Origin of the sequence: Reyranella sp. CPCC 100927 (genome assembly GCF_007859315.1) — a bacterium.
GTDB lineage: Bacteria > Pseudomonadota > Alphaproteobacteria > Reyranellales > Reyranellaceae > Vineibacter.
Map to the genome: position 1 here is coordinate 288,358 of NZ_VOHA01000003.1, position 54,713 is coordinate 343,070.

At 65.9% G+C, this 54,713-nt stretch carries 60 protein-coding genes and 1 pseudogene (2 of these 61 only partly in view); 42 read left to right on the forward strand and 19 right to left on the reverse strand.

Annotated features, from left to right (window positions below; genetic code table 11):
• From FQU96_RS10795 to FQU96_RS10835, 9 genes are all read left to right on the forward strand, one after another.
• Positions 1-706, forward strand: the 3' portion of a protein-coding gene (locus tag FQU96_RS10795; RefSeq protein ID WP_146541002.1) for an aspartate aminotransferase family protein. It extends 602 nt beyond the left edge of the window; 706 of the gene's 1,308 nt are visible here — the last part of the coding sequence; the start codon falls outside the window, past its left edge; it ends in the stop codon at positions 704-706.
• On the forward strand, positions 706-1,671 hold the full coding sequence (locus tag FQU96_RS10800) for an ABC transporter ATP-binding protein (RefSeq protein ID WP_146541004.1): 966 nt from the start codon (positions 706-708) through the stop codon (positions 1,669-1,671). The genes FQU96_RS10795 and FQU96_RS10800 overlap by 1 nt, the downstream gene beginning before the upstream one ends.
• A 25-nt stretch (positions 1,672-1,696) precedes the next feature.
• Complete coding sequence (locus FQU96_RS10805; RefSeq protein WP_178130446.1) at positions 1,697-2,716, forward strand: extracellular solute-binding protein; 1,020 nt, start codon at positions 1,697-1,699, stop codon at positions 2,714-2,716.
• A gap of 27 nt (positions 2,717-2,743) precedes the next feature.
• Positions 2,744-3,565 (forward strand): ABC transporter permease, encoded by an 822-nt coding sequence (locus FQU96_RS10810; RefSeq protein ID WP_146541008.1) that lies wholly within the window; start codon positions 2,744-2,746, stop codon positions 3,563-3,565.
• A complete protein-coding gene (locus FQU96_RS10815; protein WP_146541010.1) occupies positions 3,562-4,368 on the forward strand; it encodes an ABC transporter permease in 807 nt (268 codons plus the stop codon). The genes FQU96_RS10810 and FQU96_RS10815 overlap by 4 nt, the downstream gene beginning before the upstream one ends.
• A 104-nt stretch (positions 4,369-4,472) precedes the next feature.
• Positions 4,473-4,667, forward strand: coding sequence for a hypothetical protein (locus FQU96_RS10820; RefSeq protein ID WP_146541012.1), 195 nt, complete (start codon positions 4,473-4,475; stop codon positions 4,665-4,667).
• A gap of 101 nt (positions 4,668-4,768) precedes the next feature.
• Positions 4,769-5,470, forward strand: coding sequence for an SDR family NAD(P)-dependent oxidoreductase (locus FQU96_RS10825; RefSeq protein WP_146541014.1), 702 nt, complete (start codon positions 4,769-4,771; stop codon positions 5,468-5,470).
• Between the two features lie 46 nt (positions 5,471-5,516).
• A complete protein-coding gene (locus FQU96_RS10830; protein WP_255467954.1) occupies positions 5,517-6,392 on the forward strand; it encodes a TauD/TfdA family dioxygenase in 876 nt (291 codons plus the stop codon).
• Positions 6,393-6,553: 161 nt separating this feature from the next.
• Entirely contained in the window at positions 6,554-6,925 is a 372-nt protein-coding gene (locus tag FQU96_RS10835; protein WP_146541016.1) for a DUF3060 domain-containing protein, read from the forward strand.
• A 4-nt stretch (positions 6,926-6,929) separates the two neighbouring features.
• Here the strand turns inward: FQU96_RS10835 and FQU96_RS10840 are convergent, their stop codons facing one another.
• A complete protein-coding gene (locus tag FQU96_RS10840) occupies positions 6,930-9,089 on the reverse strand; it encodes a mechanosensitive ion channel family protein (protein WP_255467955.1) in 2,160 nt (719 codons plus the stop codon).
• Positions 9,090-9,216: 127 nt separating this feature from the next.
• Here FQU96_RS10840 and FQU96_RS10845 point away from each other — a divergent pair, with 127 nt between their 5' ends.
• Positions 9,217-10,065 (forward strand): hypothetical protein, encoded by an 849-nt coding sequence (locus FQU96_RS10845; protein ID WP_146541018.1) that lies wholly within the window; start codon positions 9,217-9,219, stop codon positions 10,063-10,065.
• Between the two features lie 6 nt (positions 10,066-10,071).
• On the opposite strand, the gene FQU96_RS10850 is transcribed toward FQU96_RS10845, so the two are convergent.
• A complete protein-coding gene (locus tag FQU96_RS10850; RefSeq protein ID WP_178130447.1) occupies positions 10,072-11,739 on the reverse strand; it encodes a thiamine pyrophosphate-dependent enzyme in 1,668 nt (555 codons plus the stop codon).
• Between the two features lie 164 nt (positions 11,740-11,903).
• Here FQU96_RS10850 and pdeM point away from each other — a divergent pair, with 164 nt between their 5' ends.
• Positions 11,904-12,623, forward strand: coding sequence for a ligase-associated DNA damage response endonuclease PdeM (gene pdeM / locus FQU96_RS10855; protein ID WP_146541020.1), 720 nt, complete (start codon positions 11,904-11,906; stop codon positions 12,621-12,623).
• Between the two features lie 10 nt (positions 12,624-12,633).
• A complete protein-coding gene (locus tag FQU96_RS10860; RefSeq protein WP_146541022.1) occupies positions 12,634-13,083 on the forward strand; it encodes a hypothetical protein in 450 nt (149 codons plus the stop codon).
• Positions 13,084-13,287: 204 nt separating this feature from the next.
• Here the strand turns inward: FQU96_RS10860 and FQU96_RS10865 are convergent, their stop codons facing one another.
• Positions 13,288-14,085: a 2-keto-4-pentenoate hydratase gene (locus FQU96_RS10865; RefSeq protein ID WP_146541024.1), complete on the reverse strand. Its 798-nt coding sequence runs from the start codon at positions 14,083-14,085 to the stop codon at positions 13,288-13,290.
• Between the two features lie 131 nt (positions 14,086-14,216).
• Here FQU96_RS10865 and mobA point away from each other — a divergent pair, with 131 nt between their 5' ends.
• The 5 genes from mobA to FQU96_RS10890 all read left to right on the forward strand — a co-directional run bounded on the left by mobA (position 14,217) and on the right by FQU96_RS10890 (position 17,651).
• On the forward strand, positions 14,217-14,888 hold the full coding sequence (gene mobA, locus FQU96_RS10870) for a molybdenum cofactor guanylyltransferase (RefSeq protein ID WP_146541026.1): 672 nt from the start codon (positions 14,217-14,219) through the stop codon (positions 14,886-14,888).
• Positions 14,889-15,107: 219 nt separating this feature from the next.
• A complete protein-coding gene (locus FQU96_RS10875) occupies positions 15,108-15,425 on the forward strand; it encodes a hypothetical protein (RefSeq protein WP_146541028.1) in 318 nt (105 codons plus the stop codon).
• A gap of 99 nt (positions 15,426-15,524) precedes the next feature.
• Positions 15,525-16,340, forward strand: a complete 816-nt coding sequence (locus FQU96_RS10880; RefSeq protein WP_146541030.1) for an acyl-CoA thioesterase II — start codon at positions 15,525-15,527, stop codon at positions 16,338-16,340.
• A 321-nt stretch (positions 16,341-16,661) separates the two neighbouring features.
• Complete coding sequence (dksA, locus tag FQU96_RS10885) at positions 16,662-17,072, forward strand: RNA polymerase-binding protein DksA (RefSeq protein WP_146541032.1); 411 nt, start codon at positions 16,662-16,664, stop codon at positions 17,070-17,072.
• 114 nt (positions 17,073-17,186) lie between these two features.
• On the forward strand, positions 17,187-17,651 hold the full coding sequence (locus FQU96_RS10890; protein ID WP_146541034.1) for a hypothetical protein: 465 nt from the start codon (positions 17,187-17,189) through the stop codon (positions 17,649-17,651).
• A 109-nt stretch (positions 17,652-17,760) separates the two neighbouring features.
• On the opposite strand, the gene FQU96_RS10895 is transcribed toward FQU96_RS10890, so the two are convergent.
• From FQU96_RS10895 to tcuA, 5 genes are all read right to left on the reverse strand, one after another.
• Positions 17,761-18,762 (reverse strand): tripartite tricarboxylate transporter substrate binding protein, encoded by a 1,002-nt coding sequence (locus FQU96_RS10895; protein ID WP_146541036.1) that lies wholly within the window; start codon positions 18,760-18,762, stop codon positions 17,761-17,763.
• A gap of 139 nt (positions 18,763-18,901) precedes the next feature.
• On the reverse strand, positions 18,902-19,423 hold the full coding sequence (locus tag FQU96_RS10900; RefSeq protein ID WP_146541038.1) for a hypothetical protein: 522 nt from the start codon (positions 19,421-19,423) through the stop codon (positions 18,902-18,904).
• 133 nt (positions 19,424-19,556) lie between these two features.
• A complete protein-coding gene (locus FQU96_RS10905; RefSeq protein ID WP_255467959.1) occupies positions 19,557-20,150 on the reverse strand; it encodes a TetR/AcrR family transcriptional regulator in 594 nt (197 codons plus the stop codon).
• Between the two features lie 10 nt (positions 20,151-20,160).
• Positions 20,161-20,490, reverse strand: a complete 330-nt coding sequence (locus FQU96_RS10910; protein ID WP_146541042.1) for a cupin domain-containing protein — start codon at positions 20,488-20,490, stop codon at positions 20,161-20,163.
• Positions 20,491-20,637: 147 nt separating this feature from the next.
• Positions 20,638-22,125, reverse strand: coding sequence for an FAD-dependent tricarballylate dehydrogenase TcuA (tcuA, locus tag FQU96_RS10915; RefSeq protein WP_146541044.1), 1,488 nt, complete (start codon positions 22,123-22,125; stop codon positions 20,638-20,640).
• Between the two features lie 115 nt (positions 22,126-22,240).
• On the opposite strand from tcuA, the gene FQU96_RS10920 reads away from it, so the two are divergent.
• The 3 genes from FQU96_RS10920 (at position 22,241) to eutC (ending at position 25,323) form a co-directional block, all read left to right on the forward strand.
• On the forward strand, positions 22,241-22,897 hold the full coding sequence (locus FQU96_RS10920; RefSeq protein WP_146541046.1) for a GntR family transcriptional regulator: 657 nt from the start codon (positions 22,241-22,243) through the stop codon (positions 22,895-22,897).
• A 261-nt stretch (positions 22,898-23,158) separates the two neighbouring features.
• Positions 23,159-24,547, forward strand: a complete 1,389-nt coding sequence (locus FQU96_RS10925; RefSeq protein ID WP_146541048.1) for an ethanolamine ammonia-lyase subunit EutB — start codon at positions 23,159-23,161, stop codon at positions 24,545-24,547.
• Positions 24,544-25,323: an ethanolamine ammonia-lyase subunit EutC gene (gene eutC, locus FQU96_RS10930; RefSeq protein WP_146541050.1), complete on the forward strand. Its 780-nt coding sequence runs from the start codon at positions 24,544-24,546 to the stop codon at positions 25,321-25,323. The genes FQU96_RS10925 and eutC overlap by 4 nt, the downstream gene beginning before the upstream one ends.
• A gap of 332 nt (positions 25,324-25,655) precedes the next feature.
• Here eutC and argC read toward each other — a convergent pair whose 3' ends face one another.
• On the reverse strand, positions 25,656-26,633 hold the full coding sequence (gene argC, locus FQU96_RS10935; RefSeq protein ID WP_146541053.1) for an N-acetyl-gamma-glutamyl-phosphate reductase: 978 nt from the start codon (positions 26,631-26,633) through the stop codon (positions 25,656-25,658).
• 388 nt (positions 26,634-27,021) lie between these two features.
• A complete protein-coding gene (locus tag FQU96_RS10940) occupies positions 27,022-27,330 on the reverse strand; it encodes an I78 family peptidase inhibitor (protein WP_255467960.1) in 309 nt (102 codons plus the stop codon).
• A 259-nt stretch (positions 27,331-27,589) separates the two neighbouring features.
• On the opposite strand from FQU96_RS10940, the gene FQU96_RS42165 reads away from it, so the two are divergent.
• The 4 genes and pseudogenes from FQU96_RS42165 to FQU96_RS10960 all read left to right on the forward strand — a co-directional run bounded on the left by FQU96_RS42165 (position 27,590) and on the right by FQU96_RS10960 (position 30,542).
• Positions 27,590-28,276 carry a hypothetical protein gene (locus tag FQU96_RS42165; RefSeq protein WP_178130448.1) on the forward strand — a complete coding sequence of 229 codons (687 nt, stop codon included), beginning with the start codon at positions 27,590-27,592 and terminating at the stop codon, positions 28,274-28,276.
• Positions 28,277-28,325: 49 nt separating this feature from the next.
• Positions 28,326-28,551, forward strand: a pseudogene (locus FQU96_RS43125) (DUF433 domain-containing protein).
• 80 nt (positions 28,552-28,631) lie between these two features.
• Positions 28,632-29,090, forward strand: coding sequence for a hypothetical protein (locus tag FQU96_RS10955; protein WP_146541055.1), 459 nt, complete (start codon positions 28,632-28,634; stop codon positions 29,088-29,090).
• A 270-nt stretch (positions 29,091-29,360) separates the two neighbouring features.
• A complete protein-coding gene (locus tag FQU96_RS10960) occupies positions 29,361-30,542 on the forward strand; it encodes an FAD-dependent oxidoreductase (protein WP_218574678.1) in 1,182 nt (393 codons plus the stop codon).
• Between the two features lie 75 nt (positions 30,543-30,617).
• Here FQU96_RS10960 and FQU96_RS10965 read toward each other — a convergent pair whose 3' ends face one another.
• Positions 30,618-30,908, reverse strand: a complete 291-nt coding sequence (locus FQU96_RS10965; protein WP_146541059.1) for a hypothetical protein — start codon at positions 30,906-30,908, stop codon at positions 30,618-30,620.
• A gap of 233 nt (positions 30,909-31,141) precedes the next feature.
• On the opposite strand from FQU96_RS10965, the gene FQU96_RS10970 reads away from it, so the two are divergent.
• The 4 genes from FQU96_RS10970 (at position 31,142) to FQU96_RS10985 (ending at position 33,710) form a co-directional block, all read left to right on the forward strand.
• A complete protein-coding gene (locus FQU96_RS10970; RefSeq protein WP_146541061.1) occupies positions 31,142-31,462 on the forward strand; it encodes a hypothetical protein in 321 nt (106 codons plus the stop codon).
• Positions 31,463-31,790: 328 nt separating this feature from the next.
• Positions 31,791-32,987 carry a CaiB/BaiF CoA-transferase family protein gene (locus FQU96_RS10975; RefSeq protein ID WP_146541063.1) on the forward strand — a complete coding sequence of 399 codons (1,197 nt, stop codon included), beginning with the start codon at positions 31,791-31,793 and terminating at the stop codon, positions 32,985-32,987.
• A gap of 13 nt (positions 32,988-33,000) precedes the next feature.
• On the forward strand, positions 33,001-33,408 hold the full coding sequence (locus FQU96_RS10980; RefSeq protein WP_146541065.1) for a VOC family protein: 408 nt from the start codon (positions 33,001-33,003) through the stop codon (positions 33,406-33,408).
• A gap of 41 nt (positions 33,409-33,449) precedes the next feature.
• Positions 33,450-33,710 (forward strand): hypothetical protein, encoded by a 261-nt coding sequence (locus FQU96_RS10985; RefSeq protein ID WP_146541067.1) that lies wholly within the window; start codon positions 33,450-33,452, stop codon positions 33,708-33,710.
• A gap of 135 nt (positions 33,711-33,845) precedes the next feature.
• Here the strand turns inward: FQU96_RS10985 and FQU96_RS10990 are convergent, their stop codons facing one another.
• The gene (locus tag FQU96_RS10990; RefSeq protein WP_146541069.1) at positions 33,846-35,393 is read right to left on the reverse strand and encodes a sulfatase; all 1,548 of its coding nucleotides are present in this window, start codon (positions 35,391-35,393) and stop codon (positions 33,846-33,848) included.
• 161 nt (positions 35,394-35,554) lie between these two features.
• Between FQU96_RS10990 and FQU96_RS10995 the strand changes: the two genes are divergently transcribed.
• From FQU96_RS10995 to FQU96_RS11015, 5 genes are all read left to right on the forward strand, one after another.
• Positions 35,555-36,865 (forward strand): ABC transporter substrate-binding protein, encoded by a 1,311-nt coding sequence (locus FQU96_RS10995; RefSeq protein ID WP_146541071.1) that lies wholly within the window; start codon positions 35,555-35,557, stop codon positions 36,863-36,865.
• Positions 36,866-36,906: 41 nt separating this feature from the next.
• Positions 36,907-37,659, forward strand: a complete 753-nt coding sequence (locus tag FQU96_RS11000) for an ABC transporter ATP-binding protein (protein ID WP_146541073.1) — start codon at positions 36,907-36,909, stop codon at positions 37,657-37,659.
• Positions 37,660-37,671: 12 nt separating this feature from the next.
• Positions 37,672-38,376, forward strand: coding sequence for an ABC transporter ATP-binding protein (locus FQU96_RS11005; RefSeq protein ID WP_146541075.1), 705 nt, complete (start codon positions 37,672-37,674; stop codon positions 38,374-38,376).
• 178 nt (positions 38,377-38,554) lie between these two features.
• The gene (locus tag FQU96_RS11010) at positions 38,555-39,424 is read left to right on the forward strand and encodes a branched-chain amino acid ABC transporter permease (RefSeq protein ID WP_146541077.1); all 870 of its coding nucleotides are present in this window, start codon (positions 38,555-38,557) and stop codon (positions 39,422-39,424) included.
• Positions 39,421-40,413 (forward strand): branched-chain amino acid ABC transporter permease, encoded by a 993-nt coding sequence (locus FQU96_RS11015; protein ID WP_146541079.1) that lies wholly within the window; start codon positions 39,421-39,423, stop codon positions 40,411-40,413. The genes FQU96_RS11010 and FQU96_RS11015 overlap by 4 nt, the downstream gene beginning before the upstream one ends.
• A 15-nt stretch (positions 40,414-40,428) precedes the next feature.
• On the opposite strand, the gene FQU96_RS11020 is transcribed toward FQU96_RS11015, so the two are convergent.
• Genes FQU96_RS11020 through fabI form a run of 4 tightly spaced genes read right to left on the reverse strand, consistent with a single transcriptional unit; the run spans position 40,429 to position 43,467 of the window.
• Complete coding sequence (locus tag FQU96_RS11020; protein WP_146541081.1) at positions 40,429-41,001, reverse strand: peroxidase-related enzyme; 573 nt, start codon at positions 40,999-41,001, stop codon at positions 40,429-40,431.
• A 9-nt stretch (positions 41,002-41,010) separates the two neighbouring features.
• Positions 41,011-41,535 (reverse strand): hypothetical protein, encoded by a 525-nt coding sequence (locus FQU96_RS11025; protein WP_146541083.1) that lies wholly within the window; start codon positions 41,533-41,535, stop codon positions 41,011-41,013.
• 7 nt (positions 41,536-41,542) lie between these two features.
• A complete protein-coding gene (gene aroC, locus FQU96_RS11030; RefSeq protein ID WP_146541085.1) occupies positions 41,543-42,616 on the reverse strand; it encodes a chorismate synthase in 1,074 nt (357 codons plus the stop codon).
• A 14-nt stretch (positions 42,617-42,630) separates the two neighbouring features.
• Positions 42,631-43,467, reverse strand: a complete 837-nt coding sequence (gene fabI / locus FQU96_RS11035; RefSeq protein WP_255467964.1) for an enoyl-ACP reductase FabI — start codon at positions 43,465-43,467, stop codon at positions 42,631-42,633.
• Between the two features lie 137 nt (positions 43,468-43,604).
• Here fabI and pdxH point away from each other — a divergent pair, with 137 nt between their 5' ends.
• The gene (pdxH, locus tag FQU96_RS11040) at positions 43,605-44,201 is read left to right on the forward strand and encodes a pyridoxamine 5'-phosphate oxidase (protein WP_146541087.1); all 597 of its coding nucleotides are present in this window, start codon (positions 43,605-43,607) and stop codon (positions 44,199-44,201) included.
• Positions 44,202-44,210: 9 nt separating this feature from the next.
• Complete coding sequence (locus tag FQU96_RS11045) at positions 44,211-45,185, forward strand: cation diffusion facilitator family transporter (RefSeq protein WP_146541089.1); 975 nt, start codon at positions 44,211-44,213, stop codon at positions 45,183-45,185.
• Here the strand turns inward: FQU96_RS11045 and FQU96_RS11050 are convergent.
• Entirely contained in the window at positions 45,106-46,044 is a 939-nt protein-coding gene (locus tag FQU96_RS11050; RefSeq protein WP_146541091.1) for a LysR family transcriptional regulator, read from the reverse strand. The genes FQU96_RS11045 and FQU96_RS11050 overlap by 80 nt on opposite strands.
• 106 nt (positions 46,045-46,150) lie before the next feature.
• Here FQU96_RS11050 and FQU96_RS11055 point away from each other — a divergent pair, with 106 nt between their 5' ends.
• Both FQU96_RS11055 and FQU96_RS11060 read left to right on the forward strand, forming a co-directional pair.
• Positions 46,151-46,603, forward strand: a complete 453-nt coding sequence (locus FQU96_RS11055) for a nuclear transport factor 2 family protein (RefSeq protein ID WP_146541093.1) — start codon at positions 46,151-46,153, stop codon at positions 46,601-46,603.
• A 45-nt stretch (positions 46,604-46,648) separates the two neighbouring features.
• On the forward strand, positions 46,649-47,260 hold the full coding sequence (locus tag FQU96_RS11060) for an NAD(P)-dependent oxidoreductase (RefSeq protein ID WP_146541095.1): 612 nt from the start codon (positions 46,649-46,651) through the stop codon (positions 47,258-47,260).
• On the opposite strand, the gene FQU96_RS11065 is transcribed toward FQU96_RS11060, so the two are convergent.
• Positions 47,254-47,721: a DoxX family protein gene (locus FQU96_RS11065; protein WP_255468008.1), complete on the reverse strand. Its 468-nt coding sequence runs from the start codon at positions 47,719-47,721 to the stop codon at positions 47,254-47,256. The genes FQU96_RS11060 and FQU96_RS11065 overlap by 7 nt on opposite strands.
• A 164-nt stretch (positions 47,722-47,885) precedes the next feature.
• Entirely contained in the window at positions 47,886-48,296 is a 411-nt protein-coding gene (locus tag FQU96_RS11070; RefSeq protein ID WP_146541097.1) for a hypothetical protein, read from the reverse strand.
• Between the two features lie 180 nt (positions 48,297-48,476).
• On the opposite strand from FQU96_RS11070, the gene FQU96_RS11075 reads away from it, so the two are divergent.
• The 5 genes from FQU96_RS11075 to FQU96_RS11095 form a co-directional block, all read left to right on the forward strand.
• Positions 48,477-49,709 (forward strand): MFS transporter, encoded by a 1,233-nt coding sequence (locus tag FQU96_RS11075; protein ID WP_146541099.1) that lies wholly within the window; start codon positions 48,477-48,479, stop codon positions 49,707-49,709.
• Positions 49,710-49,749: 40 nt separating this feature from the next.
• On the forward strand, positions 49,750-50,769 hold the full coding sequence (locus FQU96_RS11080; protein WP_218574679.1) for a ketopantoate reductase family protein: 1,020 nt from the start codon (positions 49,750-49,752) through the stop codon (positions 50,767-50,769).
• 255 nt (positions 50,770-51,024) lie between these two features.
• Positions 51,025-51,927 (forward strand): hypothetical protein, encoded by a 903-nt coding sequence (locus FQU96_RS11085; protein ID WP_146541103.1) that lies wholly within the window; start codon positions 51,025-51,027, stop codon positions 51,925-51,927.
• A gap of 94 nt (positions 51,928-52,021) precedes the next feature.
• Complete coding sequence (locus FQU96_RS11090; protein WP_146541105.1) at positions 52,022-53,782, forward strand: radical SAM protein; 1,761 nt, start codon at positions 52,022-52,024, stop codon at positions 53,780-53,782.
• Positions 53,783-53,858: 76 nt separating this feature from the next.
• Positions 53,859-54,713 carry the 5' portion of a glycosyltransferase family 1 protein gene (locus FQU96_RS11095; RefSeq protein ID WP_146541107.1) on the forward strand. Its footprint extends 384 nt past the window's final position, so only the first 855 of its 1,239 coding nucleotides appear in the window; it begins with the start codon at positions 53,859-53,861; its stop codon lies off the right edge, out of view.

Sequence of the window (54,713 nt, forward strand, 5' to 3'; positions counted from 1 at the left end):
CCACGGTGGCGATATCGCCGGCGTGATCATGGAACCGGTGATGGTCAATGGCGGCGTGATCGCGCCGGCGGCCGGCTACATCGAGGGCGTCCAGCGCCTGTGTACGGCCCATGGCGCGCTGTTCATCTGCGACGAGGTGATCACCGGTTTTCGCCTCGGCTTGGGCGGCGCGCAAGGCCGCTTCGGCCTCAAGCCCGACCTATCGATTTTCGCCAAGGCTGTCGCGGGCGGCTTTCCGTTGGCGCTGGTTGCCGGGCGGCGCGACGTCATGGAGATCCTGCTGACCCGCAACGTCATGCACGGCGGAACCTACAACGGCAACGTTCAGAGCATGGCCGCGGCGCTGGCAGCGCTGGCGCTGCTGGAGCACGACGGCGGTGCCGCCTATCGCGACATGGAGCGCTGCGGCACACGCCTGATGCAGGGACTTGCCGAACTCGGCCGCAAACACCGGCTGCCGATCCTGGTTCAGGGTTTTCCCGCCATCTTCCAGACGTTCTTCACCACCGCGGCGGCACCGCGCCACTACCGCGAGTCGGCGGCCTGCGATCGCGATATGGCAGCGGCCTTCAGCCGCGCCTTGCAGGAAGAGGGGATACGCGTCAACCAGCGCTCTGCGTGGTTCCTGTCGACGGCGCACGACACGGCTGTCATCGACGAGACCCTGTCAGCCGCCGACCGCGCCATGGCACGGCTCCACAGCTGATGAGCGGCATCCGCCTCCAGGGCGTCAGCAAGCACTACGGCGCGTTGCGGGCGGCCGACGCCGTCGACCTCGACGTCGTCGAGGGCGAGTTCCTCACCATTCTGGGGCCCAGCGGTTCGGGCAAGAGTACGCTGCTGCTGTTGATCGCCGGCCTGCTGGCGCCGACGGACGGCCGCATCCATATCGGGGCACGCGACGTCACCGATGCGCCGGCGCAGGCGCGCAATATCGGTCTGGTGTTCCAGTCCTACGCGCTCTTTCCGCACATGACGGTGTTCGACAATGTCGCCTTTCCGCTGGGCGTGCGCGGCGTGAACCGCGGCGACGCCCGGCACAAGGTGACCGAAGCCCTGCGCCTGGTGCGGCTGGCCGGCATGGAACAGCGGCGCCCGGCGCAGTTGTCCGGCGGCCAACAGCAGCGCGTCGCGCTGGCGCGCGCCATCGTCTTCAGCCCCGACATCCTGCTGCTCGACGAGCCGCTGGGCGCGCTCGACCGCAAGCTGCGCGAGCAATTGCAGGTCGAGCTGAAGCAGCTGCAGCGAACGCTGGGCATCACCACCATCCTGGTGACACACGATCAGGAGGAGGCGCTGTCGCTGTCCGACCGCATCGTGGTGCTGGCCGACGGCCGCATCCAGCAGATCGCGAGCCCTCAGGAAGCCTACCTGCGGCCGGCCAATCGCTTCGTGGCCGATTTCCTGGGTATCGCCAACTTCGTGCCGCACGACGGCGGCGAGGGCGTGCTGCGGCCCGAGCGGGTGCAGGTGCGAGCCCCCGACGCCGACGGCAGGCCCGGGCGGATCGCCGAGGCGGTCTATCTCGGCCAATCGATCCGCTACCATGTCGAACTCGACGGCGGCAACGCCATCGTCGGCGTCGCGCGCTTCGAGGGTACGCCGTTTCACATCAACGACAGGGTGTCGGTATCGTGGGCATCGCAGGATGTCTGGCCTGTGCCATCGTAGATCATCACAACGAGGGAGGGATCGAATGAAGCGTCGAGCGTTTACGCACCTGGCAACCGCGGGCGTGGCCATGACCGCCATCGGTGGCGTGGCCCGGGCACAGGTCAAGGAAATCCGCATCATCGAGGCCGGCGGCAAGTCGGGCGAATCGATCGACGAGTACATCAAGCCGTTCCGTACCAAGACCGGCATCAACTGCGTGCGCGAAAATCCCAACCCGCTGGGCAAGCTGCGCGCCATGGTGGAGAGCGGCAAGATCACGGCCTGTCTCTTCGAGCTGGGATCGGACAGCGCCGCACAGGCGCGCGGACTGAAGCTGATCGAACCGCTGGACTGGGATGCGATCGCCCCGCAGCCGATGTTCCCCGAGGCGCGCACCGAGTTCGGCCTGGGCTATCAGTACTTCTCGACGGTGATGGCCTGGCGCAAGGGCGTCAAGGAACCCAAGAGCTGGGCGGATTTCTTCAACACCAAGGACTTTCCGGGCAAGCGCGTGCTGCCGGACTACCCGCAATATTGCCTGGCGTTCGCGCTGCTGGCCGATGGTGTTGCGCCCGACAAGCTCTTTCCGCTCGACGTCGATCGGGCGCTCAAGAAGCTGGGCACGATCAAGCGCGATATCGCCGTGCTGTGGAAGGCGGGCGCGCAGCCGCCGCAGCTGCTCAACGACAACGAAGTGCAGTACGCGATCTCGTGGTCGGGCCGCGTCGCCGGACAGCCCAAGATCGCCTTCACCTTCAACCAGGGCATGTTCGACCTGTCCTATATCTGCGTGCCCAAGGGTGCCGCCAAGGAAGAGAGGGCGGCGGCCATGAAGCTGCTGCACGAGATGACGGTGGTGCAGAACCAGGCCAAGGCGGCGGAGGTGGTGTCCTACACCGGCTGCAGCCCCGAGCTGGAAGCGCTGCTGCCCAAGGACAAGATCAACGAGTTCCCCACCACCAAGGCCAACAAGTCCGTGCAGTGGCAGCAGAACGCCGAGTGGTGGCGCGACAACGGCGAGATGGTCGACAAGAAGTGGGAGCAGTTCCGCCTGAACCTGTAACGCCTCGTCGACGATCGGGTTTCCGGCATGCCTTCCCGCACCGCCGTCGGCTTCATCGCGCCGCTGCTTCTGCTGATGATCGTCGTCTTCGATGCGCCGATCCTCTACATGCTGGCGCTCGGCTTCTGGTCGAAGCAGGGCGGTTTCACGACGGAGCATTACGGCAACCTGCTGGAGGCCACGGTCTACCTCAAGGTGCTGGCCAGCACCTTGAGGATCTCGCTGATCGCCACCATCGCCAACGTGCTGATCGGCTATCCGCTGGCCTACTGGATGCGCAGCCTCTCGCCGCGGGCCCAGCTGGTGGCGATTGCATTGGTGATCACGCCGTTCTGGGTCAGCATCCTGGTGCGGACCTATGCCTGGATCGTGGTCCTGGGCAACGGCGGCATCGTGAACAGCGCGCTCATCAATCTCGGCCTGATCGATGAGCCGGTCCGTTTCCTCTACAACGAACTGGGGGTGACCATCGGCATGGCCAACGTGCTGCTGCCGTTCCTGGTGCTGCCGCTGTTCGCCGCCATGCTGCGCATCGACAATCGCGTGCTGCAGGCCGCCGCGTCGCTGGGCGCGCCGGCGCGCACCATCTTCTGGAAGGTCTTCTTTCCGCTCACCATACCGGCCCTGTCGGCCGGTGCGCTGCTGGTCTTCATCCTCAGCCTCGGCTTCTACGTCACACCCGCCATCCTGGGCGGCAACCGCGTGTCGATGGTCTCCAACCTGCTCGACAAGCTGATCAACGAGATCCCGCGCTGGGAGCAGGCGTCGGCGATCTCCACCCTGCTGCTGATCGTGGCGCTGGCGATCTTTGCCGCCTACCGCCACTTCGACCGCCGGGTGCAGTCATGATCGGCAGCAACGCCCTGGCGCGACGGCTCGTGGCGATCGCCGGGATTGCCGGGCTGATCTTCCTGATCGTGCCGCTGGTGATCGTGATACCGATGTCGTTCTCCTCGGCGCGGGCGCTGACGTTCCCGCCGCCGGGCCTGTCGCTGCGCTGGTACGAAGCCTTCTTCGGCGATGCGCGCTGGATGTCGGCGATGGCGACGTCGGCGTCGGTCGCCTTCGTCTCGTCGCTGTTGGCCCTGCTGCTGGGCGGCCTCGCGGCCTACGGATTGCGCCGCGCACCGGTGCGTGGCGAGGGCGTGATCGAAGCCAACTTCGTGGCGCCGCTGATCGTGCCCACCATCATCGTCGCCGTGGCGCTCTATCTGGGTTTCGCCAAGATCGGCCTGCTGGGCACCTATGTCGGCCTGGTGCTGGCGCACACGGTGCTCAGCGTGCCGCTGGTGATCATGGTGCTGACCGTGGCGATCCGCAGCTTCGATTTCCGCATCGAGCAGGTGGCCTGGAGCCTGGGAGCTTCGCGCGCCTACACCATCGTCAAGGTCGTGCTGCCCAACCTGGCGCCCAATGTGTTCGCGGCCTGGATCTTCGCGTTCATCAGCAGTTTCGACGAAGTCATCGTCACCAACTTCATCGCCGGGACCTGGGATACGGTGCCCAAACGCATGTTCAACGAGCTGATCCTGGAGATCAATCCGACCATCACGGCGGTGGCGACGCTGCTGATCGCCTTCACGATGCTGGCGCTGGCCGCGGTCGCCGTGCTGCTGCAGAGGACCGGCAAGCTGCGGCCGACCATGCTCTAGCACGCTGATAGGTTTTCTTGCCCCCATTGTTAGGAATGACCGTTTGTCGTCGGCCGGGGCCGGCGCCAGGGTGACCATGACCGCCGAGCCTTGGAGGCTGCGCCATGGGCATCATGTTCACCAGGATCTGCCGCAAGCGCCCCCAGCTGGAACCGGAAGTGCTGGGCTACGACGCATCGCTGGTCGCGCATCTGGAGGAATTCCATGCGTTGGGCATCGATGTGCTGGGCCTGCAATGCCGACGTCAGGATGACGAGCGGGCGCTGCTGCACGACCGCCATGACGCGCGCGCCGGCTGAACGGCCGCAAGAGTTTCCTTCTCCCCGGCGTTAGGAATTGTCGTTTGCCGACGGTGGTGCCAGGCGACAAGCTGCGGGCTGATCTTTTCCGGGAGAGGGATATGGCAGCACCGCGCTTTGAGAGAGCACTCATTGTCGGCGCCGGATCGGGGTTGAGCGCCTCCTTGGCGCGGCTGTTCGCGCGCGAGGGCCTGCAGGTCGCCCTGGCGGCGCGCAACGTCGACAAGCTGGCCGACGTGGCGCGCGAGACCAAGGCCGCCACGTTCGCCTGCGATGCCAGCGACATCGATCAGGCGGCGCGCCTGTTTACCGACGTCGCCGCCAAGATCGGCGATCCCGACGTGGTCGTCTACAACGCCAGCGGCCGCAGCCGCGGCCCGGTCGCCGAACTCGTGCCGGCGGATGTCCAGCGCGCCATCGCGGTGAGCGGCTTCGGTGGGTTTCTGATCGCCCAGCAGGCTGCCAAGCGCATGCTGCCCAAGGGACATGGTGCCATCCTGCTCACCGGCGCCTCGGCCAGCGTCAAGGGCTATGCCCAGTCGGCGCCGTTTGCGATGGGCAAGTTCGCCTTGCGCGGCCTGGCGCAGAGCATGGCGCGCGAGCTGGCGCCCAAGGGCATCCATGTCGCGCATTTCGTGATCGACGGCGGCATCCACAATCCCGGCCGCGACGAACCGGCCGACAAGCCCGACTCGATGCTGGATCCCGACGCCATCGCCGCCAGCTACCTGCACGTCCTGCGCCAGCCGCGCAGCGCCTGGACCTGGGAGGTCGAGCTGCGGCCCTGGGTCGAGACGTTCTAAAGTTTTCCTTGTCCGGGCTGTTAGGAATTGCCGTTTGTCGTCCGCCATGGCGGACGACAAACTTGCCGCAGTGATTCCAGCCGACGGACCCGACATGAGCTACAGCGCGATCGACGTAACCCCGGTGACGCCGCGGATCGGCGCCGAGGTGAGCGGCATCGACCTGACGAACCCGCTGAGCAATCAGCAGGTCGATGAGCTGCACCAGGCGCTGGCCGAGCACCAGGTGCTGTTCTTCCGCGATCAGAAGCTGACGCTCGAGCGCCACAAGGCGCTGGGCCGGCATTTCGGCGAGCTGCACATCCATCCCAACACGCCGGGGCCCGAGGGACATCCCGAGATCCTGCCGATCCACGCCGACGGCGAGTCCAAGCGCATCGCCGGCGAGAACTGGCATTCCGATGTGTCGTGCGACATCGAACCGCCGCTGGGCAGCATTCTCTACCTGCACACCGTGCCGCCGGTCGGCGGCGACACGCTGTTCGCCAGCGCGCAGGCCGCCTATGACGCGCTGTCGCCGACGATGAAGACATTCCTCGAGGGCCTGACGGCGACCCATTCGGGCGATCACGTCTATCGCCGCACCAACGCGCTCATCGGACGCGAAGACCGCAACAAGGTGTTCCCCAAGGCGTCGCATCCCGTGGTGCGCACGCACCCGGTGACCCGGCGCAAGGGGCTGTTCGTCAATCGCGGTTTCACCACGCACATCGATGGCCTCACCGAGGCCGAGAGCCGCGCGCTGCTCGACTTCCTGTTCGAGCACAGCACCCAGCCCGCATTCCAGGTCCGCTTTCGCTGGCAGCCGCACTCCGTGGCGTTCTGGGACAACCGCAGCGTCCAGCACATCGCCATGTGGGACTACTTCCCGCAGGTGCGCTCCGGCTTTCGCGTGACGATCAAGGGCGACCGTCCGGTGTGAGAGCAGGGCACGTCATGCGCGTAGCGTCACGCGGATGAAATTTCACATCCGCGCGGGCTGACATTTTCGTTTGGTGTCGATCCGGACGGGATGGCATGTAGCACGTGGCGCACCACCACCGGCTGCGTGGTGCTGCGCGTCCCCTGCTGAAAGGTCGTCCCATGCGTGATCGTCTGTGCGGCGCATTGAGTGCCTGCATCATCATGACTGCTGTTTCCGGCGCCATGGCCCAGGGCCCGCGGCCGGATGCCGGCGACCTGGTCATCAAGGAAGCGGGCAACACCGCGACCCTGCAGTGCAGCGGCGCGGGCAACCTTTCCGTCATCGGTGCCGCCAACACGCTGAAGGTCACCGGTCCCTGCAAGACGGTGAGCGTGACCGGCGCCGCCAACAACATCACGGTCGAGCTTGCCGAGGGCGCCCGGATCACGATCACGGGCGCCGGCAACGACATACGCTACAAGTCGCCGGCCGGCAGCAAGCCCGCGATCTCGATCACCGGTGCCGGCAGCAAGGCCGTGCCGGCACTGTAGCGGCTCACGTCGCGGCCGGCGGCGGACGGACGAGGTCGAGCGCCTGCTGGGCGGCCGCGGCCGAGGGATCGGCACCGCCGGCCACCGTGACCGTGGGGGAGGCGAACTTGATGCCGTTGGCCTCGAACGCCTTCTTGATCATGGCAAGTGCCCGGCGGCGGATCGTGAACTGCTCGCCCGGCTTGGTCTTGATCTTCATGCGGATCTGGATGGCGAAGTCGCCGAACTGCTCGACGCCCTGCATCTTCAGGGGCTCGAGGATGTGCGGGCTGAACTCGGGAATGGCCTGCAGCTCCTTGCCGATCTGCTTGACCAGCTTCTTCACCTTGTCAACGTCGGTGTCGTAGGTGACGCCGACGCTCAGCTTGTCGATCACCCAGTCGCGGCTCATGTTCTGGATCGCACCCAGGACGCCGAAGGGCACCGTATAAAGCGGACCGCGATGGTGCCGCAGCTTGATCGAGCGCAGGCTGAAGGACTCGACGACACCCTTGTAGCTGCCGCTCTGGACGTACTCGCCGACGCGGAAGGCATCGTCGAACAGGTAGAACATGCCGCTGAAGATGTCGCGCACCAGCGTCTGGGCACCGAAGCCGATGGCGACGCCGACGACGCCGGCGCCCGCGATCAGCGGGCCGATCTCGATGCCGACCGAGGCCAGCGCCATCAGCAGCGCCATCACCACCAGAACGGCGAACAGCACGTTGCGCAGGATCGGCAGCAGCGTCCGCAGGCGGGCGCGTCGCCGGGCGTCCTCGTCATCGACATGGCCCGCGGCCTGTGTCTCGCCCAGCTTGCGATCGATCATGGCCTTCAAGACATGCCAGGCGAAATCGGCGACCAGCGCGATGACGACGATGTTCAGCGCGCCGCGCACGAGCCTGGTCGTGAGCGTATCGCCCGCCGTCATCTCGGCGAGGTCGACATGCCAGGCATTGGCCAGCAGCAGCACGGCGCCGACGATCAGTGCCGCCCGCAGGCCGCGGCCCAGCGATACGGCATAGAGCCCGGGCGTTTCCGCGCCGGCGTCGGCCGCGCCCGGCGGTCGCAGGATGTGGTTCACCGCGTGTTGCGTCGCCACCATCGCCAGGGGCAGACCGACGACGACGACGGCCAGCCAGAACAACGGCATGGCGCTTGATACCCACAGCAGCCACAGCAGCACGAAGTAGACCGACAGCAGGGTGGGGATGGCCGTCGTGCCGAGGCGTCCCCGCGCCGGCGCCGCTTCCGGCAGCGGGCGGGGTTGCCGCCAGACCGCCTCCAGGCCGATGGCCAGCAGGCCCAGGCCCAGCGTGTAGGCGACGATGCGCAGCACATCGGGGGTAACGCCGAGCCTGCCCAGCAGGTCGACGGTGACCCAGCCGACAGCCAGCCAGCCGACGAGCAGCCCCAGCCGACGATGCCAGAAATAGGCCGTCGGTGTCGTCATCGGCAGGATGCGGAAGCGTTCGCCGCCCGGCGCCAGGATGAAGCGGCTGGCCACCAGCGTCAGGCGCACGATCAGCAAGGCCACCAGGTAGCTGACCACGATCTCGCCCAGCAGCGGCGGCCACTTGAAGACGAGAAAGGCGCCGACGCTGCCCAGCGCGAAGGCGGCGACGATACCGGTGCCGTAGGCCAGCCGGACGACAACGGCGCGCAGTCGTTGTTCGACCGAGTCGAGTGACAGCGCGATGATCCACCGTTCGACGCGTTCACCGAGGTAGTAGTAGAGCCGCTCCGCGCCGACGCCGAGTGCCACGAAGCAGGCAATGAGGAACAACACCCACAGCAGGCCCTGCTCATCGAGCTCCAGCATCAGGGTGCTGGCGGCGCGGTGCAGCTGATCGGGCACCGTCGGCACTGCCGCCGCCAACGTCGCCAGATGCTCGCGGACACCGGCAACGCGCTCGCGCAGCGACGGCGACGAAGGGGTTTCGGCCGCGGGCGGCGGGGCAGGCGTTGCGCGCTGCTTGACCAGCCAGTCGCGCACGGCGGGCTCGGCGAGCAGGTCCAGAAGCTCCTTGACCTTGGCCGGCGTCGGCTCGCCGGCAGCGGGCGGATTGGACTGCGCATGCGAGGGCGTCGGCTGTGCGGCCCACAGAAGCGCGGCCAGCGTCAGTCCTGCCGCGACCATCCGCGTCGCCGCCAGAAGCGCCTTCCGGCGCAGGCGTGTCGTCATGCCGTTTCCTCCGACGCCCACAGTGACGATGAACCATACGACAGCGGCTGACGCCGGAATAGAAGTGAGTGAGCAGGTGTTTATCCTGTGAGCGCCGAGTGTCGCCGTATGCCACGGGGGTGACGCCATGGATCGCAGCGACATCCGCGATGCCATCCAGCTGTTCCAGTACAGTCGTACGGCGATGGCCGGCGGTCGCGCAGCGGACGTGGTGCGCACGCTGTGGCGGCTGGAAGCCGCCGGCGAGATCGGCTTCGCCGATCGGGGTGCCGCGCGGCGCCATGGCGGCTGGAGAGAGGACCGGGAGGGGTTCGACCTGCAGGTCGGCATCAACTACATCAAGTCGCTGCCGGCGTCGGAACGGCTCGGCGGACTGTCGCTGGTGCTGGTGCACGAGGGCACGCATGCCGCGGTGAATTTCACCCGGCTGCTCGATGAGATGGCGGCCCGGCTGTTGTCCATTCACTACTATCGCGAACTGATCGGGCCCGGCGTCTTCAACGAGGCCAACGATCCGCCGCGGCCCGGCAAGCCGTTCGGCATCGTGCGCCTCAATCCCAGCCGGTTCGAGAGCCTGCGCAAGCAGAGCGATGCACTGAAACGCGATCGGCTCGTCGATTACATCCTGGCCAACAAGACCTACCGGAAATCGAGCTATGTCGATGCGCAGTGGGTCGTCGATCACATGTCGCTGTGGGGTGGCCTCGCCAACCGGCTGCCGGCAACCAAGGGCATCTATGTGCACGCGCTGGCGCAGAGCGCCGACCGCTATCACGTCGTGCGCATCCTCGACATCCTGGAAAGCATCAACAACCGCCCCGACTGGGACGCCATGATGGCGGCCGCCAAGCGGTTGTCGCGCCTGCAGCTGGCGCTCGACGATCTCACCACGGACCGGCGCCTGTCGGACCGGATCGCGGCCCTGCAGCGGCGCTGGAACGTGACCCTGATCGAGATGCCGCCCGTGCGCCGCTGACGCTGTTCACGCCGCCGGCTTGGCGGCGGGACGCACCTTGGGCAGCATCAGGAGCGGCCACGGATCGGGCATCTCGCCCACCGGCACCTCGATCAACGCCGGCCCGCCCGATGCGAAGGCTTTGCGCAGGGCGGCACGCAGGGCATCGGGCGTGGTGGCGCGCACGCCCATCATGCCGAAGCTGTCGGCCAGCTTCACGAAGTCCGGGTTGGCGAGATCGACGGCGATGGTGCGGTTGCCGTAGCTCTGCTTCTGGATGCGCATGACGTTGCCGAAGGCGCCATCGTTGAACACGACGAACACGGCGCCGATGTTGTGACGCACCGCGGTCGACAGCTCCTGGACGTTGAACATGAAGCCGCCATCGCCGCTCACCGACAGCACCGGCACGTCGGGTCGCGCCGCCTTGACGCCGATCGCCGCCGCCACGCCCCAGCCCAGCGTGCCCTGGTAGCCGGTCGAGATGTAGGTGCGCGGCGCATAGGTCGGGAAGGCGAGCCGGCTGGCGTAGCCGATCTGGGTCAGCTCCTCGACATAGATGCCGTTGTCCGGCAGCTCGGCGCGCAGCACCTCGATGAAGGCGAGCTGCGGCGCCAGCCGCGCGTGCTTGGTGGCCGACTCGGCTTTGAGTGCGCGCAATTCGTCGGTGCGCGAAGAGCGTCGCGCGTTGTGCTTGGGCAGGACGGCGCGCAGGTGCGCCATCACCGAGGCCGCGTCACCCACGATGCCGACGTCGGGCCGGCGCAGGCGGCTGTGTTCCTCGGGATCGATGTCGATGCGCACGATCTTCACCGCATCGTCGACGCCCCAGATCATCTGTTGCGTCTGCAGGCGCGTGCCGACGGCCAGCACCACGTCGGCTTCGGCCCACAGGCGATGCGCTTCGGTCAGCACCACGGAGAGCGGGTGGCGCGAATCCACGATGCCGCGGCCCATGCGGTGCGATGCCACCGGCGCCTGCAGCATGTCGGCGACGGCGGCGACGTGCTCGGCCGCGTCGAGCGCGCCGCCGCCGACGATGATCAGTGGCCGCTTCGCCGCGCCCAGCAGCTTGGCGGCGCGCTCGACGCCGTCCTCATCGACCGGGATGGCGGTCCCGGCGGTCGGTCCTTGCAGGGCCACGGGCGCCTGCTGCGCCCACACGTCCATCGAGCATTCCAGCCCGACCGGGCGCGGCCGGCCGCTCTGCAGCTGGCGGAACGCCTCGGCGACGGTGGCCGGCGCCTCGGCGGCGCCATGGATGCGCTGCGCCCATTTGGTCAGGCTGCGCATGACGCCGAGCTGGTCGGGGATCTCGTGCAGCAGGCCGAGGTTGCGGCCCAGCGACGGCAACGGGATCTGGCCGATCACGGCCAGCACCGGCGCGTTGGTGCCGTAGGCGGTGGCCAGCGCCGCTGTCGTGTTCAGGAAGCCGGGGCCGGGCACCACGCCGTAGGCGGCCGGTTTGCCGGTCGCCATCGCGGCGCCGACGGCCATGTAGGCGGCGCCCTGCTCGTGGCGGGCGTGGATGGCGCGGATCTGGTCCTGCGAGTCGAACAGCGCATCGAAGAACGGATCGTTCTGCACGCCGGGCAGGCAGAACATCGTGTCGATGCCGTTGATCGCCAGCGACCGTACGACGGCCTGGGCCGTGCTCATGCGCTCGGCTGCGGCCGGGCTCGCGGAACCATGCATGGGACGCTCCCTCCAATCTCTTTCGGCGCGACCATGGCCGAAGCACCGCCGCCCGTCGAGGGTATTCCTAGGATGCGGAAAATCCTTTGGCAGTTGTCACAAATTTCGTCGATCGCGCGCTGTTGTCCCCTTGAGTCGGACCGCCGGCCGCGACATGGTGCGCCATGTCGTCGATTGCGTTCGCGTTCAATGGAGCCGTCGTCGAGGCCTGCGCCGACGGCGCGCTGTGGTGGCCCGACGAGCGGCTGCTGGCGGTGGCCGACCTGCATCTGGAAAAGGGCACATGGTACGGCGCCCGCACCGGCCAGTTGCTGCCGCCCTACGATACGCGCACGACGCTCGACCGGCTGGCCCGCTGCATCGCGGTATTGCGGCCGCGCACCGTGGTGTGCGTCGGCGACTCGTTCCACGACACCGACGCGGCGGCGCGCATCGATGCCGGCGACGCCGCCACGCTGGCGCGCCTGATCGCCGCGGTCGGCGAGTGGATCTGGCTGGTCGGCAACCACGATCCGCACCCGCCGCGAGAGTGGGGCGGCATGGTGAGCCACGAACTGGCGTTCGGTCCGCTGGCGTTCCGCCATGAAGCCGATCGCACGCCGCTCACCAACTGCGACGGCGAGATCTCGGGCCACTATCATCCCGTCGCGGTGCTGACGGTGCGTGGTCGCGGCCTGCGCCGGCGCTGCTTCGTGACCGACGGCCGCCGCCTGATCCTGCCCTCGTTCGGCGCCTACACCGGCGGCCTCAACGCGCGCGATCCCGCCATCGCCGAGCTGTTCGACGATACCTACGACGTGCTGGCGCTGGGCGCCGCGAGCGTACATCGCCTGTCCAGCCGCATCCTGCGCCCCGACGCCGTCATGGCGGAGCTGGTCGGATAGGGGCACCGGCATGCGATGGCGCGTCACGCTCACACTGGCGCTTCTGGCCGGCGGCTGCGTTTCCGGCCCGCCGTTGCCAGCCGTGACGGCGGCGCACGGCGTGGTCAATGTCGACGCATCCTGTCTTCACCGACAGTTGGTGGCCTACACGGTCCGCAGCGGATTCGTCGTTCGCTCGAGCAGTGATACGCGCATTGTCGCCGGCCGGATCAGGCATCCGATCGGTCCATCCTTGTTCAGTACGCGCGCACTCGAAACGCCCGAGGAGCGGATTCAATTGACCCTGATCCCGGTCGGCGGCAACGGCCTGCGTGTCGAGATGGCCGGCGGTTATGGCATCGCGCCCGGCGCAGGATTGGACGGCACCACGCCGGTTGCGCTCTCGGCCGACGACGTGGCGACGTTTGCCGCCGAACTCGACCGCATGGCCGCCGCGTGTCCGGCCAAAGCCTCGGGCTAGAGCGGTTCATCGTGTAATGGAATCGCCATTGCTGTCGTCCTGAGCGCAGCGAAGGACCTTGCGGTGGATCGCTCAAAGAGCGTCGGCGCTGGTGATCATCAGCGCCGACAGCGGCTATACCAACACCGCAGGATCCTTCGCTGCGCTCAGGATGACAGCGGCGGCCGACCAGGCCTCTCTGCTCCTATCAAAACGTGAAGCGCTCTAGAATTCGTATTTCACCGTCACTTCGCCCAGCCCGTCGATGCGGCCGACCGCGGTGGTGCCGACGGGGATGAACTGGCAGGCCACCATGCTGCCGGTCGAGACGATCATGCCCTTCTTGAGCTGCTTGCCGTGCTCGCCCAGCTTGTTGGCGACCCAGGCCAGCGAGTTCACGCAATGGCCCATCACGTCGCCGGACGATCCGGTGGCCACCACCTCGCCGTCGAACGACACCGAGCCCTTGAGGTTGGCGAGGTCGAGCTTGGCCCAGTCCGGGTTTTCCGCCGCCAGCAGCGAGCCCCAGTTCCAGCCCACATCCATGATCAGGTGCAGCGCCGACAGGCGGCTGTAGTCGGCACCGCGGTCCTCGATCAGTTCGAAGCCGGCGCGCGCCGAGGCGATGTAGGGTGTGATGCTGTCCTTGTCGTAGGGCTTGCCGGATGCTGGCGCCGGCACGTCGGCGTTGACGGTGAGGATGATCTCCAGTTCCAGCCCCAGCCGTGTGTGCTGCGATGCCTTCAAGGTCACGGCGCGCTCGAAGACGCGGTTGCGCCGGATCGGGCCATAGGCCGGGCTGCGCAATCCTGTCTGCTCCCAGATCGCCGGTGCCGTCAGGCCGATCTTGTAGCCCGCGACATCGCCATCCTCGGCCACGATGCGCTTGAGGTAAGCGTCCTGCCCGGCATAGGCGGTGCGCTCGTCGGCCGGCATGCGGGCCTTGGGCCACCAGCCGACCGTCACGCGCGAGCGGCGCACATCCATCAGATAGTCGGCGATCTGTTCGGCAGTGACGGCCATGGCGTTCCTCCTGGGTTTTGTGGCGGCATCCTGCCAAGCCCCGCGAGGTCCGCCAAGAAATTCCCGCCTCGCGGTATGGCGAGGAACGACACAGTCTTGCATTCGCGGCGGCGGGCGGCCCACAATCGGCCATGCCCCGCATTCATCCGCCTCTTGAGCGACCGATTCGCGTCGGCGCCCTGGTCGGCGCTGTCCTCGCCGGCGGCGAAGGCCGCCGCCTGGGTCCCGGCATCGAGAAGCCGCTGCGCCGCTTGCACGGCACGCCCTTGATCGCGCATGCGCTGTCGCGCCTGCGCCCGCAGGTCGCGGGCCTGGTGATCAGCACGCACGGCGATGCCGCACGCTTCGACCGCTTCGACGTGCCGGTCGTCAGCGACACCATTGCCGCCGATCCCGATGGTCGCCGCCCCGGTCCGCTGGCCGGCGTGTTGGCGGCGATGGCCTGGGCGCGCCAACAGCACCCGTTCTCACCCTGGCTGCTCACGGTACCGGTCGATGTGCCGTTCCTGCCGCTCGACCTGACCGCCTACCTCGCCGGTCACATGCATGTGCCGGAAGCCGAGATCCTCACCGTGCGCTATCGCGGCCGGGTGCATCACGCCATCGCGGTGTGGTCGACCGAACTGCTGTCATCGCTGGAGCAGGCGGTGACGGTGGATGGCACCCGCAGCATCGAGCGCTTCGCTGCCACCCGCAAGACCGCGGTCTTCGACTGGCCGCGGCGGCGCGTCGATCCGTTTCTCAATATCAACACGCCGGCCGACTGGCAGCGCGCCGAAGCGATCGCCCGGCATGCCGGCTGATGTTGGGGTAATAGCGCCGGCCCCTCAGGATGAAGCCGTGCGGTACCCGATGCGACAGGACTGCGGCCGGCCGGTGCCATCCCAGATTTAAGAATTCTTAATGACCCCGCCCGCGGGTCGTTGGGCAGAGTGCTGCGCCGTGGGAGCCGGTGATCGGCCTCTGGTTCTGTTCATGCGGTCCGCACCGGCGGATGGACTGGCGGATCGGGGAGGGCAGGCATGGCCTTGTACGAAACGACCAAGTTCTCGCAGCAGAAGAGCCGCAACCTGGCGCTGAAACAGTATCGGCCGGCGATCAACGACCGCCTGGCCACGCTGCGCCATCTGCCGAATTTCGGCGGCCAGACACCGGTGGTGTCGAACGCGGCCAAGAACGCGATCAAGGCCGCCTGCGGCAACCCGTCCACCGCCAACACGCATGTGTACGAGATCGGCATCGGCGGCCATTGGCGGATCTTTTTCGCGCAGGCCTTCAGCGGCGGTGTCATTGCGCTGATGTTCGGGCACCTCAACGGCAATGTGCTCGAAGAGCCCTGATCCCTTCCATCGCGGCACAGAATAGTGTACCTGCACGTGTCGTGAGCAACGGCACGAACAGCGGTATCTGTGTGCCGATCGTGGAGGGTAGGCGTCGACATGACTGGCGGGCATCCGCTCGATGTCGCCACGCGGCTGGTGCCCGTCGGCGATGATCGGTTTTCCGGACACACCTCGGAGGACTACTGGAACTTCGCCGGTCCGTTCGGCGGCATCACCGCGGCGATCCTGCTGCGTGCGGTCGTCGATCACCCGCGCCGGCTGGGCAGTCCGGTGGCGCTTACCGTCAATTTCTGTGCGGCCATCGCGCGCGGTGCGTTCGAACTCGTGGTCAGCGAACAGCGCAGCGGCAAGTCCACTCAACACTGGTCGGTGACCCTGCTGCAGGGCGGCCTGATCGCGGCGACCGCATCGATCGTATGCGGCGTCCGGCGCCCGACCTGGGCGCACGCCCACGCGAGGCCGCCTGTGGTGCCCCCAGCCGACGCCGTGCCGCCGGTGGTGTTCTCCCTGCCGTCGAACTGGCTGCAGCGCTACCGGTTCCGGTTCGTCGAGGGCACGCCTGCCATCAGTGCGACACCCCACGATGTGCCGGCCGACCCACGCTCCATCCTCTGGCTGTCGGATTTGCCTGACCGGCCGCTCGACGTCGTGTCGCTGGCCGCCATGGCCGACGCGTTCCTGCTGCGCCTGCTGCAGGTGCGCGGCATGTTCATCCCCAGCAGCACCGTGTCGCTGACAACCTACTTCAACGGCACCGATGACGAAGTGCGGGCCCAGGGCACCGCACCGCTTTGCTGTGTCGTCGATTCCCGGCGCTTCAACGGCGGCTTCCACGACCAGACCGTCGAGCTCTGGGGGGCTGACGGAACGCTGCTGGCATCGAGCGTCCAGGTCGTCTGGTACAAGGAATGAGGCCACGGCGCGGGCGCGCACTGCCGTCCGGGACACCTGTCGTGCCGGCATGCCAGTTGCTGCTCCGGCCCTCGTGGAAGCGCGCGCCTGATCGATCCCCGTGGCGTCACCACAGCGTTACCACCGGACAAGGGTACGCGCCGGCAACCCTTTGTTACGACTTGATGAATTCCGGTTAGGCGGTCTTGCTGCGATGCACTACAACCTGCTTCTAACGGCCACGGAAAAGCTTGTTTCCGCATCGCGGGTCCCGTAATACTCCGCCCGCCCTGGGGCCCGCGACAATCAGCGTGGTACAGCGTAGATGCGAGGGGTTGCGCAATGATGCTGCCGCAGAATTATCGGCCGACGGAAAAAGAACCGTTCATGAATGCCATGCAGCAGGAATACTTCCGACAAAAGCTGCTCAGTTGGAAAGGCGAACTTCTCGAAGAATCAAATCAGACACTGCAGAACATGACGGAGGAAAGCCTCGCGCAACCGGATCTGGCAGATCGCGCGACGGCAGAAACGGACAGGGCCCTGGAACTCAGAACGCGGGATCGCTATCGCAAGCTCATCTCCAAGATCGACGCGGCACTGCGCCGCCTGGAAGAAGATACTTACGGCTACTGCGAAGAAACCGGCGAGCCGATTTCGCTGAAGCGCCTGGAGGCGCGGCCGATCGCGACGCTGAGCGTCGAAGCCCAGGAACGTCACGAGCGCATGGAACGCACCAAGCGCGACGATTGAGGGGCGTGACAAGACTGCGCGCACGCTGGATAAAGAGGCTGTGAGCTCACGCCCCGCGATCGGCGGGCGTGAGCACGCGCGGCGAGCGCCGCGCCCAGAGCGAGGTAGCGTGCGGTGACAAAGAAGATCTTTCTGCTCGCCGTGACGGCGATCGCCCTGGCAGCCACGTCGGCGCAGGCGGAGACTGGACGCGCCGCCGATATCCTGCTCGCGCAGCAGACACCGCCTGCCACGCCGCCGGCGGACAAGCCCGCCGACAAACCGGTGGAGAAGCCGGCCGAAAAGCTCACCGGCATGGCGGCGTGGGCTGCCCTGGTGGGCAACACGGTGGTCGGCAAGATCGAGGGCAAGGAATTTGCCGACTACTACCTGGCCGATGGCACGGTGAAGTCGCTGGTGGACAGCCAGCTCGCGACCGGCAAGTGGTCGCTGGAAGGCGACAAGATCTGCTTCGTCTACCCGGATGAGCCGAAGGAATGCTACGCCATGGAAGTGGTCGGTGAAGATGCCACCTTCACCGACAATGCCGGTGCCGGCATCCGCGCCAAGGTCATGAAGGGCAACGCCAAGAACTTCTGAAGCCCTGGGAGCGCGGGCCTCTGGCCCGCATCGGCGCGAAGCGTCGACGGCCCAAGTTCGCGCGACACCACGGGTTAAGATGCGGGCGGGACGCCCGCGCTCCCAGGCGCTACTCGAACTTGATGTTCAGTTCCTTGACCTTGGCGGCCCAGAAGTCGTGCTCCTGGCGCACCGCTTCGGCGAACTGGGCGCGCGTCTGTGTCGCCGGTGGCAGTTCCAGCCCATCCTTGGCCAGCGCCTCTTCCATCTTCTTTTCCTTCAGCGCCGTCTTGGTCTCCTGCTCGATGCGGTCGATGACCTCGACCGGTGTCTTGGCCGGCACGAACAGGCCGTGCCAGCCCTTGACCACCAGGCCCTTGTAGCCGGCTTCCTCCAGGGTCGGCACGTCGGGCAGGGATTTCACCCGCCGATCGCCGGTAACGGCCAGCGCCTTCAGCTTGCCGGCCTTGATCTGGCCGACGGCCGGTGGCAGCGAGCTGAAGTTCATGGTGATCACGCCGCTGATCACGTCGAGCAGCGCCGGCCCGGTGCCCTTGTAGGGCACGTGCGTGAGCTCGACGCCGGCGGCATGCGCGAACAGCACGCCGGCCAGATGGTTGCTGCCGCCGACGCCCGAGGACGAAAACGTCAGCTTGCCCGGTTCCTTCCGGGCCAGTTCGGCCAGTTCCTTGGGCGTGTTCGCCTTGGTGTCGGGATGCACCGCCAGCACGTACTGGTAGTCCGTGGTCTGCACCACCGGGACGAGGTCGTTGATCGTGCTGATGGTGAAGTTCTTCAGGATGTGCGGGTTGAGCACGATGTTGCTGCTGACGGCATAGAGGATCGTGTTGCCGTCGGGCCTGGCGCGGGCGACCGCCTGCGTGCCGATGCCACCGGCGGCGCCGCCCTTGTTGTCGACCACCAGCGGCTGGCCCAGGCGCGGCGACACCAGGTGCGCCAGCTCGCGTGCCACGATGTCGGCGCCGCCGCCGGCCGCATAAGGCACCACCAGGGTGACAGGCTGGGTCGGCCACTTCGCCTGGGCTCGGGCGCCGGCGGGCAGGGCGGCTGTCAGGGGAACGGCGGCCAGCGCACTGGAACCGGCAACGAAGCCGCGACGCGTGGTGAGCATAGGCAACCTCCCATTGTTATGGGGGCGACGCTACATCATCTTGCTACCGCCGCGCCACCGCTCAACCGCCGGCATCGCGCGCATCGCGTGGCATCTTGTGCCTGTTTTCAGCGCCGAAGAGGCGCATCGTCGCGCGGTTTCACTTGAAGCGCTTGGCGTATTGACGGGATGGCTGCGCAAGCGAGGCACGTAGAGGTTGTGGCGCCGTGTCGGGCAGGTTGTCGTAGTGCGCCTTGGCCTCATCCTCGGCATGGTCTTCCAATACATAGCTCATCGAATCGAAGGCATAGACCCGCTTGTGAGGACCCTTGTGAGCGACGCCCGGCTCGGGACTGACATCGAACTTGCCGTCGATGCTGACTGGAATGGCACCCATGTTACTGGTGCCTTTTTTCGCCAGGTCGACCTGAAACTGGTGAATGCGTCCCATCGTCAATGGACCGCAGATGCCATCCTCGGCCAGAGGCTCGAGTTTGTTTTCCTCTCGCGAGGTCATGTAGCGGTCGGCGTAACCGTCTTTGCGTTCGAAGTATGTGATGTTCAGGCAGATCTGAACCAGAAGCACGTCATCACGCGCGTTCACGCCACCACGGCCGACGGTGTAGTCGATGGCGTACTTGCCCTTCACCTCGGGGGCAGTTTTTTTGACGCGAAAGGCCATGATCCTGTGCTCCGTCGGCAGCGAACATGGAGTCTTTCACGGTGACCGCCGGGGCACGTCCTTCACTTGAGGGATGTCTGAAAATATCGCTGCTGCCTGCCCCGGAACCCGGCCGGACGGCGCCGGCCAGGCGCTACTTGGCTCTCTTGTGATGGCTCAGCAGGCCGTTCATGGCCCGGCACAGCGTTTCGATGGCCAGCGCGCGGGAGATCCGCCGGGCGGCGGCGGCGGCGGACAGGGCGTCGGCGACACCGATCAGCGCGATCAAGGTTGCCCGGCCGGCGGGACCGTGCAGGTCCACGAACGGCGCGAAGGCCTGGCGGCAGGCCTCCATGAAATTCTGCCGGCAGGCCTGCAGGACGTCTTCCAGTTCTTCCGAGCCCGACAGCGCCGCCGCGATGGCGCTGACCTCCGGGCCGGCCGAAACCGTGCAATCGACATAGGTTTCCGCAACGATGGCGACGGCATCCGTCAGGGTCCTGGCGTTGGCTGCCAGTGCCGCGCGCATCGCCTCGGTCTGACGGTCGTCATAGTCACGATAGAGTGCGCTCAACAGCCCAGCCCGTGTGCCGAAATGCGTATAGGCAATGGGCTTGGTAACGCCCGCTCGCTCGGCCACGCGCGCCAGGGTCAGCGCATCGGTTCCTTCTTCGCCGATCATGGCGAAGGCGACGTCCAGCAACTGCTGTCGCCGCTCGTCCTTCGCCATCCGTGGGGTGCCAGCCAATCGTCCGACCTCAGCGCGCCGCGTCCAGATGCACCGCCAGCCAGACCGTGGCGCGATCGGGTGCGGTCCAGTCGACGCGATGGCGACGGTGTGGCGCGATCCAGAGATAGTCGCCCGGCTGCAGCCGACGCGGTGACTCCTCATCGGCAAAGCGCAGCGCGGCGGCGCCCTCGATCAGTAGCACCCATTCGCCCTGCGGCTGGTCATACCAGAAATCGGGCGGGCTTGTCTGGCCAAGCGAAACGATGCGCTCGATGCGCACGCCAGGCAGCGCCAGCAGATCCTCGAAGCGTTCGGCCGCCGGATCGGGACGCAGGTCAGCGAGAATGTTGCCGTTCATGCTTCCTCCCCTGTTTCATTCCTGGGAGCGCGGGCGTCCCGCCCGCATCAAGGCGAGGGCTTTGCTTTCATCTGACATGAGCGGGCCGGAGGCCCGCGCACCCAGGAATGAAACTGGGGCAGGATTCCACCATTCCGCGTCCCTGTTCTACCGCGCAGTCACCGCGCGGCCGGCGCTGTCGCCGGCGATCTTGCCCAGCACGGCGCCGGACACCAGGCCGGTGCCGCCGGGATAGTTGTGGTAGAACAGGCCGCCCACCAGCTCACCGGCGGCATAGAGGCCGGGGATGCCGGCGCCGTCGGTGTGCTGCACCTGGCAACCGGTATCGACCTTCAGGCCGCCGAAGGTGAAGGTGATGCCGCACGTGACGGCGTAGGCCTCGAACGGCGCCGTGTCGATCACGTTGGCCCAGTTGGTCTTGGGTACCACGAGCCCGCGCGTGCCGCGGCCGTCCTTGACGGCGGGATTGAAGGGCACATCGGTCATCACCGCGGCGTTGTACGCCTTGATGGTCTCCAGGCAGCGCGCCGCATCGACACCTTCGAGCTTCTTCACCAGCTCCTCGAGCGTGTCGGCACGCACCTTGGTCATGCGGCGGATGCGGTACTCGTCGCGCAGCTTGTCGATCACCTTGGCGTCGAAGATCTGCCAGGCGAACTGCTCGGGCTGCGACAGGATCACGCCGCCATACTTGGCGTACGTGTAGTTGCGGAAGTCGGCGCCCTCGTCGACGAAGCGCTCGCCCCTGGCGTTGACCATGATGCCCAGCGGATAGGAGTGCTTCTGGAAATTGTCGCCGACCTCCAGGTCGCCGAACGGCGGCGCGTTGAGGTCCCAGCCCACGGCGTGGCAGCCCGACCAGTGCCCGTGCGGCTGGGCGCCGATGTCGAGCGCCATGCGGATGCCGGCGCCGGTGTTGAAGCGCGTGCCGCGCACCTTGGCGAGATCCCAGGTCGGCCCGAGATAGCGGGTGCGCATCTCGGTGTTGGACTCGAAACCGCCGCAGGCCAGCACCGTCGCCTTGGCGCGGATCTCGAAGCGCTTGCCCTTATGGCGCGCCACGGCGCCCAGCACGACGCCATCCTGTTCGATCAGGTTGGCGGCTGCCGTCTCGTAGCGCAGGTCGATGCCTTGCTGCTTGCAGGCCTTGTGCTCGAGCTCGACCAGGCCCGGGCCGCCGCCCCACGCCTCGACCGCAAGCCCGCCCCAGAACTTGAACTTGCCGTCGACCTTGAACGCCTGGCGCCCGTAGCTGGGCTGGAAGCGCACGCCCTTGCTGCGCATCCAGCGCATGGTGGGGAAGCTCTGCTCGACCAGCATCTCGGCCAGTTCCGGGTCGCTGCGGTACTGCGTGACCCGCATCAGGTCATCGAGATACTGGTCGGCGGTGTAGGTCCCGAAATCGACGTCGCGCTTTTCCTCGTCGGTCAGGTCGTAGAGCTGGGCCAGATCATCGACGCCGTTGAACACCACGCGCATGGCGCCGGCGGTGTAGCGGCTGTTGCCGCCCGAATCATCCTCGGGCGCGGCTTCCAGCATCACCACGCTGGCGCCGTGCTCGCGCGCGGCCAGCGCCGCACAGGCGGCCGCGTTGCCGGCGCCCACCACCAGTACATCGCACGCGATGTCCGACATCCCAGGTCTCCGTATCAGCTGTTCGTGCATTGGATACTATGGTATACAATAGTATGCAATATCGACGGCACGCGACGAATCGCATCACTGGCCAGGTCGACGCAAGGAGAGGCCGGTGAGCCAGCTGGTAACGGACATCGGGCGCGACGAGTTGCGGGGCGAGGGGGCCTACCGGGCGCTGTGCGCGGCGCTGCAGTCGGGCCGCTACCGGCCGGGCGATCGGCTGCGCGAAGCTGAAATCGCCGCCGAGCTGGGCATCAGCCGCACGCCGGTGCGCGAGGCGTTGGGACGGTTGGTGGGGCGCGGCCTCGCGGTGGCGGCCGGCGGCCGGGGCCTCGTCGTGGCGATTCTCGACCGGTCGCAGGTTCTCGAACTCTACGCCATGCGCGAGATCCTCGAAGGCGCGGCGGCGCGCATGGCAGCCCAACGCGCCGCCGAGCCGGAGCTGGAAGCACTGAAGGCCATGCTCGATGCGTTCGTCGCGGCGCGGACCGATCCGCTGCGCATGGCCGCCGTCAATCGCGACTTCCATGCCGCCATCGTGGAGGCGGCGGGCAACCGCTATCTCCAGCAGGCGCTGGGCGAACTTCAGGACGCAATCGCGCTGTTGCGCGTGACGACGTTCACCGCGCCCAAGCGACCCGAAACCGCCCGCCGCGAGCACGCCGCGATCGTCGATGCCATCGCACGGCGCGATCCGGAAGCAGCCGAGCAGGCCGCCCGCCTGCATATTCGCGAGGCGCTGCGCACAAGATTGAGCCTGCCGACGTGACGTTAGTCGTCAGGTCAGTGAAGGTAGTGCTGGTGACGGCTGGGACCGCGCCGCTCCAGCGGCGCTGATGATCCGGCGCTGTGCGCTCCGGCGAAAGCATTCGCTTTCGCCGGAGGGGCGTCGCTGGAGCGACGCGGTCCGACCCGTCCTCTGCGGCACCGCATCCGTATCGACACCTGGTGCCCTGCATTGACGAGATCGGAACCTGCTGTGATCATGATGGTGATCGCAGATTTCCGGTGCAAATGGTAGAAGGTCGCGATGCCCTATCGTCATCAGGTCGGTGCCACGACATGGACGTTCAGGGATCTCAAGGACGTGCTCGCGAAAGCGACACCGATACGCTCCGGCGATCACCTGGCCGGCATTGCCGCGGCTTCCGCCGAGGAGAGCGTGGCGGCGCGCATGTGCCTGGCCGAACTGCCGCTGCAGACCTTCCTCAACGAGGTGGTCATTCCCTACGAGACCGATGAGGTCACGCGACTCATCGTCGATACGCACGATGCGGAAGCCTTCGCCACTGTTGCCCATCTGACCGTCGGCGGCTTTCGCGACTTCCTGTTGTCGGACGCCTGCGATGCGCGCGTTCTGGCCGGCATCGCGCCCGGTATCACGCCGGAGATGGCGGCGGCCGTGTCCAAGCTGATGCGCAACCAGGACTTGATCCTCGCCGCAAGCAAGCGCCGTGTCGTGACGCGCTTTCGCAACACCATCGGCGAGGCCGGCGTCATGGCCGTGCGCCTGCAGCCCAACCATCCGACCGACGATCTCGCCGGCATTGCCGCCGCCACCTTGGATGGCCTGCTGTGCGGCTGCGGCGATGCCGTCATCGGCGTCAACCCGGCGTCCGACAGCATCCCCGTGCTGGCGCGGATCTCGGATCTGCTCGACACGCTGATCGCGCGCTACAAGATCCCGACACAGAGCTGCGTGCTGACCCACGTCACGACGACCATCGACCTGATCGAGCAGGGTGTGCCGGTCGATCTCGTCTTCCAGTCGGTCGCGGGCACGGAGAAGGCGAATGCCTCGTTCGGCGTGACCTTGGCGCTCCTGAAGGAGGGCATGCAGGCGGCCCGTGCGCTGAAGCGCGGGACGGTGGGCGACAACGTGATGTACTTCGAGACCGGGCAGGGCACCGCGCTCTCCGCCGGCGCGCATCACGGCGTCGATCAGCAGACCTGCGAGGCGCGGGCCTATGCGGTCTGCCGCGCCTTCGAGCCGTTGCTGGTCAACACCGTGGTCGGCTTCATCGGGCCGGAATACCTCTACGACGGCAAGCAGATCATCCGCGCCGGCCTGGAGGATCATTTCTGCGGCAAGCTGCTGGGCCTGCCGATCGGCTGTGACGTCTGCTACACCAACCACGCCGAGGCCGACCAGGACGATATGGACACCTTGCTCACGCTGCTCGCTACATCAGGCGTGAACTACATCATCGGCGTCCCGGGCGCTGACGACGTGATGCTGAACTACCAATCCACCTCGTTCCACGATGCGCTCTATGTGCGCGATCTGCTGGGCCTGAAACCGGCGCCGGAGTTCGCGGCCTGGCTCCGGGATGTCGGCATCATCGGCGATGATGGCCGTCTGCTGAACCCGGGCAGCTCGCACCCGCTGCTGGGCTTCGCGCAGGAGATCGCGGCATGACGGTCGCGCCGGATCCGCTGCGCAAGCTGGCGGCGTTCACGCCGGCGCGCATCGCGCTCGGCCGGGTCGGCGCCAGCCTGCCGACACGGGAAGTGCTGAACTTCGCCCTGGCCCATGCCAGGGCGCGCGACGCGGTTCACGCGCCCTTCGACATCGCGGCGGTCGAGACGCAGATCCGTGCGCTGGGATTGTCGACGGTGTGTGTGGCAAGTGCCGCCGAGTCGCGCAGCGACTATCTGCGCCGTCCTGATCTCGGCCGGCGGCTGCACGACACGTCCATCGATGATCTGCAGCGGCTGAACCATCCCCTCTGCGACCTGGCGATCGTTGTGACCGACGGCCTGTCGTCCGCGGCGATCCATCTTCAGGTCGCGCCGTTTCTGGACGCCTTCAAGCGACATGCTGATGCGCGCGGCCTGCGCCTGGCGCCCGTTGTGATCGCCCGCCTGGGCCGGGTGGCGCTGGGCGACGACATCGGTGCGCGCCTGAAGGCACGTGCCGTCGCCGTGCTCATCGGCGAGCGTCCGGGACTGTCATCACCCGACAGCCTCGGCGTCTATCTCACGATCGCGCCGGCGCCGGGTCGCACCGATGCGGAGCGCAACTGTATCTCCAACATCCGGCCGGAAGGGCTGTCCCACGAGCGGGCGGCTTTCAAGCTCGACTGGCTAATGGGCGAAGCCTTGCGTCGCGGTATCACGGGCGTGGGTTTGAAGGACGAAAGCGATCTGGTGACTCTGGCATCGCCCGCAAAGCCGGTTCTTTCCGGTCCGTGAGGGCGGGGCCAACGATCGATCGGATCATTCCTGGGAGCGCGGGCGTCCCGCCCGCATCAGGGCGAAAGCTTTGCTTCCGCCTGACATGAGCGGGCGGGACGCCCGCGCTCCCAGGGCTCGCTTCGCTCGCGATGACAGCGAAATCGCGATCAGATGTGTGAATGCGACAGGGGATCGAGGGTGGTTCACTTCTTGATGGAAACAGGCGCTGCTGTCTAAGGCCAGCGGCGCCACCTTGCGCAACGGCCGATCGGAGGTGCTCACCCCGACCGTCTTCAGATAGACCATGACCTCCGGCTCCTTCATTGCGGCTGCCCGGAGGCCCGCCTTGATCATGGCCAGACAGGCGCGCCGTCCAGCCCCGCGGTTTCTGGCAGGCCGCAGATCAGGTTCGCATTCTGCACCGCCTGGCCGGCGGCTCCCTTGCCGAGATTGTCGACCACGCCCATCGCGATCACCAAGTTGCGCTCCGGATCGGCCGCATAGCTGACAAACGCGAGGTTCGAGCCGGTAGCCCACTTGGTCTGCGGCGGCTTGTCGGTCACGCGGACGAACGCCCGCCCGGCGTAGAAGCGCCGGGCCGCGTCCAGGCACTGCTCCGTGGTGGCGCGGCCGCGGCAGTACATGGTGGCGAGTACGCCGCGGGTCATCGGCACCAGGTGCGGCGTGAACACCAGCCCGGCCGCGCTGCCGCCGCTCAGCCGCTCGATGGTCTTGGCCATCTCGGGCATGTGGACGTGCTTGAGCAGACCGTAGGGCACCAGGTTCTCGTTGCTCTCGGCGTAGCCGAACTTGCTATCGGCGCCGCCCCGGCCGGCACCGGAGATGCCGGTCTTGGCGTCGATCACGATGTTGCCAGGCTCGATCAGCTTGTTGGCCAGCAACGGCGCCAGCGCGTTCAGTGTCGCCGCGGGGAAGCAGCCGGGGTTGGCGACGCGGCTCTGACCCTCGATCTGGCTTGGCCAGACATCGGCCAGGCCGTACGCCCAACCCTCAACGTAGCGGTGGTCGCCGCCGATGTCGACGATCTTCACGTCCTTGGAGACGCGCGCCAGCGCCTCGGCCGAGGCGCCCGTGGGCAGCGACGCGAACAGCACGTCGAGCTTGGGCAGGGTCGCAGGGTCCCACTTCTCGATCACCAGGTCGGCCAGCTTGGCCGGCACACCGGGAAAGCGGTCCACCAAGCGGCTGCCGGCGCTGCCCTCGCCTGCGGCGTAGATGAGTTCGAAAGCGGGGTGGCTCGCGACCAGGCGCATTGCCTCGCCACCGCCAAAACCGCTGATCCCGACAATGCCGACGCGAATGCTCATGGTGGTATCCTTCCGGGGTTTGGGCAAAACAAAACCCCCGGAGCCGGGGGCTGCGGGGGTTCAGGAACGCGGGCCGGGGCCGCTCCGGCGGGTGGGACCTACGCTGAGGTCACCACACGGACGGACGCTGATCGACGCGCAGCCCGAAGAGCCGCCGCTGGGTGCAGCGACGTCGGCGTCGGTCACAAAGGTTCTGGTTCCTGAGCATGCCTTTCGACACTGTCGCTACCCACATTCATCGTCAAGCGGAATGTCTGCCGACCACTCCTCTCGGACATAGTCCTGGGAGCGCGGGCGTCCCGCCCGCATCGGGGTTGAAGCAAAGCGCGGCCTGACATGAGCGGGCGAGACGCCCGCGCTCCCAGGCTCCGATCGACCGGAATCCGTTCTAGCCACAAAACGCGCGGACGATCTTCCCGGTCCGAGGATCGGTTTCGATCGTCACGCGCTCTTGCCGATAGTCCATGGTCACCCCTTGGCCCGGACGGATCTGACGCACGATTGAGGCGCCGGTGATCTGCTTCGCCTGGTCGTCGGTGATACGGTCCTTGCCGGTGAGCGCCTCGGCCGCGTCGCGCTTGCAGATCGCCGTCGAGCTGCCTGTATCAGGACGCGAAGACGCGGGTTGGCAGCCTGCGGCGGCGAGCGTCGCAACGGCCAAGCCACCGGCGACAAGCAGTTTCGAGCGGATGGTCAAAGCAATTCCTTCCTTCGCAAGATTGTCGGCTTTGGGGAGACGGTACCGCAAGGATCCAACACGACCAATTGGGCCGGCCCTTGGCAGGTATGAGGCAGGAAGACGTCTTCCGGTACGAAGCCGAGCCCGCGGCCCGCGAGCGCGCTGCGTCCGACCCATGGACCAAGGCATTCACTGCTGCATGATCCGTGGCGTAGGCGTAGTGTTGGCACACAATTTGCTTATTTTTCAGGCAGAAATCGGGAGACCGGGAGCCTCCATGGGTGATCGTTACGAGCGGCGTGCCTATGCGCCACAAGTCGAGATGCTGCTGCGGCGGCCGGGGATCGGCCACAACGGCGGTCCGCCCTTCGACATGTCGTGGGAAGCCTGGACGTGGCGGCGGGCGATCGCCAAGGCCTGGAAGCAGCCCAAGCCGGAGGTGGCCCGGATGCGGCTGGACCGTGCCGAGAGACTGGGCATTACCTATCGCGAGCTCACGGCCGTCATCCTGGATACCGGCAGCTACCTGTCGACGGCGGTGCTGCCGTTGGGTCTGGTGGCGCGTGTGAAGCGGGAAGGGGACACCGGCCTTCGCGCCGAGCCGCGGCCGGAGATGGCGGCCAAGATCGCTCGCTTCGGCGGTCGCCTGTTCCTGCTCGCCGATCTGCTGCTGCACGGCGTGCTGGATGAAGAGGCATGCGCGGCGATGTGCGCCCAACTCAATAGCGCCCTGGACGACAAGGTGGCGGCGATCGGCATTGCCGAGCCCGCATCAGGAGGCCGTCGCGATCCGCGTGCCGAAGCGGTGCTCAGGTTGCTGCGTAATCACGGGGTGCCCAAACAGGAAGCGTTTTTCGTGGGCACCGGCTTCGCCGACGTGGCGCTTGCCGAAGCTGCCACCGTGCCGCTGTTCAAATGGGCGCATGAATGGTTCGGGGATTTACCAAGCTTGCCGCCCTCCTGAACATCCGCTGCGCCAAGGCCTTGCAAACGGCACTGGCGAAGTCGGCGCGATGGACTATCGCGCGCGCATCACGATGGAAGCCGGCAAGCGTGGCGGCCGCCCGTGTGTGCGACTTGCAAATCACTGTGTACGATGTTCTGGGTTGGTTGGCGTCCGGAATGTCAGAGGATGAGATTCTCGCGGACTATCCAAACCTCCAGCGTGAGGACATTCGAGTCTGCCTTGCCTATGCTGCCGATCGGGAAAAATCAGCGCTGGTCGGTACAGCAGCGTGACTCTGCAGCATGATCCATCAGATTGCGCCTGTGAGGCGCTGCCTCTAAATGTAATGCCATCGGACAGGAGCCACCGTCTCATGCGCATTGTTCCGGCCGTCGCAATCCTTACTGGTCTTCTCAGTAGTCAGGCCTTCGGTGCACCGACCGCGTGCAGTCTTGTCCCAGCGGCGGATATGAGTGCCATTCTCGGCAGGCCGGTTGCCGCATCGGCCGATGACCGAGGCGGGCAGACCAAGTGTACTTACGAAACCGCAGGGGGAGAAATCGGCGGCGCCTATGCAGAGGTGCAGCTGAATTGGGGAGACGGCGTCGCCGGCATGGCTGGCGTTGGCCTTGCGAAACCGCAGCTGGAAAAAGTGATGGGAGAGCTTGCTGGTCTTGGAGATCAGGCAACGTCCGTGGGCCCGATGATACTCATCCGACGTGGTAGCGACCTCATCACCCTTGTGATCTCTGGCGTGCCGGACAGCGTGGGTGCCGCCAAGCGCATATACGGATTACTCAACGAGCGTCTGCCAAAAACGGCTGCGCCATAGTTCCACGCTACTTCCCTGGCCACGACCTGCGCGGCGTGCTCCTCGCGAGCTTCCGTTTCGATGGATCCATCCGTTGTAGGCCGCAGGCAGATCAATCTGTCCGGTCCCAGCGGGTGAGCAACGAGGGATGCGCCCCAAGGCAGCGCTTGTGTGCCGATCCTTGCAGAGATATCGCCGCCGTAATTGCATCATTCTTGCAAACGCTTTCACCTGGCATGGCGAATGGGGAGTGGTAGGGTCGCGCCTCACCGAGATCACAATGAGGGTGGCGTGACCGAGGCAGCGAAGAGCAGTCGGCGGGCTGTCATGATGGGCCTGAGCAGCCTTGGCGCGGCAAGCCTTGTGGGTTGCAGCGCGACGGGCACATCGTCCATTCCACCGCTGGCGCCACTGCGCATGCAGGCCGAGCGCATCACACGCATTACTGTCTGCCTGCGGCCCTTCCGCGCCGCCGGGCCGCGTCTGGATGTCGAAACGGTGGCGAACAAGCGGGTGGTCCACAACTATGGCCACGGCGGCAGCGGCTGGTCGCTCGCCTGGGGCTCCAGCACCATCGCGGCACGCCGCGCGCTGGAAGGCGGGACGCGAAACATCGCGGTCATCGGCTGCGGCGCCCTGGGCCTGACGTCAGCGCTCCTGCTGCGGCGTGCCGGTGCGCGCGTGACGATCTACACCCAGGAGCGCACGCCGCAGACGCGCTCGGCGCGCGCGACCGGCACCTGGTCGCCCGACTCGCGCATCGCCGCCGCCGACAAGGTGGCGCCGGATTTTCCGGCGCTGTGGGAGGAGATGGCGCGGACGTCCTACGGCATCTATCAGACCTATGTCGGCCTGCCGGGCGAACCGGTGTCGTGGAGCGATCGCTTCGTCCTGCTGGACAACGCGCCGGCGCCGGTGGAGCCGTCGACGCCACAGGCGGAAGCGGTCCATTTCGCCGGCTACGGGGGTCGTCTGCTCGACATGGTGCCGCGCTATCGCGAACTGTCCGCCGCCGAGAATCCGTTTCCGGTGGCGCGTGTGCGCCATGGCACCTCCATGCAGTTCAACGTCGCGGCGCTGGCGCACCAGCTGACCACCGATTTCCTGCTCGAAGGCGGTCGGATCGAGACCATGACCTTTCACACGCCGGCCGATCTCGGGCGGTTGCGCGAACCGGTGGTGGTGAATTGCACCGGTTACGGTGCACGGGCGCTGTGGAAGGACGAGACGATCACGCCGGTGCGCGGCCAGATCACGTGGCTCGCGCCGCAGCCCGAGGTGCGCTACGGCCTCTACTATCACCACGTCTCGGTACTGCCCCGACCGGACGGCATTGTCGTTCAGCAGACCGGCGGCAGCGAGATGTTCGGTTACGGCATCGCCGACGAGACACCCGACCGTCGCGAAGCCGAAACGGCGATCGCGACGATTGCCGAACTCTACGCCCGTATGCCGGGGCGTACGCTGCGATAGCTTCGACCTGGGAGCGCGGGCCTCTGGCCCGCCTCGGCGCGAAGCGCCGACCTCTGCATTAGCCCTCCGCTTGCACTACAGCTTGACCAATTCGACCGCCTCACTTCTTTCGGTTTGCCATGCGGACACGAACTCGAAGACCTGCTGTACCGTTTCGTCGGAGTGGAAGCTCGTCATGATGAAACGGCTCTCGTCGCTGCCGTCTCCCACGACGAGTTCGTCAATCAGATCATGTATCTCGCTGCAGCCATCGCCAACGACCGCGATCAAACCCACCTTGTCGCGAATGCATGCTTCCACGAAAGATACCAACAAGGCAGGGTCAGAGAGGGGCAGTTGCAGTACGATCCTCGGTGCGTAGCTCATAACGCCTTCCCACGACTTCTCGCTGCTGTTGGGTGTCGGGTCCTCTCCTACAACTCTACCTGCGGGACAAAAAACGATTTCGTTTCGATTGTGCGTAGCGCCCAAGCGGCGCCTCGCCTGGAGTGTGCTGCAGGAGTGATGCACTTCCGGTATTCTTTACAGCTTGCGAAGATTCTCGACGTCGGCGGTACTGGGTCTCGCGCGATGTCGCCACCACGTGAGGTAGGATCCGCATGGCCACAAACACATTAACCGAACATCAGATAGAAGTCGTTCGCAACTGCCTGGTTGCTGCTATCGAAGGTCCGTTTTTCGAGGATTGGGAGTTCCATACGCTGATCGGCATCGATCGTTTGGAGTTGAAGGAAATTCTAGAAAAGTGGCCAGCAACTGACTCCCGTGATGAGAATGCCGCCCGCAACGTCATGGGGAACCTTCTTGGGTATCCTCACGGTCAGGATGGAGCGCTCCTGCGCTATGTGTCCGGTGGACGAACGGAAATCGAGTCTGTCTTTGAGACGTGGTCGCACACGCAGGACTCAAGAGCCCTATGACTGGGTTTTAAGGTTCAAGAGACAGTTTCAAAAATGACCGCATAACTCACGGCCGCATTCATTCAAGCACAAAGTTGCCATTTTGTTCTTGATCTCTGTCTGAGAATTTAGTATGACATAGACGGGGAGTTGCGCCTGTCGTCGGGGTTCGAGCTATGGAAGGACTTTCTGGCCGTAACTGGCCACTATCTGCCGCGCACCTGGCCGTGACAGGCGGGTCGGATACTGCCTTGAAACTATGCGCAAAAGCGACTTTCTGGCCGTATCTGCCCATTCTGCCGCCCGTCCGATCAATCGCTCCGCATCAGTACCAACACAAGGACAGTCGATGACGCTCAGTCCGTTGCCGCTGAGCGGCGTTCGCGTGGTGGAGTTTTCGCATACGGTGATGGGGCCGACGTGCGGGATGGTGCTGGCCGATCTCGGTGCCGACGTCGTCAAGGTCGAGCCGGTCGACGGTGATCGCACGCGCCGTCTGAAGGGCTTCGGTGTCGGCTTCTTCGGATTCCTGAACCGCAACAAGCGCGCCATCGCCGTCGATGTCGCGACAGCGGACGGCCGTGCCGCGGTGGACGAGCTGGTGCGTCGCGCCGACGTGCTGATCGAGAATTTCGCGCCCGGCACCATGACCAAGCGCGGTTATGGACTGCAGCGCTGCGCCGAACTCAATCCGCGACTGATCTACTGCGCCTTGAAGGGCTTTCTCGCCGGTCCGTACGAACACCGCGCGGCGCTCGACGAGGTGGTGCAGATGATGGGCGGGCTTGCCTACATGACCGGGCCGACCGGCAAGCCGTTGCGCGCCGGCGCCTCGGTCATCGACATCATGGGCGGCACCTACGGCGCCCTGGGCGTGCTTCTGAAGCTGCGCGAGCGTGACCGCACCGGCCGGGGCGGCCATGTCGAAAGCGCACTCTTCGAGTCCGTGGTGCTGCTGATGGGAACGCACCTCGCGGCCTCGGCGGTCATGCAGCGACCGGTACCGCCCATGCCCGAGCGCATTTCGTCGTGGGCGATCTACGAGCCGATGGATACCGCCGACGGGGCGCAGATCTTCATCGGCGTCACCAGCGACGGCCAGTGGCGCCGCTTCATCGACGTGTTCGGTCTTGCGGACCTGAAGGACGATGCGCGCCTGGCCACCAACAACGACCGCATCGCCGCGCGGCCCTGGCTGCTGCCCATCCTGCGCCAGACGATGGCGGCGCGGCCGATCGCCGAGATCGAACGGCTGGCCGAGCAGGCCGACATCTCCTACGCGCGGGTGGCGCGACCGGAAGACCTGCTGGACGATCCGCATCTGGCTGCCAGTGGCCAACTCGCGCCCACGCTGTTGCCGGGCGATGTCGTCGCGCGCCTGCCGCTGCTGCCCCTGCGACTGGATGGCCGGGTCTTGGGCAAGGACCGTGATCCGCCGTCGATCGTGGGCCAGCACACGCGCGAAGTGCTGCATGAACTGGGGTATGCTGACCCCGACATCACCCGGCTCGCCGCCGCGGGCACGATCGCGACCGGCGACGCCTGATCGGAGGTTCACCGTGCTCGACCACATGACTCTGCGTGTTTCAGACTACGCCCGATCGAAGGCGTTCTATGTGACGGCTTTGGCGCCACTGTCCTACAGCCTGATGGTCGACTTCGAGCACGAGGGCGCCAAGATCGCGGGCTTCGGCTGGACCCGGCCGGACGGCAGCCGGAAGGTCGACTGGTGGATCGTGCAGCCGCCGGCGGGCACCGGCGCGGTGTCGGGGCCGACGCATTTGGCGCTGCTTGCCAAGGACCGCGGCACGGTGGACGCCTTCCATCGGGCGGGGCTCGCGGCCGGCGGCAAGGACAATGGCGGCCCGGGCGTTCGGCCGCACTATCATGCCGACTATTACGGCGCGTTTGTCCTGGACCCCGACGGAAACAACGTCGAGGCCGTATGCCACACGCCCGCCACATAGGACGAGCATGAGGAAGCAATCACTTGGCTGAGGTGACATCCATGGGTCCGGAAGACCTGGCAGCGATCGAGCAAGCGAAGGCTCAGGCCGTCGCGCAGCAGCAGGCGGCCAGGCCGGCCGACTCGGGCTCTCCCGTCGATGCCATCGATGCCGGCATGTTGGTTGTCGAAGCGGCAACCACGGACGGTGCCGGCGATGTGGTGAGCGGTGCGCTCAATGCGGTCGGCAGCGCGGCGGAAGCCGTCGTTGACGCCGTCGGCAGCGTCGCGGAAGGCATCGGCTCGGTCCTCGACGGCCTGTAATATATGCCCCTCCCCACGTAGTGGGGAGGTGCCCCGAAGGGGCGGAGGGGACCCGCACGTGGTCCTGGTAACTGAGACCGCGAGGGGGCCCCTCCGGCCTTCGGCCACCTCCCCCAACTACGTTGGGAGAGAAAACTACACGCTCGCCACTGCCTGCAGTTTCGGCGAGCGCTCCGGCGGCAGCCGGGCGTAGAGATCGGCGATCAGATCGGCCTTGCGCGACTGCCAGGCCGCGTCATGCCAGAGGTTGCGGCGCTGCAGCGGGTCGTTGCGGCAGTCGTAGAGTTCTCCCACCGAACCGTCGCCGTCATAGAGCGTGCTCTTTTCGTAGACCGTGCACACCAGCCCGTCGCGGTAGATCGTGCGCAGGTGCATGGTGATGCCTTTGAAGGCGGAATCCCATTCCGTGATGACGCATTCGCGGCGCTGCGCATCAGCCTCGCTGCCGCTCACGGGCAACGCGCGGCTTTGCATCCAGTCCGGCCGCTCGACGCCGGCGATGGCGCAGAAGGTCGGCGCCAGGTCGATCTGACCCACGGGATGGTCGACGGTCGCGGGCGCGACGTTGGCGCTGCGGGCCGGCTTCCAGATGAAGGGCAGGCGCATCAGCGAGTCGACGTGGTAGGGCCCCTTGAACAGCAGTCCGTAGTCGCCCTGCAGTTCGCCATGGTCCGTAGTGAAGATTACATCGGTATCGTCACCCCAGCCGCGCTGCGCCACGGCATCCCACACGCGGCCGCAGGCTTCGTCGATCAGCTCGTTCTCGACATGGGTGAGGGCATTGATCTCGCGCAGCTGGTCGGCGGTAACGGTGCTGGGCACGAAATCGGGCGGCGCCTCGAAGTTGCTGACCAGGCGGCCCTCGTACCAGTCGAGCCAGTGGCGCGGCTTGTCCTTCAGCAGCGCCACGGCATCGGCGCGGGTCGCCGGCCAGTTGGCCGGCAGCTTTTCATCCTGCCAGCGATGGCGATGGATCTCTGATTGCGGCGGGTCCCACGGATGATGCGGATCGGGAAAGCTCACCCAGCAGAACCAGTCGGCGTCGGCCGGCAGCGATCGCAGCCAGGCGATGGCGCGCTCGGCGACCCAGTCGGTGTGATAGAGATCGCGCGTGATCGCGTTGTGCTGGACCTGGACGGCGCCGGTATCACCGCCGCCGGCAGCGTTCTGCTCGAAGCTGGGCAGCTTGAGCAAGGGATAGAAGCCGGCAACGGCATCGGGATGCGTCTTGGCCAGCCACAGCGGGTAATGCAGGAAGCCGCGTCCGGTATGAGCTGCAAGCTCCATGTGCTCGAAGCCGCGATGGGGACCGGTCTCGCCCAGACCGGCCATGCGGTTCTCGTAGAAGCGACGCTCGATGTCGAGGAACGGTTCGAAATGCGCCTTGCCGAACAGCGCCGTGCGGTAGCCTGCCGCCTCCTGCAGGTAGCGCGCGACGCTGGGCGCGTCGTCGGGCAGCGGCACGCCGTTCATCCAGACACCGTGCGTGCGCACGTATTGGCCGGTGACCATGGTGGCACGCGCCGGCATGCAGACCACGCTCTGCGCATGCGCCCGGGTGTAGCGGATGCCCTCGGCGGCCCAGCGATCGACCACCGGCGTGCGCGCCACCCTGCCGCCGTTGCAGCCCAAAGCGTCGTAGCGCTGCTGATCGGTCGTGATGAACAGGATCTTGCGGCCCATGTCGTTTCCCCCGGTGTTGTTGCACCGCATGATGAGGCATCGAAAGCGCGCGCACCATGGCGAGCCGTCAACGATTCGAGAGGCCGACCCCTTGACAAGGGGGCAGGTTGCCCGTGTGATCGCCGCCAAGAAAAACCAAGGCTTCATTTCGGGAGGGTGTGATGTCGCTACGTGCCCTGGCGCGCGCTGCGTGTGGTGTGGTTGCGGCGATCGCGATGACGGCGGCAGCGCCGGCGGTCCATGCGCAGGCCAAGAAGTTCAAGATCGGCGTCGTCTACGACTATACCGGGCCATTGGCCGGCGGCGGTTCCGACCTGCATGCGCTCGGCGCCAAGATCATGATCGACCACTTCATCAAGCAGGGCGGGGTCGAGGGCTACCAGATCGAGGCCGTCTACGCCGACGCCCAGAGCAAGCCCGATGTGGCGATCAACGAGGCAGTGCGCCTGGCCGAGCAGGAAAAGGTCGACATGCTGCTGGGCTTCTTCTCGTCGGCTCAGTGCGTGCCGGTGGCGGCGCGGGCCGAGCAGCTGAAGAAGTTCATGTGGATCACGACCTGCATCTCCTCGGCCGTGCTGGAAAACCGCAATCTGAAATACGTGTTCCGGCCGCAGCCCAGCGGCCGGCAGTTCGGCCTGATGTCGACGGACTTCATCGCCCAGAACGCCAAGGCGAAGTTCGGCAAGGAGCCCAAGGACCTGCGCGTCGCCATCATCCATGAGGACGGCTCGTACGGCGTCGACGTCTCGAAGGGCAATGAGGAAGGCGCCAAGAAGGCCGGCTTCAACGTCGTGCTGAAGGAGGGCTACTCGGCCACGGCACCCGATCTGTCGGCGCTGGTGACCAAGCTGAAGCGTGCCCGTCCCGACGTACTGTTCCACACCGGCTACAACCCCGACATCACGCTGTTCCTGCGCCAGTCGCGCGAGCAGGGCTTCCGCTTCAGCGCCCTGGTCGGACACGGCGCCGGCTACGGCGTCTATGCCAAGTTGAAGGAATCGCTGGGCAACGACGTCAACTACGTCTTCAACGTCGATCCGATCTCGATCTGGCTCACCAAGGAGAACGCGCTGGCGCCGGCGTTGCCGCCGTTCGTCAAGATGATCGGTGACGAGTACGAGAAGGCGAAGCCGGGCACCACCATCAGGTCGGCCCATGTCGGCATGGCGGCGAGCAACACTTATGTGCTGCTGACCGAGGTGCTGCCCAAGGCAATCAAGAAGTACGGCGGCATCGACGCCGAGGCGCTGCGCAAGGCGGCACTCGAGGTCGACTTGCCGGAAGGCGGCTCCATGCTCGGCTTCGGCGTGAAGTTCGAAGGCGAGGGCGCGATGGCCGGGCAGAACGCGCGCGCCTTCCCGGTGATCACGCAGTACGTCGACGACAACGCCTATGTCGTGTGGCCCAAGAGCCTGCAGCTGCGTGAACCCGTCCTGCCGCTGCCGGCATCGTCACCTTACGCCGCGAAGTAAGGGCTTCATGGTGAGCTTGTCTCTGATGATATGAGGCCTGCGTGCTGAACGTCGAAGGACTGGTGAAGCGCTTCGGCGGCTTCACGGCGGTCAACGGTGTCTCCTTCAAGGTCGAGCCGGGCGAGATCCTCGGCTTGATCGGCCCCAACGGCTCAGGCAAGAGCACCATCTTCAACATGCTCTCCGGCACGTTGCCGCCGACAGCGGGCTCGATCCGCTTCGAAGGCCGCGAGATCGCCGGGGTATCGCCGCACAGCATCATCAACCGCGGCATCGGGCGCACGTTCCAGATCCCGCGTCCGTTCCGCCGGCTGTCGATCTTCGAGAACGTGGCCCTGGCCGGCTACTATGGCCAGGGCAGCCACTCGCAGTCGAAGGCGTTCGCCGCCGCCGAACAGGCGCTGGCGCTGGTCGGGTTGCCCAGCGACCGCGGGGCCACCGTCGACGGCTTGGGTGCCGCCGGCCTCAAGAAGCTGGAACTGGCCAAGGCGCTGGCGACCGGACCCAAGCTGCTGCTGGCCGACGAAAGCCTCAGTGGGCTTGATGAGCATGAGATGGATCAGGCGGCCGACATGCTCGATCGCATCCGCAAGGAACTGGGTATGACGATCATCTGGGTTGAGCACATCATGGGCGTGCTGATGCGGATCGTCGATCGCGTGATGGTGCTCGACCACGGCGAGAAGATTGCCGAGGGCCTGCCCAGTGCGGTGGCGCACGATCCGCGTGTGGTCGAGGTCTATCTCGGCACCGACTCCGAGGCCGTGCAGGCCATGACCGCGGCGCGCGGCTAGGCGGGGCGGGCGATGCTGGAACTGAAATCCGTCGGCGCCGGCTACGGGGCTTTTCAGGCCCTGTTCGACATTTCGCTCGACGTGCGCCTGGGCGAGGCCGTGGCCGTGATCGGCCCCAACGGTGCCGGCAAGACGACCTTGATGCGGGTGATCTCCGGCCTGATCCGGCCAGGGCAGGGGATGATCGGCTTCGAGGGGGCCGACCTGGCGCAGACTCCGGCGCATCGCATCGTCGAGCTCGGCATCGCCCACGTGCCGGAGAACCGCCGGCTGTTCGCGCGCATGACGGTCGAGGACAATCTGCGCATGGGTGCCTTCATGCCGGCGGCGCGCGCCAAGTTCCGCCAGCGGCTGGAGTTCGTCTTCGACCTCTTCCCGCGCCTGCGTGAACGGCGCAACCAGTTCGCCGGCACCATGTCGGGCGGCGAGCAGCAGATGTGCGCCATCGGCCGCGCGCTCATGTCGGAGCCCAAGCTGCTGCTGCTCGACGAGCCGTCGGCCGGCCTGGCGCCAGTGATCGTGCAGCAGGTGTTCGACCTGGTGCGACGCATCCGGTCCGGCGGGCTGACCGTGCTCATCGTCGAGCAGAACGTGCAGCAGGTGCTGAAGGTCGTCGATCGCGCCTACTTGCTCGAGGCCGGTGGCATCCGCGCGGCGGGAACGGCGGCCGAGCTGCTCGAGAGCAAATCGATTCGCGAAGCCTACCTGGGCGTATGAGCAGTGGCACGCCACCACAACCGTCATCCCGAGCGCCCCTTCGGCAGGCTCAGGAGAGGGATCTCCTGCGAGTGACGCACCTTGCGCCATTCTCGGAAGATCCCTCTCCTGAGCCTGCCGAAGGGGCGCTCGGGATGACGATGGTGGCACGGGACGTTGGTATGAGGAGCATTGGTTGATGCAGATTTTCGACATCTATCTGCTCGAGGCCCTGATCAACGGCATCCTACTGGGTGGCGTGCTGGCCTTGCTGGCGCTCGGCCTCAACCTGATCTTCGGTGTCATCGACGTGGTGTGGATCTGCTACGCCGAGCTGATCATGATCGGGATGTATACGCTCTACTTCCTGTTCACGGTCTATCACCTGCCGTTCCCGCTGGCGGCCCTGATTGCGGTGGCGGGCGTGGGGGTGCTGGGCGCGCTCCTGCATTACCTGGTGATCGAGCCGCTGCTCAACGCGGCGCCGATCAACCAGCTGCTGGCGACCGGCGGGGTGCTGTTCTTCCTGCAGAGTGCGGCGACGGTGGCGTTCGGCATCGACTTCCGCAACGCCGGCATCCGCCTGCCGGTGATCAACGTCGCCGAAATGTACATCAGCTACGCCCGCCTGCTGGCGTTCGGCGCCGCGCTGGTGGCGATGGTCGTGATCTACCTGTTCCTGACGCGGACCTACACGGGCACGGCGATCCGTGCCATCGCCCAGGATCGCCAGATCATGCCGCTGATGGGCGTCGACAGCCGGCGCGTCTACTTCGTCACCTCGGCGGTCGGCGGCGCGCTGGCCGGGCTGGCGGCCACCCTGCTGGTGCTGCAGTACGACGTGCACCCCTTCGTCGGCCTGTCGTTCGGGCCGATCACCTTCATGATCTGTGTGCTGGGCGGGCTGGGCAACATGATCGGCGGTTTCGTGGCCGCCTTCATCTTCGCCGAGATCATCTCGCTCGGCGGTCTCTACTCCGATCTCGAATGGGGCTACGTGCTCGCCTTCGCCTTCTTCATCGTGATGATGTTCGTGCGGCCCCAGGGGCTGCTGGCCCGGCGGTCATGACCATGCGTTCCTACTTCCCCTGGGTTGCCGGCGCGGTGCTGGTGGCGGTGCCGTTCGTCTATCATTCGCCGTACCCGCTGCACATCATGATCCAGATTCTGATCTGGTCATTCGCCTATACGTCGTGGTCGGTGATGGGGCGCTTCGGGCTGGTGTCGCTGGGCCACGGTGGCTTCATGGGCATCGGCGCCTACGTGACGGCGTTGCTGTGGAACCATGTCGGCCTGTCGCCGTGGCTGGGCATCCCGATTGCGCTGCTGGCGGCCGGCGCACTGGCGCTGATCGTGGGCTGGCCGTGTTTTCGCTTCCGCATCACCGGGCACTACTTCGCCCTGGTGACCCTGGCGCTGAGCGGCATCGTACTGCAGGTGATCACGGCGACGCGCGACTATACCGGCGGCTCCTTGGGCTATACGCCGGAGCGTCACAAGGCCGGCGAATCGGCGTTCCTGGCGCTGCAGTTCACCGACAAGGAAACCTGGTACCTGATCGCGCTGGGGGTATGGGCGGCCGGACTCTACATCTGGCACCTGGTCGATCGCAGCATGAGCCGCTTTGCGCTGGAGGCGATCTCGGAGGACGAGGATGCCGCGGCTGCCGCCGGCGTGAACGTGACGAAGGAGAAGCTGCGCATCACGGTGCTGAGCGCCGTCATGACGGCATTCGCCGGCGCGCTCTACTGCCAGTACCAGATGTTCATCTCGCCCGACACGGTGAGCGGCATCTCGGTGTCGCTGCAGATGGTGTTCGCCGTGGTCGTGGGCGGCATCTACGTGTCGCTGGGGCCGACCGCCGGGGCCGTGATCACGCTGCTGCTGGCCGAGACCTTGCGCATCTCGTTCGGCACCAAGGCCGTAGGCTGGGACAACCTGGTCTACGGCGTGCTGCTGGTGATGTTCATCATCTTCCTGCCCAAGGGCATCCTGGGCAGTCTGCTGGAGGCGCGCTGGCTGCGGCGCAGGCCTCAGCAGCCGGCGCCGGCGGAGTGACGCCACGTTGCTCCGTCAGCGGCTCAGCGCATGGTACTCGGCGTTGGGGATCATCTCCGAACCGTGCGCCATGCGGTTGGACATATTGAAGAAGGCGATGACATCGCAGATGTCGTAGATGTCCTGCGGCGTGAAGCCGTGGGCCTTGAGCCCGTCGCGGTCGGTATCGCCGACGTCGAACGGGGTCAGCGTGAGCTTCCAGGCGAAGTCGAGCATGGCGCGCTGGCGGGCGGGCAGGTCGGCGACGCGGTAGTTCAGCACCATCATCTCGCCCAGCTGTGGATCGCCCGAGTACTGACGCACGGCCTGACCGTGGGCGACGAGGCAGTAGTAGCAGCGGTTGGCGCTCGACACGACAACGGCGATCATCTCGCGCTCGAGCTTGCTGAGGCCCGAGTCGCCCAGCATCAGCTCGTTGTACATGGCGATGAAGGTGCGGGCCTTCTTGGGATTCTGCGACACCGCGCGGATGACGTTGGGCACCATGCCGAGCTTCTCGACGCACTTGGCCCAGTACTTCTTCAGGTCCTCCTCGGTCGGCTCGCCAACGGTGATATCGAGCTTCCACAGGTGATCGGGCTGGGGCATGGCGTTCTCCTATCGATGGGGGCGCAGCGACGGCTTCCAGGCGTGGATGGCGTCGAGCACGGTCTTCATTCTGGTGTCGAGGCCGGCGGCGCGCACGGCAATGGCGGCGCCGGCGCCGGGCACGCTCGACAGATTGTCGTCGAGGTTCCACAGCGAGACGCGGGCCTTGGAAAAATGCTCGAGGTCGACGCCGATCTGCAGCGTGGGCCGGACGCCGCGCACGCGGGCCCACTGGATCACGTCCCAGGGCACCAGCAGGTCGCGGCCGAAGCCCAGCCGGATGCCGTCCCGGTCGACCACGACCTGGGGGCGGCGGTCGCGGAAGCGCAGGATCGAGCGCACGACGTAGTAGAGGATCGCCGCCGCACAGAGCCCCATCACCCAGGGGGACTGTTGGCCGATCTGCGCTTCGCCCATCGCGATCGCGGCACCGAAAATCGCGGCGATGACCAGCATGGTCATGCCGAGAGCGGCCAGGGTCATGTGGAAGGTCTGGCTGTGGCGCACTTCCAGGCGGCGTGGTCGAGCAGCCATGTCGGACTCAGCCGCCGCACTGCGCGCGATGGCGCAGCAGATGATCGGCCAGTACGCAGGCGATCATGGCCTCGGCCACGGGCGCGGCACGCAAGCCCACGCAGGGGTCATGGCGGCCCTTGGTGCGCAGGTCGACCTCGTTGCCGAAGCGGTCGACGCTCTTGACCGGCGTCAGGATCGAGCTGGTCGGCTTCACCGCCATGCGCGCAACGATATCCTGGCCGGTCGAGATGCCGCCCAGGATGCCGCCGGCATGGTTGCTGAGGAACGACACCTTGCCGTCTTGCATGCGCATCTCGTCGGCGTTCTCTTCACCCGACAGGGCGGCGGCGGCGAAACCCTCGCCGATCTCCACGGCCTTGACGGCGTTGATGCTCATCAGCGCGCGAGCGATATCGCTGTCGAGCTTGTCGTAGATCGGCGCGCCCAGCCCCACCGGTACGCCGCTGGCGGTGACCTCGATGATCGCACCGACCGAGGAGCCGGCCTTGCGCACGGAGTCGAGGTAGCCCTCCCAGCGCTGCACGGCCTGGCGGTCGGGGCACCAGAACGGATTGTCGGCGACGGCGCTCCAGTCCCAGTTGGCACGATCGATCGTGTGCGTGCCGACCTGCACCACGGCGCCGCGGATGGTGACGCCGTCGCCCAGCACCTTGCGCGCGATGGCGCCGGCGGCCACGCGCACCGCGGTCTCACGGGCCGACTGTCGGCCGCCGCCGCGGTAGTCGCGCACGCCGTACTTGGCGAGATAGGTGTAGTCGGCGTGACCCGGGCGGAACTGGTCCTTCACCTCGCCGTAGTCGCGCGAACGCTGGTCGACGTTCTCGATCAGCATCGAAATCGGTGTGCCGGTGGTCACGCCCTCGAAGACGCCGCTGAGGATCTTGACGGTGTCCGGCTCCTGCCGCTGCGTGACGAAGCGCGATGTGCCCGGCCGCCGCTTGTCGAGCCAGACCTGGATGTCGGCCTCGGTCAGCGGGATGCGCGGCGGCGCACCGTCGACGACGCAGCCGATGGCGGGGCCGTGGCTCTCGCCCCAGCTGGTGAAGCGGAACAGGTGACCGAATGTATTACCGGCCATGGCCGGGTGCCTGCCTAGTCGTCGTCGAAGGTCGCCAGCAGCTCCGACAGCTGCTTGGCCGAACTGGTCTTGATCATGCCCACGACGTGGTAGCCGGCATCGACATGCATCACCTCGCCGGTGACGCCGGAGCCCAGGTCCGACAGCAGGAACAGGCCGGCGTTGCCCACTTCATCGGTGGTCACGTTGCGCTTGAGCGGCGAGTTGAGCTCGTTCCACTTCAGGATATAGCGGCCATCGCCGATGCCGGCGAAAGCCAGCGTCTTGATCGGCCCGGCCGAGATCGCGTTGACCCGGATGCCCTGGTCGCCCAGGTCCGCCGCCAGGTAGCGCACGCTCGCTTCCAACGCTGCCTTGGCCACGCCCATGACGTTGTAGTGGGGCATGACGCGCTCGGCGCCATAGTAGGTGAGCGTGAGCAGCGACCCGCCCGCCTTCATCAGGGGCACTGCGCGCTGGGAGACTGCCGTGAACGAATAGCAGCTGACGTTCATGGTGAGCGCAAAGTTGTCGGGTGTCGTGTTCAGATACTTGCCCTTGAGCTCGTCCTTGTTCGAGAAGGCGATGGCATGGACCAGGAAGTCGAGCTGGCCCCAGCGCTGCTGGACGGCGCCAAAGACCGCGTCCATGCTGGCGGCGTCGGTCACGTCACAGGGCAGCACGAAGTCGCAGCCGATGGACTGGGCCAGCGGCTTGACCCGCTTGCCCAGCGCGTCGCCCTGATAGGTGAAGGCGAGCTCGGCACCCTGGGCGTGGACGGCCTGCGCGATGCCCCAAGCGATCGAGCGGTCGTTGGCAACGCCCATGACTAGGCCTTTCTTGCCTTCCATCAGTCGACCGGGGGCTGCCATTCGGAATGCTCGCTATTTCAACAAGTTGTCAGCGCCTTGTAGCCGGGCGCCGCAGGCCGGGCAAGGGCTAGTGGTTAGGCACACTGAGGACAATCCATGGCTGGTATTGCCGCAGCCTTACGACCATATTCCGCCGCATGAGTGAGCCCGGTACCGACCCCTTCGACAGCTTCGCCGCCTGGTTCCAGGAGGCCGAGAAAAGCGAGCCCAACGACCCCAACGCCGTGGCCGTCGCCAGCGTCGGCCCTGACGGCATGCCGTCGCTGCGCATGGTCCTGCTGAAGGGCTGGGATCGCAACGGCTTCGTCTTCTATACCAACTACGAAAGCCGCAAGGGCACCCAGCTTCAGGCGCACCCCAAGGCGGCCCTGCTGTTTCACTGGAAGTCGCTGCGCCGCCAGGTGCGGGTCGAGGGCCTGGTCGAGCCGACGACGGCGGAGGAGGCGGACGCCTACTTCGCCACCCGCCCGCTGGGCAGTCAGGTCGGCGCCTGGGCCTCGGCGCAGTCGCGGCCGCTCGAGAGCCGTTTCGCGCTCGAGAAACAGGTCGCCCTGTACACAGCCAAGTTCGCGCTTGGCAAGGTGCCGCGGCCGCCGCACTGGTCCGGCTTCCGCATCCGGCCGACCTTGTTCGAGTTCTGGCGCGACATGCCCTTCCGGCTGCATGATCGCACGGTCTTCACGCGCGCCGCGCCGACGGACAGCGGGTGGACGACCGAGAAGCTCTATCCGTAGGAGCCCATGATGCCGAGCGACCGTCTGGCAACCCCGTCGGTGCCAGCGGACGGGCCGGCGACTGCAAGCGCGTCGCGCTCGCGGCTGTTGCGGCTGGTGACCTGGGCCTCTCTCGCGGTCGCCTCCATCCTGATCGTCACCAAGCTGCTGGCGTGGCTGGCCACCGGCTCGGTGGCCATGCTGTCATCCCTCATCGATTCGGCGCTGGATCTGCTGGCCTCCGGCATCGCCTGGTTCGCTGTGCGCCAGGCGCTGACGCCGGCCGATCGTGAGCACCGCTTCGGCCACGGCAAAGCCGAGGCGCTGGCGGCCTTCGCCCAGGCCGGGTTCATCATCGCCTCGGCTCTGGGATTGGCGCTCGCTGCCGGTGACCGCATCCTGCACCCGCAAGCGGTGACGCACGAGGAGGTGGGCCTGGCCGTGACGGCGCTGGCGATCGCGCTGACCATAGGGCTAGTCGCCTTCCAGCGCCATGTCGTGCGGCGCACGGGATCGATGGCCGTGGGCGCCGATTCGCTGCATTACCTGGGCGACCTGATGGCAAACGCGACAGTGATCGTCGTCCTGCTGCTGTCGGCGCGGTTCAACGTGCCGTGGCTGGACGCCGCCGGCGCGATCCTGATTGCGTTCTATTTGCTGTTCGGTGTGCGCACGTTGCTGCAGCGATCACTGGATGTCCTGATGGACCATGAATTGCCGGACGACCAGCGTGAGCGCATCAAGGCGATCGTGCGAGCGCACCCGGCCGTGCGCGACCTGCACGACCTGCGCACCCGAACGTCGGGCACGACGCGCTTCATCCAGATGCATGTCGAACTCGACCCGCAGACCAGTCTGATTGGCGCTCATCAGAAGGGCAACGAGATCGAGGCTGCGATCCGGCGTGATTTTCCCGACGCCGAGATCATCCTCCATCTCGACCCCCACGGTCTCGATGAAGCGGCGCGCTTGGTCGCGCCAGCCGGGTCCGCAGGAAGTCGATGAACAACCGCACCTTGGCCGGCGGATAGCGGGTGGCGGGATAGACCGCGTGCACGCCGCCTTCGGGAAGGTTCCATGACGGCAACAGCGGCACCAGCCGGCCGGTGGCGATGTCGTCCTCGATCATCGAGTCGGGCAGCACCGACAGGCCGGCGCCGCTGATCGCGAAGGTGCGCGCGGCACTGCTGGTGTTCACCAGAACATGGGCGGTGACACGGACCGCATGCGCGGTGCCGCGCCGCGACGTGAAGCGCCACGTGAGCGGGCTGCGCAACTGCGTGAGGCCGATCCAGCGATGGGCTGGCAGATCGTGCGGCCGACGCGGCTTGCCGTACCGCGCCAGATAGGTGGGTGCGCCGACCAGGATCTGCCGGAAGCTGCGCAGGCGCACCGCGCGCAGGCGCGAATCGCGCAGCCATCCGGTACGGATGGCAAGGTCGAAGCGCTCACCGACCAGATCGACGATCTGATCGGTGGCGACGAAATCGACCATCAGGTCAGGATTCTGCTCCATGAAGGCGGTCAGCGACGGTGCGATCACGGTGGCGCCGAAGTCGATCGAGGCCGTGATGCGCAGCGTGCCGGCCGGCGTTTCGCCGCCCAATCCGACACGCGCCACGGCCGCCTCGGTCTCCTGCAGGATGCGGGTGCAATCGGCATGGAAGGCGGCGCCTGCCTCCGTCGGCACAACGCGACGCGTCGTGCGCGAGAGCAGGGCAGCGCCAAGCTCGGCCTCGAGCCGGCTGACGTGCTGGCTGGTCATCGCCTTGGTCAGTCCCAGTCGCCGTGCCGCCGCCGTGAATGATCCGGCTTCCGCCACGGCGGCGAAAACGGCAAGGCGGTTCAGGTTGACCGAGGGCATCGGCACTCCATTGTTCAACAGAAGTATACAGTAATTTGCTGAATGGAGCGTTTTCCGGATCAATCGCGGCAGGCACTATCCTGGGCCCCGTTGCGGAGAAGGTGCCATGAGAAAGATCGCTGTTGCCCTGATTGCCGGTGCCCTGGCGCTCGTCGCCCAGTCAGCCGTCGCGGCTGATCCACGGCAGATGGAAGAGAACAAGAAGGTCGTGCTCGATTTCTACGAGAAAGGCCTCAACAAGAAGGACTTCGAGGCGGCAGCCGTCCATTTCGGTTCGCGCTATACGCAGCACAATCCCAATGCCGGCGATGGACCAGAAGGGTTCAAGAACTTCCTGGCATTCCTGCGCGAGAAGTTCCCGAACTCACGCAGTGAGATCAAGCGCGTCTTCGCCGATGGGGATTACGTCATCCTGCATGTGCACGCCGTACGGTCGCCTGGCGAGCGTGGCGTGGCCATCATCGACATCTTCAAACTCGAGAACGGCAAGATTGTCGAGCACTGGGATGTCGCTCAGCCGATCCCTGAGAAGGCCGCCAACAACAACGGCATGTTCTAGCGCCGCGATCGGTTCGCGACGATTTGCATCCGACGGGGATTATTCATGAGAGTCGCTTTGATCGGCGCTACGGGCAATGTCGGCAGCAAGATCCTGGCCGAGGCGCTCAGCCGCGGACACACGGTCAGCGGTATCGCACGCCATCCGGAGAAGCTCGCGGCTCGCCCGGGCCTGACGGCGGCCAGGGGCGATGTGTCGGATGTCGATGGCCTGGCCCAGTTACTGGCGAACCATGATGCGGTGATCAGCGCGGTCCGTTTCCAGCAGTCGGATCCGAAGGCCCTGGTCGCCGCCGTCACGTCGGCCGGCGTGAGGCGGTACCTGGTCGTGGGCGGCGCCGGCAGCCTTGAGGTGGCACCGGGCGTACAGCTTGTCGACACACCGCAGTTTCCCGCTGCCTACAAAGGTGAAGCGCTGGCCGGCCGGGATTTCCTCGGGGTTCTCCGTGCCGAGGCGGACCTGGACTGGACGTTCCTCTCGCCGTCGGCGGTGATCCAGCCGGGCGAGCGTACCGGCCGGTTCCGGCTCGGGGGCGAGCAGCTGCTGGTCGATGCCCAGGGCAACAGCAGCATTTCGCAGGAGGACTACGCGGTGGCGATGATCGACGAACTGGAGACGCCGCGGCATGTGCGTCAGCGCTTCACCGTCGGCTACTGAAGCGCAGCGCGGGGCGCGCTCCGGCGGCGAAAGAGGTCGATGACCGCCGCGGCATGAAGGGCCCAGAGAATGACGAGGGGCTGAAACGCCAAGCGGACCCAGTAGTACCACGATGCCGCGGGTAGCCCGTCGACGACGACGCCATGGACGGCGTTGCGAATATTGGCCGGAAAGACGCAGACGAAATAGATCGCCAGCATGATGCCGGCGAGGCGGCGTGTCTGTGGCAGCAGCAGGCCGATCGCGCCGGCGATTTCGCACAGACCGGTGAACAGCACGACCGCGTGGGGAAACGGGACGGCCTCTGGCATCATCACCAGATAGCGACCCGGCGTCACAAGATGGTCGACGCCGGCGAAGATCAGGCCCGCGGCCAGTCCCCAGCGCATACGGGCCCGCCAGTCCGCGACGCCGCCAATGCCGATCCGGTCGAGCAGGGCCGCGAGCAAGGTGACCACCACGATCAATCCGAAAAACATCATTGCAGCGTCCCCGGCAGGTCTGATGTTGACATTGGCAACTTCAAGTTAAGTTGTCAATGACAACATTGGAGTCGCAGAGGTACACAGCGCGGCGCGGGGGGCAAAAATTGTGAGGAGGGAGTGCCGGCCAAACGGGCCGGCGATCAGGCTACGAACTGCTTGAACAGCTGGCGCAGATCCTGCGTTTCCTGCGGCGTGATCTCGCCGTCGAGCACGCGCGTTTCCCAGCCCCGCAGTTCCTTCTTTACATGACTGGGTGTGCGCGGGCTGAGCAGAAGCATGAAGAACTGCTCGTAGGGCGACAGGTCACGCTCGCGACGCATGCCCATGGGGCCAAGGCCCGGTGCCGCGGGAGATGGGCTCTCAGCAAACGAAGGCGCTGCAAGCAGGCCCTGCTTTGCCGGCAACTCGCTGCGAAGGACGTCGTCCCAGGTGAACCCGGCGTCGTGGACCATCGCCGTCGCCAGCTTGGCGGCCGCCAGCGCCTCGCCGGCATGCTCGCTGCCGAGAACATCAAGCACTCGGGCGAGCGTTGCCCGGTTGAGTTGGGCCATATTGAGACCCCCTGCCGGATCCGAAGGGGACGGATGATCGGCAATATTCAGAACGCTACACGATGTGGGTCTGTTCCAGGCCCACACCGCAAAATATAGATTTTACATGGGCTTGGCAAGTAGCCCGGTTATGTGGCTTGAAAGGCCCCCGCAGAGTACAGCCCCCCGGGGAACAGCTTGATGTCCGCGCAAACGTCCACGGCCGCCACGGTCAACGCGTTGCCGCCTTATCTTTTCGGCCTCGGGGCGTGGTTCGCGTCCTTCGGGATCGGCATGGTGATGGTGCAATGGATCGTCGCCGAGATCCTGCATCAGCCGGCCGATCGGCTCGGCCTTGTGCAGATGTGCCTGATGGGGCCGTCCATCCTGTTCATGCTGTGGGGTGGCGCCGTCGCCGACCATAGCGACACGCGGCGGCAACTGCTGATCTGCCACGGGCTTGCTGCGCTGCCGTCGCTGGGCCTGGGGGTCCTTGCGGCTACCGGCCATCTCAGCCTGGGCGCCATGATTGTCTACGGGCTGGCGACCGGCACCATCAGCGCCTTTGCGATTCCCGCCCGCGACGGATTGCTGCCACGCGTGACATCGCTACCTATGCCCAAAGCCGTGGCGATGGCGACGGGCGCCCAGTTCCTGTTCCAGCTGGTTGGCATTGCGCTGGCGATCGGCGCCGATGCGATCGGCGCGATGCCATTGCTGCTGCTGCAATCCGGGATCATGTTGGCCGGCGGCATTGCCATATCGCGATTGCCGCCGCAGCCACCGATCGCCCGGGCCCACGGCGCGCCGGTCGGCCTGGCAGCGCTGTGGGACGGCATTCGCGTCGTGCGCGAGTCGCCGCAGATCTGGCCGGTGATCCTGCTGTTGATCGCCGTCGGCCTGTTCTATGTCGCCACCTTCATGGTCGTTCTGCCGATCGCGGTGCGCGATGTCTATGGTGGCGGCTCGGCGCGCCTGGCGCTGGTAAACCTGCTTTTCTGGTGCGGCACCATCGCAGCCAGCTTTGCCATGATGCGCCTGGGCGCCACCATGCGCCGCCGCGGTCGTGCCATCATCTTTTCGCTGAGCTCCGGCATCGTCGTGCTCTTCGCCGTCGCGACCTTGCCGTCGTTTCCGGTGCTGCTGGCATTGATCTTCTGCTGGGGCATGGGGGCGGGCGTGACCATGACGCAGGGCCGCACCATCGTGCAGGTGGCGACGCCGGCCAGTCACCGCAGCCGGGTCCTGGCCCTGTTCCAGCTCGGCTTCATGGGGGGCGCGCCGATCGGTGCGCCGATCGTCGGCGCCATGGCTCGATCGTGGAGCCTGTCGACGGCGATGTGGGTCGCGTGTGCCTGCATGCTGTGCGTTATCGTTGTGGTTGCGGCCCTGTCGACGATCTGGCGCCAGGAATTGCACGCCGTGGAAGGTTGAGCACCGGCCAGGCACGAAGGAGGCGGCCATGCGGATTGCTGTGTTCGGCGCCGGCGCCGTCGGCGGGCATATGGCGGCCCGGCTATCGGCCGCCGGGCACGACGTATCTGTCATCGCGCGCGGCGCCAACCTGGATGCGATCCGGGACAAGGGCATCACCCTGCGCATCGGGGATGGTGTGGTTCATGGCCGCGTTCACGCCAGCGATAATCCCGCCGAGCTTGGTCGACAGGATGTCGTGCTGGTGACGACCAAGGCCAATGCCTTGTCGCCGGCAGCCGAGGCAATCGGCGTCCTGCTGGAGGCCGACACACCGGTGGTGTTCGTACAGAACGGCATTCCCTGGTGGTATGCGCTGCGCCTGACGCGCGGTCGTCCGGCACCACCCGATCTCTCGGCGCTCGATCCCGGCAGCAGGCTTCGCGACGTCATCGGTGAGGCGCGCACGGTCGGTGGGGTCGTCTACTCATCCAACGAAGTGATCGAGCCCGGCGTCATCAGGAACCACACACCCCAGCGCAATAATCTCATTGTCGGGGAGATCGACGACAGGCCCTCGCCACGCGTCGCAATGGTGCGGGCATTGCTGATCGAGGCCGGTGTGGCGTCACCCGACAGCGATGATATCCGCACCAATGTCTGGCAGAAGTTGCTGCGCAACATTTCACGTTCGACCGTTTGCTGCCTGGTCGAGCAGACCATGCGCGATTCGCTGGGCAAGAGCGAAGCCCTGCGCGAGATCGCTAAAGAGGGCACACGCGAGGGACTGAAGGTAGCTGCATGGCACGGTGTCCGCTTCGACTACGACATCGACGCTGACTTCGCTCCCGGCAGCCTGTTCCCGCCACATAAGCCCTCGATCCTGCAGGACTATGAGTTGGGCCGACCCATGGAAGTCGAGGCATTGCTGCGCATGCCGCTGGCCTTTGCGCATGTTGCAAAAGTGCCTACGCCTACGCTCGATGTCCTAGTGGGGCTAATCGCGCACCGGGCAGCCGCCAAGGGTCTTTTCGCTGCCGAAGCGGGAAGGACGAGTACTCAATCACAACGACGTGAGTGACTGCGTCACCATCGCTGTCTCCCGTGATTGCACTGCGCGCGGCAGATGAAATTTTCTTTTCAGAACAGTGTATTCCGGAGTTCGGGCGGCAAGTTCAGAATTGATTTCATTCCGCGTGCGGATGAATAAGCATAAAATTATGGAATTAAATCAATGAACTAGAAAGTTCACTAACGTGAATTATCATGATACTTTTCCGTTCGAAGTGATTAAGACCAAAAGTTCATATTGCCCTCTCAGTACTGGGGAATTGCCATGCAGGCAAATATTCGGGGAACTCTGATATCGATCGCCGCACCAGTATTTCTGGCGGATATCGATCATGCGCGGGCACGGTTGCGTCTGCATGTTCGGCAAGGCGTTGATACAGCGGAGGTGCGGGCGCGAGCCCAGGCTGCGCTCGACCAGGCGGGTCAACCGGTCGAAGTGGTTATCCGGGCGCACCACCTGGGCAACCTTGCCTATCCCCGCTCGCTGGAGCATTGGCTCGACCGATTTCAACTCGGCGAAGTCATCCACGATCCAACCATGATCGTCGCGCGCGCCCGGGCCCTGCTGGCGGCAGCAAAGGCCTGTCGCGATGCGATGGGGCTGCAAGCCCTGGGTGTGTTCTTCGACCCCAGTCGCCGCACGCTGTTCGTGCAGACCCGAACCAGCAAGAGCGGACCGGTGTCCTCGACCCGCGAGTGGGTCAGGCGCATTGTGGATGAAGCGTGGGCCGTTGACGCGGACGTCGCGACGACGTCCGTGTCCAGCATGACGGTGCAGGTGGTCGGCAAGCTGCCGAAGGGCGACCTTGTTCCGGTGGATGCCCGGTCCGCGTCGATCATGCGACGGCTCGGCAATGGGATTCGACGATGGCTGGCGCCCATCGCTCTTGTCCTGGCGGCCACTGCCGCTGGCCCGGTCGCAGCCAAAGTCGACGGTCGGCATTCGCCCGCGGCCGGTTCGCGCGCCACGACCAGCCTCGGCATCTTGTCGGGCCTGTCGGTTTTTGGCGATGGCCAACGCCAGCATGGCCCGGACATCTTTGTGTCGAGCGCACTGAACTCGTTCTTCGGTTCGGCGCGAGGGCAGGGCGTGAAGGTGGCGCAGAGCACGATTCGGCGTGCTGACATACCTGACGTCAATACGGCGGACGGTAATCCGGGCTCCTGACGTATTCACCGGCGAAATCGGTGTAGGCGACGCACGACGTCGGTGCGTCGATGAGGGCTTGCGACTCGAAATTGCTGGTGACCGGGCCTGACCCATGTCCAAGACCTTTTGTGCGCTACCCTTTCAGCACCTCTGTATTGGACCGGAAGGGACAGCACGCGTCTGCTGCGTTGCTCATGATCTGGTGAGCGAGCATGGCGCGCCGATGTCGCTCAACCTTCACTCGATGGACGAGATCTGGAACTCGGCCTACATGCGCGGCGTTCGACGAGGCATGCTCAAAGGCGAGCGAATCTCGGCCTGCGAGGTCTGCTACGAAAGCGAAGCTGCCAGCGGGCAGAGCTACCGGACACACACCGGCCTCGAGCCGATCTCCGGTCGTCGGCAGACCCCGGCGTCGATGGGCAAGTACGGCACCACGTCTGGCTATCGCGTCGATCAACGACCACGCTTCATCAAGCTCGAAATCAGCAATCTCTGCAACCTGAAGTGCCGTATGTGCTACGGCGCGGCAAGTTCACAGATCGAACGCGATCCTGTTCACAGCCGCTGGAGCGGGGGTGTCGAGCCGCTGCATGCGATCTGGCGTGGACGCTCTGCAAGGCTCGGGCCCGAGCCGCGCATCGGGGTTCGTGTCTCAGGAATGTATCCGCACGAATACTACGACAATGCCGTGCGGTCGTGGACCGACGGGCATGCGATTTTCAGCGTCCCGCTGCACGCCGGCACACACCTCGACAGTTTGGAGATCACGTTCCACCGCGCCGGTGTCAAAGGACAGCGATATCAGGTGGTCATCAATGGCCGCCCGGTTGCCAAGGGGGTCCTGCTGAATGCAGAGCATCCCGTGAGCATCGACCTCGACGATATCGAGGGTGGCTCTGAACTGATCGTTGAAGTCCTCAGCAACAAGATCATTGAAAAGGCCGGCGAACCAGAACGCGGTGTCCCGCTCAGCGCCATCGTCTTGCACCGGCACATCCCCGAGACGATGACAGGCGAGACGACCCGGCCGCAATTGCTGTCGCGCCAACTGGGCGGCGAGGGCCCTTGGTACATGGACGACGGCAAGGTCTTCGATGATGTCCTGAAGTCGGTCGATACGCTGGAGCGGCTGTACATCACGGGCGGCGAGCCGCTGATCAACGAACGGGTTGCCGAGATCCTCGAGTACCTGGTCGATACCGGCGCCGCCGGTCGCATCCATCTTGAACTGTCGACAAATTGTACCAGCGTCGATGCGCGCTATATCGAGCGCATCAAGAAGTTTCGCCGCGTCGAACTGCTGCTGAGCCTCGATGCCGTCGGCGATACCTACGAATACATCAGGTATCCGGCGCGGTGGAGCGTGGTCGACGCCAACGTGCGCAAGCTGAAGCATGAGCATGGCCTGGTGTGCAAAGTGCCGCCCGTTGTGCAGGTCTACAACATTCTCGGACTGGTCGATCTCTATCGCTACTGCGATGCGATGGACTTCGAGGTCACGATGAACATCCTGCACATGCCGGACCGGTTGGCGATCCACCACTTGCCCCCGCGAGTCAGAAAGGCAGCGGCCGCCCGGTTGCTCGACTACCACGACACGGACTGTCGTCCTTTCAGTAAGCCTTCGGTGCTCTCGCTGGCGCGCTACCTGGATGGCCTGGATACGCCGTTCAATCGCGATGTCGTGCGAGAACTCATGCTCTTCACCAACGACCTCGATGCCGGCCGAGGGCAGAGCTTCCGCAGAACGCATGCCGAACTTGTGCAGCTTCTGGCTGAAGACGGGTTTGAGTGGACGGACGAAACGCGCTTCGCGGCCGGGGCTCTCAAGATGCGACCGGCGCGCGAGCGTGACTACGCGTGGCTTTGACGGCCACCGTAGGTGACTTGAATCATCGGCCGGCTGCGGACACGGCAGAGGCCGACCAGCGATGGCGGAAGAAGCGATGCGTGTACTGATCTCCTACGACCACAACGTGCCATCCGAACTGATCCGTGATGCCCTGACGGTCGGCAGGGCGTTGATGGAAAAAGGTCATACCGTGGCCTACGTGGTCGGCGATCCAGTCGCGTTCGTCGACTATGCCGGCAGCTGGACGCCGAATGAACTGCATCAGGCTCCCGTGCTCCATCCACCGCCGCATCTGGTCATGAAACGGGCGCCGATCGATGGTTTCGCTGATCTGATGGCGTCATCGGGATTTGAGGACAAGCGGACCCTGATGACACTGGCCTCGATGTGGCATCGGCAGATCGAGGCGTTGAAACCCGATCTCATCATCGGGCTGTGCGCGCCGGTCCTGTGGCTGGTGGGGCCGCACCACGCGCCGACTGTCGCCCTAGGCAACGGCCTCACGTTACCGCCGGTGCTCGGAACATCCTTTCCACGCCTGTCCGTGGATTCCACGCCTCTTGCCGACGAAGAGTTGATGCTGGCCAACGCGAACGCGACGTTGGCCCGTTTCGGGCACGCATCGCTGGCCGCCGTCTCCGACGTCGTCGCCGGGTGTACCTCGATCCTCTACGGCCTGCCGGCGTTCGACCCTTACCTGCAACTGCGTCGCACCGTGACGGCCGGCTTGCTCGGCGAACAGCCGGCGCCGGCTGTTCCACCGGCCGAACAACGCCTGGCGGTGTTTCTTGATGTTCATTGTCCCGGCATTGAAATGATTATCCTGGCGGTCGCCGGGTTCGATCAGATCCCCCTCGATATCTATGTCAGCGGCATCACGCTGAGCATGCGTCGCTTTCTCGAGCAGCAGCCGCACATCACGGTCTGGAGCGAGCATTCGGCGCTGTTG

Excerpts from the sequence above, each read along its gene's own strand:
- FQU96_RS10800 (WP_146541004.1), top strand. The coding sequence starts at position 706 with ATGAGCGGCATCCGCCTCCAGGGCGTCAGCAAGCACTACGGCGCGTTG.
- FQU96_RS10805 (WP_178130446.1), top strand. The coding sequence starts at position 1,697 with ATGAAGCGTCGAGCGTTTACGCACCTGGCAACCGCGGGCGTGGCCATG.
- FQU96_RS10810 (WP_146541008.1), top strand. The coding sequence starts at position 2,744 with ATGCCTTCCCGCACCGCCGTCGGCTTCATCGCGCCGCTGCTTCTGCTG.
- FQU96_RS10815 (WP_146541010.1), top strand. The coding sequence starts at position 3,562 with ATGATCGGCAGCAACGCCCTGGCGCGACGGCTCGTGGCGATCGCCGGG.
- FQU96_RS10820 (WP_146541012.1), top strand. The coding sequence starts at position 4,473 with ATGGGCATCATGTTCACCAGGATCTGCCGCAAGCGCCCCCAGCTGGAA.
- FQU96_RS10825 (WP_146541014.1), top strand. The coding sequence starts at position 4,769 with ATGGCAGCACCGCGCTTTGAGAGAGCACTCATTGTCGGCGCCGGATCG.
- FQU96_RS10830 (WP_255467954.1), top strand. The coding sequence starts at position 5,517 with ATGGCGGACGACAAACTTGCCGCAGTGATTCCAGCCGACGGACCCGAC.
- FQU96_RS10835 (WP_146541016.1), top strand. The coding sequence starts at position 6,554 with ATGCGTGATCGTCTGTGCGGCGCATTGAGTGCCTGCATCATCATGACT.
- FQU96_RS10840 (WP_255467955.1), bottom strand. The coding sequence starts at position 9,089 with ATGACGACACGCCTGCGCCGGAAGGCGCTTCTGGCGGCGACGCGGATG.
- FQU96_RS10845 (WP_146541018.1), top strand. The coding sequence starts at position 9,217 with ATGGATCGCAGCGACATCCGCGATGCCATCCAGCTGTTCCAGTACAGT.
- FQU96_RS10850 (WP_178130447.1), bottom strand. The coding sequence starts at position 11,739 with ATGCATGGTTCCGCGAGCCCGGCCGCAGCCGAGCGCATGAGCACGGCC.
- pdeM (WP_146541020.1), top strand. The coding sequence starts at position 11,904 with ATGTCGTCGATTGCGTTCGCGTTCAATGGAGCCGTCGTCGAGGCCTGC.
- FQU96_RS10860 (WP_146541022.1), top strand. The coding sequence starts at position 12,634 with ATGCGATGGCGCGTCACGCTCACACTGGCGCTTCTGGCCGGCGGCTGC.
- FQU96_RS10865 (WP_146541024.1), bottom strand. The coding sequence starts at position 14,085 with ATGGCCGTCACTGCCGAACAGATCGCCGACTATCTGATGGATGTGCGC.
- mobA (WP_146541026.1), top strand. The coding sequence starts at position 14,217 with ATGCCCCGCATTCATCCGCCTCTTGAGCGACCGATTCGCGTCGGCGCC.
- FQU96_RS10875 (WP_146541028.1), top strand. The coding sequence starts at position 15,108 with ATGGCCTTGTACGAAACGACCAAGTTCTCGCAGCAGAAGAGCCGCAAC.
- FQU96_RS10880 (WP_146541030.1), top strand. The coding sequence starts at position 15,525 with ATGACTGGCGGGCATCCGCTCGATGTCGCCACGCGGCTGGTGCCCGTC.
- dksA (WP_146541032.1), top strand. The coding sequence starts at position 16,662 with ATGATGCTGCCGCAGAATTATCGGCCGACGGAAAAAGAACCGTTCATG.
- FQU96_RS10895 (WP_146541036.1), bottom strand. The coding sequence starts at position 18,762 with ATGCTCACCACGCGTCGCGGCTTCGTTGCCGGTTCCAGTGCGCTGGCC.
- FQU96_RS10900 (WP_146541038.1), bottom strand. The coding sequence starts at position 19,423 with ATGGCCTTTCGCGTCAAAAAAACTGCCCCCGAGGTGAAGGGCAAGTAC.
- FQU96_RS10910 (WP_146541042.1), bottom strand. The coding sequence starts at position 20,490 with ATGAACGGCAACATTCTCGCTGACCTGCGTCCCGATCCGGCGGCCGAA.
- tcuA (WP_146541044.1), bottom strand. The coding sequence starts at position 22,125 with ATGTCGGACATCGCGTGCGATGTACTGGTGGTGGGCGCCGGCAACGCG.
- FQU96_RS10925 (WP_146541048.1), top strand. The coding sequence starts at position 23,159 with ATGCCCTATCGTCATCAGGTCGGTGCCACGACATGGACGTTCAGGGAT.
- eutC (WP_146541050.1), top strand. The coding sequence starts at position 24,544 with ATGACGGTCGCGCCGGATCCGCTGCGCAAGCTGGCGGCGTTCACGCCG.
- argC (WP_146541053.1), bottom strand. The coding sequence starts at position 26,633 with ATGAGCATTCGCGTCGGCATTGTCGGGATCAGCGGTTTTGGCGGTGGC.
- FQU96_RS42165 (WP_178130448.1), top strand. The coding sequence starts at position 27,590 with ATGGGTGATCGTTACGAGCGGCGTGCCTATGCGCCACAAGTCGAGATG.
- FQU96_RS10955 (WP_146541055.1), top strand. The coding sequence starts at position 28,632 with ATGCGCATTGTTCCGGCCGTCGCAATCCTTACTGGTCTTCTCAGTAGT.
- FQU96_RS10965 (WP_146541059.1), bottom strand. The coding sequence starts at position 30,908 with ATGAGCTACGCACCGAGGATCGTACTGCAACTGCCCCTCTCTGACCCT.
- FQU96_RS10970 (WP_146541061.1), top strand. The coding sequence starts at position 31,142 with ATGGCCACAAACACATTAACCGAACATCAGATAGAAGTCGTTCGCAAC.
- FQU96_RS10975 (WP_146541063.1), top strand. The coding sequence starts at position 31,791 with ATGACGCTCAGTCCGTTGCCGCTGAGCGGCGTTCGCGTGGTGGAGTTT.
- FQU96_RS10985 (WP_146541067.1), top strand. The coding sequence starts at position 33,450 with ATGGGTCCGGAAGACCTGGCAGCGATCGAGCAAGCGAAGGCTCAGGCC.
- FQU96_RS10990 (WP_146541069.1), bottom strand. The coding sequence starts at position 35,393 with ATGGGCCGCAAGATCCTGTTCATCACGACCGATCAGCAGCGCTACGAC.
- FQU96_RS10995 (WP_146541071.1), top strand. The coding sequence starts at position 35,555 with ATGTCGCTACGTGCCCTGGCGCGCGCTGCGTGTGGTGTGGTTGCGGCG.
- FQU96_RS11005 (WP_146541075.1), top strand. The coding sequence starts at position 37,672 with ATGCTGGAACTGAAATCCGTCGGCGCCGGCTACGGGGCTTTTCAGGCC.
- FQU96_RS11010 (WP_146541077.1), top strand. The coding sequence starts at position 38,555 with ATGCAGATTTTCGACATCTATCTGCTCGAGGCCCTGATCAACGGCATC.
- FQU96_RS11015 (WP_146541079.1), top strand. The coding sequence starts at position 39,421 with ATGACCATGCGTTCCTACTTCCCCTGGGTTGCCGGCGCGGTGCTGGTG.
- FQU96_RS11020 (WP_146541081.1), bottom strand. The coding sequence starts at position 41,001 with ATGCCCCAGCCCGATCACCTGTGGAAGCTCGATATCACCGTTGGCGAG.
- FQU96_RS11025 (WP_146541083.1), bottom strand. The coding sequence starts at position 41,535 with ATGGCTGCTCGACCACGCCGCCTGGAAGTGCGCCACAGCCAGACCTTC.
- aroC (WP_146541085.1), bottom strand. The coding sequence starts at position 42,616 with ATGGCCGGTAATACATTCGGTCACCTGTTCCGCTTCACCAGCTGGGGC.
- fabI (WP_255467964.1), bottom strand. The coding sequence starts at position 43,467 with ATGGCAGCCCCCGGTCGACTGATGGAAGGCAAGAAAGGCCTAGTCATG.
- pdxH (WP_146541087.1), top strand. The coding sequence starts at position 43,605 with ATGAGTGAGCCCGGTACCGACCCCTTCGACAGCTTCGCCGCCTGGTTC.
- FQU96_RS11045 (WP_146541089.1), top strand. The coding sequence starts at position 44,211 with ATGCCGAGCGACCGTCTGGCAACCCCGTCGGTGCCAGCGGACGGGCCG.
- FQU96_RS11050 (WP_146541091.1), bottom strand. The coding sequence starts at position 46,044 with ATGCCCTCGGTCAACCTGAACCGCCTTGCCGTTTTCGCCGCCGTGGCG.
- FQU96_RS11055 (WP_146541093.1), top strand. The coding sequence starts at position 46,151 with ATGAGAAAGATCGCTGTTGCCCTGATTGCCGGTGCCCTGGCGCTCGTC.
- FQU96_RS11060 (WP_146541095.1), top strand. The coding sequence starts at position 46,649 with ATGAGAGTCGCTTTGATCGGCGCTACGGGCAATGTCGGCAGCAAGATC.
- FQU96_RS11070 (WP_146541097.1), bottom strand. The coding sequence starts at position 48,296 with ATGGCCCAACTCAACCGGGCAACGCTCGCCCGAGTGCTTGATGTTCTC.
- FQU96_RS11075 (WP_146541099.1), top strand. The coding sequence starts at position 48,477 with ATGTCCGCGCAAACGTCCACGGCCGCCACGGTCAACGCGTTGCCGCCT.
- FQU96_RS11085 (WP_146541103.1), top strand. The coding sequence starts at position 51,025 with ATGCAGGCAAATATTCGGGGAACTCTGATATCGATCGCCGCACCAGTA.
- FQU96_RS11090 (WP_146541105.1), top strand. The coding sequence starts at position 52,022 with ATGTCCAAGACCTTTTGTGCGCTACCCTTTCAGCACCTCTGTATTGGA.